The organism is Pseudodesulfovibrio hydrargyri (genome assembly GCF_001874525.1).
Lineage (GTDB): Bacteria > Desulfobacterota > Desulfovibrionia > Desulfovibrionales > Desulfovibrionaceae > Pseudodesulfovibrio > Pseudodesulfovibrio hydrargyri.
Genome location: NZ_LKAQ01000004.1, coordinates 1,316,909 through 1,372,599, shown reverse-complemented (window position 1 = coordinate 1,372,599; position 55,691 = coordinate 1,316,909). Strand labels below are relative to the sequence as shown.

General features: G+C 63.8%; 57 protein-coding genes and 1 tRNA gene (2 of these 58 running past the window's edge). 34 read left to right on the top strand and 24 right to left on the bottom strand.

The features are described from left to right. From mreC to BerOc1_RS10760, 13 genes are all read left to right on the top strand, one after another. Positions 1-121: the 3' portion of a rod shape-determining protein MreC gene (gene mreC, locus BerOc1_RS10820; RefSeq protein WP_071545712.1), read on the top strand. It extends 785 nt beyond the left edge of the window; only the last 121 of its 906 coding nucleotides appear in the window; its start codon lies off the left edge, out of view; its stop codon occupies positions 119-121. Then, a complete protein-coding gene (locus BerOc1_RS10815) occupies positions 105-590 on the top strand; it encodes a hypothetical protein (RefSeq protein ID WP_084641385.1) in 486 nt (161 codons plus the stop codon). The genes mreC and BerOc1_RS10815 overlap by 17 nt, the downstream gene beginning before the upstream one ends. Further along, a complete protein-coding gene (gene mrdA, locus BerOc1_RS10810; RefSeq protein ID WP_071545711.1) occupies positions 574-2,448 on the top strand; it encodes a penicillin-binding protein 2 in 1,875 nt (624 codons plus the stop codon). The genes BerOc1_RS10815 and mrdA overlap by 17 nt, the downstream gene beginning before the upstream one ends. Continuing rightward, positions 2,438-3,550, top strand: a complete 1,113-nt coding sequence (gene rodA, locus BerOc1_RS10805; RefSeq protein ID WP_071545710.1) for a rod shape-determining protein RodA — start codon at positions 2,438-2,440, stop codon at positions 3,548-3,550. Before mrdA ends, rodA begins: the two co-directional genes overlap by 11 nt. A gap of 55 nt (positions 3,551-3,605) precedes the next feature. Next, on the top strand, positions 3,606-3,980 hold the full coding sequence (locus BerOc1_RS10800; RefSeq protein WP_071545709.1) for a bactofilin family protein: 375 nt from the start codon (positions 3,606-3,608) through the stop codon (positions 3,978-3,980). A gap of 124 nt (positions 3,981-4,104) precedes the next feature. Then, on the top strand, positions 4,105-4,527 hold the full coding sequence (locus BerOc1_RS10795) for a F0F1 ATP synthase subunit B (protein WP_071545708.1): 423 nt from the start codon (positions 4,105-4,107) through the stop codon (positions 4,525-4,527). 19 nt (positions 4,528-4,546) lie between these two features. After that, positions 4,547-5,134: a F0F1 ATP synthase subunit B gene (locus tag BerOc1_RS10790; protein ID WP_071545707.1), complete on the top strand. Its 588-nt coding sequence runs from the start codon at positions 4,547-4,549 to the stop codon at positions 5,132-5,134. Continuing rightward, complete coding sequence (gene atpH, locus BerOc1_RS10785; protein ID WP_071545706.1) at positions 5,131-5,682, top strand: ATP synthase F1 subunit delta; 552 nt, start codon at positions 5,131-5,133, stop codon at positions 5,680-5,682. The genes BerOc1_RS10790 and atpH overlap by 4 nt, the downstream gene beginning before the upstream one ends. Positions 5,683-5,686: 4 nt before the next feature. Next, positions 5,687-7,195, top strand: a complete 1,509-nt coding sequence (atpA, locus tag BerOc1_RS10780) for a F0F1 ATP synthase subunit alpha (protein ID WP_071545705.1) — start codon at positions 5,687-5,689, stop codon at positions 7,193-7,195. A gap of 16 nt (positions 7,196-7,211) precedes the next feature. Then, complete coding sequence (locus BerOc1_RS10775) at positions 7,212-8,093, top strand: F0F1 ATP synthase subunit gamma (RefSeq protein WP_071545704.1); 882 nt, start codon at positions 7,212-7,214, stop codon at positions 8,091-8,093. Between the two features lie 16 nt (positions 8,094-8,109). Then, entirely contained in the window at positions 8,110-9,507 is a 1,398-nt protein-coding gene (gene atpD / locus BerOc1_RS10770) for a F0F1 ATP synthase subunit beta (protein WP_071545703.1), read from the top strand. A 12-nt stretch (positions 9,508-9,519) separates the two neighbouring features. After that, positions 9,520-9,939 carry a F0F1 ATP synthase subunit epsilon gene (locus BerOc1_RS10765; RefSeq protein ID WP_071545702.1) on the top strand — a complete coding sequence of 140 codons (420 nt, stop codon included), beginning with the start codon at positions 9,520-9,522 and terminating at the stop codon, positions 9,937-9,939. Positions 9,940-10,120: 181 nt separating this feature from the next. After that, a complete protein-coding gene (locus BerOc1_RS10760) occupies positions 10,121-10,519 on the top strand; it encodes a hypothetical protein (RefSeq protein WP_071545701.1) in 399 nt (132 codons plus the stop codon). Between the two features lie 6 nt (positions 10,520-10,525). Here the strand turns inward: BerOc1_RS10760 and waaF are convergent, their stop codons facing one another. Next, positions 10,526-11,566, bottom strand: coding sequence for a lipopolysaccharide heptosyltransferase II (gene waaF / locus BerOc1_RS10755; RefSeq protein ID WP_071545700.1), 1,041 nt, complete (start codon positions 11,564-11,566; stop codon positions 10,526-10,528). A 90-nt stretch (positions 11,567-11,656) separates the two neighbouring features. On the opposite strand from waaF, the gene BerOc1_RS10750 reads away from it, so the two are divergent. Beyond that, positions 11,657-11,896, top strand: coding sequence for a hypothetical protein (locus tag BerOc1_RS10750; RefSeq protein WP_071545699.1), 240 nt, complete (start codon positions 11,657-11,659; stop codon positions 11,894-11,896). Between the two features lie 258 nt (positions 11,897-12,154). Here the strand turns inward: BerOc1_RS10750 and BerOc1_RS10745 are convergent, their stop codons facing one another. The 4 genes from BerOc1_RS10745 to BerOc1_RS10730 form a co-directional block, all read right to left on the bottom strand. Further along, positions 12,155-12,805, bottom strand: a complete 651-nt coding sequence (locus BerOc1_RS10745) for a flavodoxin family protein (protein ID WP_071545698.1) — start codon at positions 12,803-12,805, stop codon at positions 12,155-12,157. Positions 12,806-13,024: 219 nt separating this feature from the next. Continuing rightward, entirely contained in the window at positions 13,025-13,369 is a 345-nt protein-coding gene (locus tag BerOc1_RS10740) for an ArsR/SmtB family transcription factor (RefSeq protein WP_071545697.1), read from the bottom strand. Positions 13,370-13,454: 85 nt separating this feature from the next. Then, positions 13,455-14,174, bottom strand: coding sequence for a M48 family metallopeptidase (locus tag BerOc1_RS10735; protein WP_071545696.1), 720 nt, complete (start codon positions 14,172-14,174; stop codon positions 13,455-13,457). Beyond that, complete coding sequence (locus BerOc1_RS10730; RefSeq protein ID WP_071545695.1) at positions 14,171-14,602, bottom strand: 2-thiouracil desulfurase family protein; 432 nt, start codon at positions 14,600-14,602, stop codon at positions 14,171-14,173. The genes BerOc1_RS10735 and BerOc1_RS10730 overlap by 4 nt, the downstream gene beginning before the upstream one ends. A 75-nt stretch (positions 14,603-14,677) precedes the next feature. Between BerOc1_RS10730 and BerOc1_RS10725 the strand changes: the two genes are divergently transcribed. The 4 genes from BerOc1_RS10725 to BerOc1_RS10710 all read left to right on the top strand — a co-directional run bounded on the left by BerOc1_RS10725 (position 14,678) and on the right by BerOc1_RS10710 (position 19,382). Then, complete coding sequence (locus BerOc1_RS10725; RefSeq protein ID WP_071545694.1) at positions 14,678-15,832, top strand: MFS transporter; 1,155 nt, start codon at positions 14,678-14,680, stop codon at positions 15,830-15,832. Positions 15,833-15,964: 132 nt separating this feature from the next. Then, positions 15,965-17,218 carry a response regulator gene (locus BerOc1_RS10720; RefSeq protein ID WP_071545693.1) on the top strand — a complete coding sequence of 418 codons (1,254 nt, stop codon included), beginning with the start codon at positions 15,965-15,967 and terminating at the stop codon, positions 17,216-17,218. Between the two features lie 2 nt (positions 17,219-17,220). Next, positions 17,221-18,369, top strand: coding sequence for an HD domain-containing phosphohydrolase (locus BerOc1_RS10715; protein WP_071545692.1), 1,149 nt, complete (start codon positions 17,221-17,223; stop codon positions 18,367-18,369). After that, positions 18,369-19,382 carry an HD domain-containing phosphohydrolase gene (locus tag BerOc1_RS10710; RefSeq protein ID WP_071545691.1) on the top strand — a complete coding sequence of 338 codons (1,014 nt, stop codon included), beginning with the start codon at positions 18,369-18,371 and terminating at the stop codon, positions 19,380-19,382. The genes BerOc1_RS10715 and BerOc1_RS10710 overlap by 1 nt, the downstream gene beginning before the upstream one ends. On the opposite strand, the gene BerOc1_RS10705 is transcribed toward BerOc1_RS10710, so the two are convergent. Beyond that, positions 19,379-21,982, bottom strand: coding sequence for a PAS domain S-box protein (locus BerOc1_RS10705; protein WP_071545690.1), 2,604 nt, complete (start codon positions 21,980-21,982; stop codon positions 19,379-19,381). The genes BerOc1_RS10710 and BerOc1_RS10705 overlap by 4 nt on opposite strands. A 198-nt stretch (positions 21,983-22,180) precedes the next feature. Here BerOc1_RS10705 and BerOc1_RS10700 point away from each other — a divergent pair, with 198 nt between their 5' ends. The 5 genes from BerOc1_RS10700 (at position 22,181) to phoU (ending at position 26,580) form a co-directional block, all read left to right on the top strand. Continuing rightward, positions 22,181-22,729 carry a chemotaxis protein CheD gene (locus BerOc1_RS10700; RefSeq protein ID WP_071545689.1) on the top strand — a complete coding sequence of 183 codons (549 nt, stop codon included), beginning with the start codon at positions 22,181-22,183 and terminating at the stop codon, positions 22,727-22,729. A 223-nt stretch (positions 22,730-22,952) separates the two neighbouring features. After that, on the top strand, positions 22,953-24,224 hold the full coding sequence (locus tag BerOc1_RS10685; protein WP_341349794.1) for an Hpt domain-containing protein: 1,272 nt from the start codon (positions 22,953-22,955) through the stop codon (positions 24,222-24,224). A gap of 74 nt (positions 24,225-24,298) precedes the next feature. Continuing rightward, on the top strand, positions 24,299-25,006 hold the full coding sequence (locus BerOc1_RS10680; protein WP_071545687.1) for an AMIN domain-containing protein: 708 nt from the start codon (positions 24,299-24,301) through the stop codon (positions 25,004-25,006). A 119-nt stretch (positions 25,007-25,125) separates the two neighbouring features. After that, a complete protein-coding gene (gene pstB, locus BerOc1_RS10675; RefSeq protein ID WP_071545686.1) occupies positions 25,126-25,887 on the top strand; it encodes a phosphate ABC transporter ATP-binding protein PstB in 762 nt (253 codons plus the stop codon). A gap of 27 nt (positions 25,888-25,914) precedes the next feature. Beyond that, the gene (phoU, locus tag BerOc1_RS10670; RefSeq protein ID WP_071545685.1) at positions 25,915-26,580 is read left to right on the top strand and encodes a phosphate signaling complex protein PhoU; all 666 of its coding nucleotides are present in this window, start codon (positions 25,915-25,917) and stop codon (positions 26,578-26,580) included. Between the two features lie 265 nt (positions 26,581-26,845). On the opposite strand, the gene BerOc1_RS10665 is transcribed toward phoU, so the two are convergent. Both BerOc1_RS10665 and BerOc1_RS10660 read right to left on the bottom strand, forming a co-directional pair. Beyond that, complete coding sequence (locus BerOc1_RS10665; RefSeq protein WP_071545684.1) at positions 26,846-27,217, bottom strand: Hpt domain-containing protein; 372 nt, start codon at positions 27,215-27,217, stop codon at positions 26,846-26,848. A gap of 82 nt (positions 27,218-27,299) precedes the next feature. Further along, the gene (locus tag BerOc1_RS10660) at positions 27,300-27,680 is read right to left on the bottom strand and encodes a winged helix-turn-helix transcriptional regulator (RefSeq protein WP_071545683.1); all 381 of its coding nucleotides are present in this window, start codon (positions 27,678-27,680) and stop codon (positions 27,300-27,302) included. Between the two features lie 163 nt (positions 27,681-27,843). Here BerOc1_RS10660 and BerOc1_RS10655 point away from each other — a divergent pair, with 163 nt between their 5' ends. Further along, positions 27,844-28,359, top strand: a complete 516-nt coding sequence (locus BerOc1_RS10655; RefSeq protein WP_071545682.1) for a nitroreductase family protein — start codon at positions 27,844-27,846, stop codon at positions 28,357-28,359. A gap of 3 nt (positions 28,360-28,362) precedes the next feature. Beyond that, the gene (locus BerOc1_RS10650) at positions 28,363-28,938 is read left to right on the top strand and encodes a flavodoxin family protein (RefSeq protein WP_071545681.1); all 576 of its coding nucleotides are present in this window, start codon (positions 28,363-28,365) and stop codon (positions 28,936-28,938) included. Between the two features lie 666 nt (positions 28,939-29,604). On the opposite strand, the gene BerOc1_RS10645 is transcribed toward BerOc1_RS10650, so the two are convergent. Both BerOc1_RS10645 and BerOc1_RS10640 read right to left on the bottom strand, forming a co-directional pair. Continuing rightward, positions 29,605-30,939 carry a histone deacetylase family protein gene (locus BerOc1_RS10645; protein ID WP_071545680.1) on the bottom strand — a complete coding sequence of 445 codons (1,335 nt, stop codon included), beginning with the start codon at positions 30,937-30,939 and terminating at the stop codon, positions 29,605-29,607. A gap of 3 nt (positions 30,940-30,942) precedes the next feature. Continuing rightward, positions 30,943-32,646 (bottom strand): hydantoinase/oxoprolinase family protein, encoded by a 1,704-nt coding sequence (locus BerOc1_RS10640; RefSeq protein WP_071545679.1) that lies wholly within the window; start codon positions 32,644-32,646, stop codon positions 30,943-30,945. A gap of 227 nt (positions 32,647-32,873) precedes the next feature. Here BerOc1_RS10640 and BerOc1_RS10635 point away from each other — a divergent pair, with 227 nt between their 5' ends. The 4 genes from BerOc1_RS10635 to BerOc1_RS10620 all read left to right on the top strand — a co-directional run bounded on the left by BerOc1_RS10635 (position 32,874) and on the right by BerOc1_RS10620 (position 37,978). Then, a complete protein-coding gene (locus BerOc1_RS10635) occupies positions 32,874-33,734 on the top strand; it encodes an NmrA family NAD(P)-binding protein (RefSeq protein WP_071545678.1) in 861 nt (286 codons plus the stop codon). Between the two features lies 1 nt (position 33,735). Then, positions 33,736-34,509: an HD-GYP domain-containing protein gene (locus BerOc1_RS10630; RefSeq protein ID WP_071545677.1), complete on the top strand. Its 774-nt coding sequence runs from the start codon at positions 33,736-33,738 to the stop codon at positions 34,507-34,509. Between the two features lie 192 nt (positions 34,510-34,701). Next, a complete protein-coding gene (locus BerOc1_RS10625; RefSeq protein ID WP_071545676.1) occupies positions 34,702-35,580 on the top strand; it encodes a zinc dependent phospholipase C family protein in 879 nt (292 codons plus the stop codon). 91 nt (positions 35,581-35,671) lie between these two features. Further along, complete coding sequence (locus BerOc1_RS10620) at positions 35,672-37,978, top strand: PAS domain S-box protein (RefSeq protein WP_242652955.1); 2,307 nt, start codon at positions 35,672-35,674, stop codon at positions 37,976-37,978. 122 nt (positions 37,979-38,100) lie between these two features. Here BerOc1_RS10620 and sppA read toward each other — a convergent pair whose 3' ends face one another. Together sppA and BerOc1_RS10610 are read right to left on the bottom strand one after the other, a co-directional pair. Beyond that, complete coding sequence (sppA, locus tag BerOc1_RS10615) at positions 38,101-38,997, bottom strand: signal peptide peptidase SppA (RefSeq protein ID WP_341349793.1); 897 nt, start codon at positions 38,995-38,997, stop codon at positions 38,101-38,103. A gap of 18 nt (positions 38,998-39,015) precedes the next feature. Beyond that, positions 39,016-40,881: a 30S ribosomal protein S1 gene (locus BerOc1_RS10610; RefSeq protein WP_071545673.1), complete on the bottom strand. Its 1,866-nt coding sequence runs from the start codon at positions 40,879-40,881 to the stop codon at positions 39,016-39,018. A 359-nt stretch (positions 40,882-41,240) separates the two neighbouring features. Between BerOc1_RS10610 and BerOc1_RS10605 the strand changes: the two genes are divergently transcribed. Beyond that, a complete protein-coding gene (locus BerOc1_RS10605; protein WP_071545672.1) occupies positions 41,241-41,789 on the top strand; it encodes a hypothetical protein in 549 nt (182 codons plus the stop codon). Between the two features lie 6 nt (positions 41,790-41,795). Next, positions 41,796-42,221 (top strand): pyrimidine dimer DNA glycosylase/endonuclease V, encoded by a 426-nt coding sequence (locus tag BerOc1_RS10600; RefSeq protein ID WP_071545671.1) that lies wholly within the window; start codon positions 41,796-41,798, stop codon positions 42,219-42,221. A 253-nt stretch (positions 42,222-42,474) separates the two neighbouring features. Here BerOc1_RS10600 and BerOc1_RS10595 read toward each other — a convergent pair whose 3' ends face one another. Next, the gene (locus BerOc1_RS10595) at positions 42,475-43,416 is read right to left on the bottom strand and encodes a spermine/spermidine synthase domain-containing protein (RefSeq protein WP_071545670.1); all 942 of its coding nucleotides are present in this window, start codon (positions 43,414-43,416) and stop codon (positions 42,475-42,477) included. Beyond that, positions 43,398-43,805, bottom strand: coding sequence for an adenosylmethionine decarboxylase (gene speD, locus BerOc1_RS10590; RefSeq protein ID WP_071545669.1), 408 nt, complete (start codon positions 43,803-43,805; stop codon positions 43,398-43,400). Before speD ends, BerOc1_RS10595 begins: the two co-directional genes overlap by 19 nt. A gap of 397 nt (positions 43,806-44,202) precedes the next feature. Between speD and BerOc1_RS10585 the strand changes: the two genes are divergently transcribed. Then, positions 44,203-44,619, top strand: a complete 417-nt coding sequence (locus BerOc1_RS10585) for a secondary thiamine-phosphate synthase enzyme YjbQ (RefSeq protein WP_071545668.1) — start codon at positions 44,203-44,205, stop codon at positions 44,617-44,619. Between the two features lie 57 nt (positions 44,620-44,676). Beyond that, a tRNA-Arg gene (locus BerOc1_RS10580) sits at positions 44,677-44,753 on the top strand. Between the two features lie 143 nt (positions 44,754-44,896). On the opposite strand, the gene BerOc1_RS10575 is transcribed toward BerOc1_RS10580, so the two are convergent. From BerOc1_RS10575 to BerOc1_RS10565, 3 genes are all read right to left on the bottom strand, one after another. Continuing rightward, on the bottom strand, positions 44,897-45,226 hold the full coding sequence (locus BerOc1_RS10575) for a ComEA family DNA-binding protein (RefSeq protein ID WP_071545667.1): 330 nt from the start codon (positions 45,224-45,226) through the stop codon (positions 44,897-44,899). Positions 45,227-45,297: 71 nt separating this feature from the next. Further along, positions 45,298-46,737, bottom strand: a complete 1,440-nt coding sequence (locus BerOc1_RS10570) for an aryl-sulfate sulfotransferase (protein ID WP_071545666.1) — start codon at positions 46,735-46,737, stop codon at positions 45,298-45,300. Between the two features lie 125 nt (positions 46,738-46,862). Then, positions 46,863-48,356 (bottom strand): aryl-sulfate sulfotransferase, encoded by a 1,494-nt coding sequence (locus BerOc1_RS10565; RefSeq protein ID WP_165610809.1) that lies wholly within the window; start codon positions 48,354-48,356, stop codon positions 46,863-46,865. A gap of 800 nt (positions 48,357-49,156) precedes the next feature. Here BerOc1_RS10565 and BerOc1_RS10560 point away from each other — a divergent pair. Beyond that, complete coding sequence (locus tag BerOc1_RS10560) at positions 49,157-50,071, top strand: transporter (protein WP_129586523.1); 915 nt, start codon at positions 49,157-49,159, stop codon at positions 50,069-50,071. A gap of 69 nt (positions 50,072-50,140) precedes the next feature. On the opposite strand, the gene BerOc1_RS10555 is transcribed toward BerOc1_RS10560, so the two are convergent. The 7 genes from BerOc1_RS10555 to BerOc1_RS19115 form a co-directional block, all read right to left on the bottom strand. Beyond that, the gene (locus BerOc1_RS10555) at positions 50,141-51,496 is read right to left on the bottom strand and encodes a sigma-54-dependent transcriptional regulator (RefSeq protein WP_071545663.1); all 1,356 of its coding nucleotides are present in this window, start codon (positions 51,494-51,496) and stop codon (positions 50,141-50,143) included. A gap of 3 nt (positions 51,497-51,499) precedes the next feature. Next, on the bottom strand, positions 51,500-53,440 hold the full coding sequence (locus tag BerOc1_RS10550) for an ATP-binding protein (protein WP_084641377.1): 1,941 nt from the start codon (positions 53,438-53,440) through the stop codon (positions 51,500-51,502). A gap of 300 nt (positions 53,441-53,740) precedes the next feature. Then, complete coding sequence (locus tag BerOc1_RS10540; RefSeq protein WP_071545660.1) at positions 53,741-54,436, bottom strand: DUF1573 domain-containing protein; 696 nt, start codon at positions 54,434-54,436, stop codon at positions 53,741-53,743. Positions 54,437-54,626: 190 nt separating this feature from the next. After that, positions 54,627-55,088 (bottom strand): cytochrome c family protein, encoded by a 462-nt coding sequence (locus BerOc1_RS10535; protein ID WP_071545659.1) that lies wholly within the window; start codon positions 55,086-55,088, stop codon positions 54,627-54,629. Between the two features lie 10 nt (positions 55,089-55,098). After that, complete coding sequence (locus BerOc1_RS10530; RefSeq protein ID WP_071545658.1) at positions 55,099-55,395, bottom strand: ComEA family DNA-binding protein; 297 nt, start codon at positions 55,393-55,395, stop codon at positions 55,099-55,101. 18 nt (positions 55,396-55,413) lie between these two features. After that, positions 55,414-55,617, bottom strand: a complete 204-nt coding sequence (locus tag BerOc1_RS10525) for a hypothetical protein (RefSeq protein WP_071545657.1) — start codon at positions 55,615-55,617, stop codon at positions 55,414-55,416. A 9-nt stretch (positions 55,618-55,626) separates the two neighbouring features. Continuing rightward, a protein-coding gene (locus BerOc1_RS19115) for a hypothetical protein (RefSeq protein ID WP_165610808.1) crosses the window boundary here: on the bottom strand, positions 55,627-55,691 show its end. Its footprint extends 88 nt past the window's final position; the window shows 65 of its 153 coding nt (coding positions 89-153); its start codon lies off the right edge, out of view; it ends in the stop codon at positions 55,627-55,629.

The following is a 55,691-nucleotide window of genomic DNA, read 5'->3' as shown; positions in this document are numbered from 1 at the left end:
CGAAGAGGTCCTGCTCCTCAGCCGCGAGCCCGAGGCCGCCGTGCAGCCCGGGACCGGCGACGCGGCCGCGCCCGAGGCCGAAGCCGGGAAGGAGGACGCGAACGGTGCCGCCGACCACTAGCGCCCTGGCCATACTCTGGTGGGGGGCCTACACCGTCCTCGGCGTCTGGGCCCAGCGGACCGTGCCGGGCATCGACGTCTTCGCCCCGGCCCTGATCGTCTCCCTCCAGGAGGAAAGCGGGCAGCGCACCGCGGTGCTGGCCGTGATCTGGATCCTGCTCATCGAGGGCACGGGCAACCTGCCCTTCGGATACGGCCTGGCCTGGTACGGGCTGCTGGCCGCCGCCTTTTTCGCCGGACGCTGGCTCTTCGAGGCCCGCTCCTACCTGTTCATGGTCCTGCTCGGCCTGTGGCTGGGCCTGCTCCACCCGGCCCTGGTCTTCGGCCTGTCCTCCCTGGCCAACCTGGCCGTGCCCATGCGGCCCATCCTGATCCAGGGCGCCATCCAGGCCGCCGCCTTCCCGGTCATCTGGTTCCTGGCGGACCGCTTCTTCCCCGCGAGGCTGCGACACGATGTCAGACCTCTATAACGAATCCGAACAGCAGGCCCCGCGCTCGGGCCTGATTCTGCTCCAGGCGCTCATCCTGGGGCTTTTCTGCCTGTTCGCCGTCCGCCTGTGGTACCTGCAGATCCACCGCGGCGAGGCGTACCAGGCCCAGGCCCTGGAGAACCAGCTGCGCCAGGAGTCCATCCCCTCGCCGCGCGGGCTCATCCGCGACCGCAACGGCGACCTCCTGGCCGTGAACGAGCCCGCCTACGCGCTCGGCATCATCCGCGAGGACTGCCCGGACGTGGACCGGCTGGTCCACCAGATCGCGGTCTGGACCGGCAAGGACTACTTCGAGCTCAAGACCCTGTACAACAAGAACCGCAAGCGGGTGAAACCGTTCGAGCCGCTCATCGTGGTCCCGGACCTTACCTTTGCCCAGCTGGCCCTGGTCGAGACCAACAAGCTGCGCTGGCCCGGCCTGGAGATCCAGTTCCGGCCGCGCAGGCTGTACCGCTACGGCGACCTGTTCGCCCACGTGCTCGGCTACGTGGCCGAGGCGGACGAGGAGGACATGTCCAAGCGGCCAAACCTGGCGCTGGGCGACTACGTGGGCAAGCAGGGCATAGAACTCATGCTTGAAGACCGCATGCGCGGCATCAAGGGGCTGACCCAGTACCAGGTGGACGTCAACGGCCGCAGGCTCAAGGAGCGGATCCTCAAGCACCCCCAGGCCGGGCACGAGATATCCCTGTCCATCGACCTCGGGCTGCAGAAGCTGTGCATGGACTGGCTCTCCGAGGAGGCGGGCGGCGTGGCCGTCATGGACGCCGACACCGGCCAGCTTTGGGCCCTGGCCACGGCCCCGTCCTACGACTCCAACGACTTTTCCTCAGGCCTGACCTCCAAGCAGTGGGCCAAGCTGCGCGACGACCCCCTGCACCCCATGCAGAACCGGGTCATCCAGTCGGTCTACCCGCCGGGCTCGCTCTTCAAGCACGTGGTCGCCGGGGCCGGACTGCGCTACGGCATGATCGACCCCCGGGAGACCGTGTTCTGTCCCGGATTCGTCAAGCTCGGCCGCCGCGTGTTCCGCTGCTGGCGGGCCGGCGGCCACGGCAAGGTGGACATGAACCGCGCCCTGGTGGAGTCCTGCGACGTCTATTTTTACAAACTCGGCAAAAAACTCACCGTGGACCGCATGAGCGAGTTCGCCAAGGCCGTGGGCTTCGGCGAGAAGACCGACATCCGGCTGCCCCACGAAAAGGCGGGCAACATCCCCACCCGCGAGTGGAAGATCAAGCGGTTCGGCGAGTCCTGGCAGGGCGGCGACAACCTGAACATGGCCATCGGCCAGGGATTCACCCTGGTCACGCCGTTGCAGGTGGTCCGCTTCTTCGCGGGCATCGCCAACGGCGGCAAGCTGCTCAAGCCCCTGCTGCTCAAGGACGAGAAGACCGTGGTCCAGGCGGACATCCCCCTGCGCCCCGACCAGATCGGACTGCTCCGCCAGGCCCTGGTGGACACCGTGGAGGACCCGCACGGCACCTGCCGCCGCATCCGCACCAAGGGCGTGACCGTGGGCGGCAAGACCGGCACGGCCCAGGTGGTCCGGCTGACCGACGAACTCAAGGCGCTCAAGGACGACCAGATTCCCTACAGGTTCCGCGACCACGCCTGGATGGCGGCCATAGCCGAAAAGGACGGCCGCCGCTTCGCCATCGCCTGCCTGGTGGAACACGGCCTGCACGGCGGCTCCGGGGCCGGGCCCATCATCAAGGCGGTCATCGACTACCTCTTCCTGGACAAGGTCACGCCCAACCCCGAGGAGCGGAAGGCCAAGGCCCGGGCCGTGCGCGCCCTGTCCCTCAAGCACAAGGAGAAGCGCCATGCCGATTGATCGCAGGCTGCTCTTGTACATCAACTGGCCGCTCTTCGGCCTGGCCGTGATCCTCTTCCTCATCGGCGTGCTCAACCTCTACTCGGCCAGCGGCACCCGCCTGGAGGAGGGCATGAACATGGCCCCCTTCTACCACCGCCAGCTGCTCTGGGGGGCCATGGGGCTGTTCGGCATGCTCGTCTTCATGTTCTTCGACTACCGCCACCTCAAGACCATGGCCTGGCCCCTGTTCTGGACCACGGTGGTCCTGCTGGTGGCCGTGTTCTTCGCGGGCAAGACCATCTACGGGGCGCGCCGCTGGCTCGACCTCGGGTTCATGAACTTCCAGCCCTCGGAACTGGCCAAGATCGCCGTCCTCATCGTCGGCGCCCGAATTCTGTCCAGGGAACGCGAACCCCTCAACTTCATCCGCCTGGCCTACGTGCTCGGCGTGGGCCTGATCCTGGCCGGGCTGATCATCAAGCAGCCGGACCTGGGCTCGGGGCTGTCCATACTGATGATCCTGGGCGGCATGATCCTCTTTCGGGGCGTGACCGCAAAGGTCTTCAAGACCTGCCTGGTGGCCATCCCCTGCCTGCTGCCCCTGTCCTGGTTCTTCCTCCACGACTATCAGAAACAGCGGATCATGACCTTCCTGGACCCGACCACCGACCCGCTGGGCGCGGGCTACCACATTATCCAGTCGGAAATCGCCATCGGTTCGGGCGGGTTCTGGGGCAAGGGGTTCCTGGAGGGGACCCAGTCCCAGCTGCGCTTTCTGCCCGAGCGCCACACCGACTTCGCGGTGGCCGTTTTCGGCGAGGAATGGGGCTTTGTCGGAACCATGGTCCTCTTGATCCTATTCTGCGTATTTCTTTATCAAATGGTGGTCATAGCCCGGGACGCGCGCGGCCTGTTCGGGTCCTACCTGGCGGCCGGCGTGTTCTTCTATTTTTTCTGGCAAATCCTGATTAATACAGGTATGGTCCTCGGGCTAATGCCAGTGGTCGGCATCCCCCTTCCGTTCATCAGTTACGGGGGCAGCGCCACCCTGGTGAATTTTTGCCTCGTCGGGCTTGTGCTCAACGTATCCATGCGCCGGTTCCTGTTCAAGCAGGCGTAAACGGAACGGAGCTAGCCCCTTTTTTCACAACCAGGTTTCGCAGGAGCGGGTTTTCATGGCCAGAGATGAGATCAATGCGTTTTTGGGAGCGGGGACCAACTATCACGGCAAGTTGCATTTCCAGGGCGCGGTGCGCATCGACGGCAACTTCCAGGGCGAGGTGGTCTCCGAAGGAACGCTGGTCATAGGTCAGGATGCCGTGGTGGAAGGCCAGGTCCAGGTCGGCCAGTTGGTGCTCTCCGGCAGGATCAAGGGTGAAGTGGAGGCAAAGAACAAGGTTGTCCTGCATAAGACTGCGAATTTGCAGGGCAATATCAGGACTCCGGTCCTGGTCGTCGAGGAAGGCGCTGTGCTTGAGGGCCAACTCGTCATGGGCAGCCTGGACACCGCCGCAAGCGCAAAGCCGGAAAAGATTTCCGATCCTTCATAGATCGATTGCGAAACCGCTAATTCGTGCTGGTTCAAAGGCAAAAAGCCTTTGACACAACCCGCGAAATTGGGTAATTCGCAGTGACTTTGCGCCAAAATTCACAACCTCATCGGGGGCATATGGTATGGTAGTACCTGACAAAACCATTTTCATCCAAGGTCTGAACTTCATTGTCATGATCTTCTTGCTGAATGTCGTGCTGATCCGTCCGATCCGCGAAATCATCAAGAAGCGCAAGGGGTTGATGACCGACCAGCTGGAGAAGATCGAGGGCTTCAACTCCAGCGCCGAGAAAAAAGTGGCCGACTACGAGGCTCAGCTGACCCAGGCGCGCAAGGAGGCCGGAGAGATCCGGAACGCCGCCAAGGACGAAGGCGTGGCCCAGGAACAGGCCATGCTGGCCGAGGCCGGCAAGGAGGCTTCTAGCCTGATCAAGGCCAATCGCGCCGAGATCCAGTCCGAGGTCAAGGCCGCCATGGAGCAGCTGACCAAGGACGTGTACGACTACGCTGAGAAGGCGACAGGCAAGATCCTGGGCCAGGCTTAGAAAGAGGAGGGTTTCCACTTTGAAACGGACGTACCTGTTTTTTACGGTTCTGCTGACCGCCCTGGCAATCTCCGCGGTCGCCTTCGCCAGCGAGCACGGCCCCCATCTCGAGGGCTGGTTCCTGGCGGACTATCAGTTGGAGCGGTACATCTTCCGGCTGATCAACCTGGCTCTGTTCCTCGGCATCATCTGGTGGGCCGCGGGCTCCAAGATCAAGGACTTCTTCGTCGGACGCCGCGACGGCATCAAGCAGGACCTGGACGACCTGCAGAGCCGCCAGATCGACGCCGAGAAGAAGCTCAAGGAAGTCGAGGCGAGCATCGCCAACATGGCTCAGGAGAAGAAGCAGATCCTGGACGACGCCAGGGCCCAGGGCGAAGCCATCAAGACCGCCATCATCGAGAAGGCGAAGCATGATGCCGAGGCCCTGACCGAACAGGCCAAGCGCACCGCTTCCAACGAGGCGCAGGCCGCCGTCGAGACCATCCGCGCCGAAATGGCCGACATGGTCGTGGCCGCCGCCGAGAAGATCGTTGCCGAGAAGCTGAGCGCCGCGGATCACGACAAGCTCGTGGATGACTATTTAACAAAGGTGGTGCTCAATTGATCGGTAACGTAGTTTCCCGCCGTTACGCCAAGGCGCTCTTTGCCGTCGGCGCCGCCAAGGGCGAGGCTGAACAGGCGAAATACGGCGAACAGCTGGCCGCCATCCGGGCTTCCATCGAAGGATCCCCCGAAGCCGTGGCCTTCTTCAAGAACCCGGCCTTCAGCGCCGAGGAGAAGAAAGCGGTCGTGACCCAGCTGGTCGAGAAGATGTCGTTGGAACCGATGGTCAAGAACTTCTGCGATCTGCTGGCCGACCGGGGCCGGGTCGAGATGCTCCCCGCCATCGCCGCCGACTACAAGGCAATGATGGATGCCGTATCCGGCGTCGTCACCGGCGAACTCGTCACGGTGAGCGAACTCAACGAGGAGAGGAAATCTGCAATCCAGGCCCAACTGGAGAAACAGGCCGGCAAGAAGCTGGAACTGTCCTTCTCCACCGACGAGTCCATTCTCGGCGGTATCGTCCTCAAGGTCGGGGACAGGGTCATGGATGCCAGCCTCAAGGCTCAGCTGCAGATTTTAAAAGAAAATATTAAAAGGGGTGAGTAGGGCAATGCAGATCAAAGCAGAAGAAATCAGCAAAATCATTCAGGACCAGATTCAGAATTACGAATCTCGTGTTGAAATGAGCGAGACCGGCACCGTCCTCTACGTGGGTGACGGCATCGCTCGCGTGCACGGCGTCGAAAACGTCATGGCCATGGAGCTGCTGGAATTCCCCGGCGGCCTGATGGGCATGGTCCTCAACCTGGAAGAGGACAACGTGGGTGTCGCCCTGCTGGGCTCGGACACCGGCGTCAAGGAAGGCGACCCGGTCAAGCGCACCGGCCAGATCTATTCGGTCCCGGTCGGCGACGGCGTCATGGGCCGCGTGGTCAACCCCCTGGGCCAGCCCATCGACGGCCTGGGACCCATCGAGTCCACCGAGACCCGTCCGGTGGAAATGAAGGCCCCCGGCATCATCGCCCGTAAGTCCGTTCACGAGCCCTGCTACACCGGTCTCAAGGCCATCGACGCCATGACCCCGGTCGGCCGCGGCCAGCGCGAACTGGTCATCGGCGACCGCCAGACCGGCAAGACCGCCGTCTGTGTCGACGCCATCCTGGCCCAGAAGACCACCGACGTGCACTGCTTCTACGTGGCCATCGGCCAGAAGAAGGCCTCCGTCGCCCTGGTCGCCGACGTGCTCCGCCAGCACGGCGCCATGGAATACACCACCATCGTTTCGGCCACCGCTTCCGAGCCTGCCCCGCTGCAGTACATCGCCGCCTACACCGGCGCGACCATGGCCGAGTTCTACCGCGACAACGGCAAGCACGCCCTGATCTGCTACGACGACCTTTCCAAGCAGGCCACCGCCTACCGCGAAATGTCGCTGCTGCTCCGCCGCCCCCCGGGACGCGAGGCCTTTCCCGGCGACGTCTTCTATCTGCACTCCCGCCTGCTGGAGCGCGCCTGCAAGGTCAACGACAGCCTCGGCGCCGGTTCCATGACCGCCCTGCCGGTCATCGAAACCCAGGCCGGTGACGTTTCGGCGTTCATCCCGACCAACGTCATCTCCATCACCGACGGCCAGATCTACCTGGAGCCCAACCTGTTCCTGTCCGGCGTCCGCCCGGCCATCAACGTCGGCCTCTCGGTCTCCCGAGTCGGCGGTTCCGCCCAGATCAAGGCCATGAAGCAGGTCGCCGGCACCCTGCGCCTCGACCTCGCCCAGTACCGCGAGCTGGCGGCGTTCGCCTCCTTCGGCTCCGACCTGGACAAGGCCACCCAGGCCAAGCTCAACCGCGGCGCCCGCATGGTCGAGCTGCTCAAGCAGCCCCAGTACCAGCCCCTGACCGTCCAGGAGCAGGTCGCCGTGCTGTACGCCGGCACCCGCGGTTTCGTCGACGACGTGCCGGTCGAGGCCGTCATCAAGTTCGAGGCCGAATTCCTCGAGTTCATGCGCAACGCCAAGTCCGCCGTTCTCGACGCCATCGCCGAGAAGGAGAAGATCGACGACGCCGTCGAAGCCGACCTCAAGGCCGCTATCGAAGAGTTCAAGAAAGGCTTCAGCGCTTAACCTAAGGGGTAGTTGAATGGCTTCGTTAAGAGACGTCCAGAACCAGATCACTGGCGTCAAGAAAACCAAGCAGATCACCAAGGCCATGAACATGGTGGCCTCGGCAAAACTGCGCAACGCCCAGGAGCGTATCGAACGCTTCCGTCCGTATGCGAACAAGTTTTACGAGATGCTCGGCGACTTGGCGGCCGGTGCCGACGAATCGGTACATCCGCTGCTGGAGGTCCGTGAGGAAGTGAAGACCGTGGGTATCATGGTCGTCACCTCCGACCGCGGCCTGTGCGGCGCGTTCAATATCAATATCATCAACACGGCCAAGCGACTGGCCCGGGCCAAGGCGGCCGAGGGCAAGGCGGTCAAGGTGTGGTGCATCGGCAAGAAGGCGCGCGACGCCTTCCGCAAGCTCGACTTCGAGATCGTGCGCGCCGAGGCCGACGCCATGACCAACTTCGACTTCACCCTGGCGGCCAGCGTCGGCAACGAGCTCATCGCCGGGTATGTCGCGGGCGACCTCGACGAGGTCCATGTCTGCTTCGGCGAATTCCAGAGCATGGCCAAGCAGCCGCCCGTCGACCTGACGGTCCTGCCCATGGCGGCCCAGGAAGATGCCGCGGGCGAAGGCGAGTCCGGATCCGCCGGAGACTACTTGTACGAACCGTCCGTAGAGGGCCTGCTGGCCGAGCTGCTGCCTCGGTTCATCAAGGTCCAGGTCTACCGCGGCCTGCTGGATACCTCGGCATCCGAGCACGCGGCCCGCATGGCGGCCATGGATAACGCCACCAAGGCGTGCGACGAACTGACGAACACCCTGACCTTGCTCTACAACAAGACGAGGCAGGCCGCCATCACTGGCGATCTCATGGACATTGTCGGCGGCGTGGAAGCGCTGAAAGGATAAAAGGGGGCTATGAAAAATGGCTAATACTGGTAAAATCGTTCAGGTAATCGGCGCCGTTGTCGACGTCGAATTTACCGAAGGGAATCTTCCCAACATTCTGTCTGCGTTGGAGATCAAAAACCCCAACAACACGGACGCGCCGGAGCTGGTCTGCGAAGTGGCCCAGCACCTGGGCAACAACGTGGTCCGGACCATCGCCATGGACGCCACCGAAGGTCTCGTCCGCGGCATGGTGGCGACCGACACCGAGTCGCCCATCACCGTGCCCGTCGGTTCCGGTTCTCTGGGCCGCATCATGAACGTCGTCGGCAACCCCGTCGACGAATTGGGCGAGGTTCCCTGCGAAAAGCGCCTGCCCATTCACCGTGAGGCTCCCGCCTTCACCGAGCAGTCCACCAAGGTCGAACTGCTCGAGACCGGCATCAAGGTCGTCGACCTGCTCATCCCGTTCCCCAAGGGCGGCAAGATGGGCCTGTTCGGCGGCGCCGGCGTCGGCAAGACCGTTATCCTCATGGAGATGATCAACAACATCGCCAAACAGCACGGCGGCATCTCCGTGTTCGCCGGTGTCGGCGAGCGCACCCGTGAGGGCAACGACCTCTACCACGAAATGAAGGAAGCCGGCGTTCTGGAGAAAGCCGCCCTGGTCTACGGCCAGATGAACGAGCCTCCGGGAGCCCGTGCCCGCGTCGCGCTGACCGCCCTGACCTGCGCGGAATACTTCCGTGACGAGGAAGGCCAGGACGTGCTGCTCTTCGTCGACAACATCTTCCGCTTCACCCAGGCTGGTTCCGAGGTCTCCGCACTGCTCGGCCGCATGCCTTCCGCAGTTGGCTACCAGCCGACCCTGGGCACCGACCTCGGTGGCCTGCAGGAGCGCATCACCTCGACCAACAAGGGTTCGATCACCTCGGTCCAGGCCGTTTACGTGCCCGCCGATGACTTGACCGACCCCGCGCCGGCCACCACCTTCGCGCACCTTGACGGCACCCTGGTTCTGTCCCGTCAGATCGCCGAGCTCGGCATCTACCCCGCGGTTGACCCGCTGGACTCCACCTCGCGTATCCTCTCCCCGGACGTTCTGGGCGCAGAGCACTACAACACCGCTCGTGAAGTCCAGTCCGTGCTCCAGAAGTACAAGGACCTGCAGGACATCATCGCCATTCTCGGTATGGACGAACTGTCCGACGAGGACAAGCTGACCGTCGCCCGCGCCCGTCGCGTGCAGCGCTTCCTGTCCCAGCCGTTCCACGTTGCCGAGGTCTTCACCGGCGTCGCCGGCGTGTACGTCAAGACCGAGGACACCGTTAAGGCGTTCCGGGACATCCTGGACGGCAAGTACGACGACCTGCCCGAGCAGGCCTTCTACATGTGCGGCCCGATCGAGGAAGCCATCGAAAAAGCCAAGCAGTAAGCGAGGTAACTCATGGCCACTATGAAGCTTGAAATTGTCACTCCCGACCGGAAGGTTCTTTCCGAGGACGTGGATTACGTGGGCGCGCCCGGCATCATGGGCGAATTCGGCGTGCTGCCGAACCACGTGCCCTTCCTGTCCGCTCTCGGGATCGGCAATCTTCACTACAAACAAGACGGCAAGGCGTACTACGTCTTCGTCTCCGGCGGCTTCGCCGAAGTGAGCAACAACCAGGTCACCATCCTGGCCGAGGTTGCCGAAAAGGCCACGGAGATCGATGTGGAACGCGCCATGAAGGCCAAGGAACGCGCCGAACAGCGCGCCAGGGCCGAAAAGGAAAAGATCGAGGCCACCCGCAACCAGGCAGCCCTGAAGCGCGCCATCACGCGCATCAGCTGCAAGTCCAACGGACAGGGCGCAGGCACCTGCTAACACCGGTCGATTCCCCCACCCGATAACAAAAGGGCGGCTCCGCAAGGAACCGCCCTTTTTCATACCGTTTGGCAATCTCTCTCCATTCTTAAGGTTTGTTGATGGATATCCCGGGCAGGCCGGGATATGAAACGGCTTTTCCCGTCAACCGCCGTCCTCGGCGCAAAACCTTGGAGAACAGATGAAACGATTTACCTTGTCCCTCTCTCTCGCCTCCCTGATCCTGACCGGCCTGCTCGCCACGGCCGCCCTGGCCCTCGAAGTGACCGATACCGACATGGCCGGGGATTCCCCCTTCAAGGTCACGGTCGTGACCCCGGTGGCATCAGCCCTGTTGGGGCGGTTCCAAAGCGGCGACGATATCCGGGTCCCCTTCGCCTATGCCCTTGAGCAGCGGGAAAAAGGGTACGTCATGTACGTCAAGTTCGGCGACAAGTTCAGCAACTGGGTGCCGGCGGCTCTGGACGGCGAATCCATCGTGTTCGGGGAAAAAGGCAACGGCAGGATTTTTCTTGAGGGCGGCAAGGTCTATCGGACCCTCAAGGGCCGGTTCAAGACCGAACTGCGCAAACAGGATTAGGCCAGGCTACACCCCGAGCTTGCCCCGGACCGCGTCCCAGACCCGGTCCGGGGTGAGGTCGCGCATGCACTTGAAGTGATCTTTCGGGCATTTCCTCGGACCGTGCAGGCCGCAGGGGCGGCAGTCCAAGTCCTCGTTTTGCAACACCGTGGAGTTCTCACCGCGCGGAAAGAAGCCGAGCCCTTCCACGGTCGGGCCGAACAGGGCGACCAGGGGGACATCCTGTGTCCAGGCCAGGTGCATGGGGCCCGAGTCGTTGGTCAGATACGCGTCGAGCCGTCCCAGGTAGGCCGCCAGTTCCGGGAGCGAGAGCTGCCCGGCCAGGTTGGTCACCCTCTGCGGGTCGGCCTGGGCCCGGTCGATGACCCGCGCGGCCACCGCCTCCTCGCCCGGCCCGGCAAAGACGAGCACGTGCGCGCCCCCGTCGACGGCCCGGCCGACGATCTCGCTGAAATATTCCTCGGGCCAGCACTTGGTCGGCCAGGTGGAGCCGGGATGGATGCCGAGCACGGGCCGGTCGAATCCGAAGGTCTCCCAGAAATGGTCGGCCGCGCCCACCGCTTTCCCAGGCAGGACCAGCCGTGCCTTGGGTGCCGGGCCGGTGATGCCCAGGGGCCGGACCAGCTCCATGAGCCGCTCGATCTCGGCCAGCTCGTCGAAACGCCGGTCCACGGTCTCGGTGTAGGCCAGCCGGTTGTACCACGGCCGGTTGTAGCCGATGCGCCTCTTTATGCCCGTGGCACCGGCCACCAGGGCGGAACGCAGGCTGGTGTGGGTGGATATCCACAGGTCGAACCCTTCGCGGCCGATCTCCCAGCCCAGCCGGACCGCCGCGTTCAACGACTTCTGCGTGCCGCGCTTGGCAAAGGGGCGCACTTGCGCGATCTCGGGCTGGCCCTCGAACACGGACTGCACTCCGGCGCGCACGAAAAAATGGATTTCCGCGTCCGGATAGCGGCCCTTCAACGCCCTGAGCAGCGGCAGGGTCAGAACCGCGTCACCCAGGAACGCGGTTTGCCAGACGCCGATTTTTTTGTATTCGCGCATGGGGTGTAGGTGTATCCTGTCGGACAGGATCAGGCAACATCTTGATCTGCGGACGGCCAACGGCTACTGTCTACCGCAAGGAGCCCTGCCATGAAATACATCATGTTCGAAGACTTTTCCGGCGCCGCCGTGCCCATCATCTTCCCCAGCCGCATCAACTTCGACGAGATGCGCGAGCAGATGCCGTACACCACCGCCCTGTCCGCCGGATATATCACCCTGACCTCGGAAGGCGTGCGTTGCCACGGACAGTCCCAGTCCCTGCAACTCGAGGCCGGGCCCGAGGACGCCGCCATCATCCAAACCAAATTCGAAGACGCCGAGAGCTAGAGCGAAAGGCTGCCTCCGGCGGCCGGGGGAAGGGAGAGGGAAACCCTTTGAAAGGGTTTCCCTCTCCCCTTCCCCCGGACCCCCATCCCCTCTTCCTTCCTAAACTTTTTATGCCGCTTCGCGGGGTGAGCGTTTTTTTGTATGCGCTCTGGAGAAAGTAGGACCGGGTAAGAACGGATGGTTGGAGGGAAAAAATCGGGGCCGAATGCTTGTGCACGCGGCCCCGATTTTTTGGGACAGGAACGGGGTGGGACGAAATCAGGCTTGGTAGCCTTGGGCAAGGCGGGCGCCGAGTTCCTTGGCCGCCTGGCAGTCCTTGGGGAACTGCTCGGCATGCTGACGGGCCTTGTCGTCCTTGTTGAAGCCGGTTTCGTATTTGTCGTAATCCTTGTACTGGCTCGTGTTCGTGGACAGCAGCAGCTCACAACTTCCGAAATGGAGGCCCATGAAGTTCCGGGCCCGTTCGAAGACGACCGGGTAGTTCAGATCCTTCAACATGCTTTCCGTCACGTTCATGGTGTAGATCAAAGCGGTCGGGATTTTTCTCGGGAAATGCGACCGGCTATAGTCCGCGTAGTTGAGATACGGGAACTGGACCCGCTCCAGAAAGGCCCGCGTGCAAGCCGATTCCGTACCGAAATAGACCGGGGTGCCGACGAGCAGCGCGTCCGCCTCGCGAACCCGCTCCAGGATGGGCTTGAGATCATCCTTCACCGTGCACACGCCGACCTCCTTGCGGCCCAGCCGCTTGCAGGCGAAACAGCTGGAACACCCCTTGAAATCGAGATCGTACAGATGGATCAGCTCCACCTCGGCCCCGGCCTCGCGCGCACCCTCCAGGGCGTGCTCGATCATGGTCGCGGTATTCCACTTCTTCCTCGGACTGCCGTTGAAGGCCATCAGTTTCATGTTAACTCCTTGTTTCGCGCGTTCCGACCGCGCAGGTTTGAGCGTTCTAGACTTCACGAATCATCGAAGGCATCAGCCAAAAAAAAGAGCTCCCCTCAACCCAATATAACCCGACACCGCGCCGAAGGCGCATAACCGGGATGCAAGGGTGCGAACCCTTGCCCGCCGGAGGCGAAATCACCTGTTCATCGCCGCGAAGCGGCATCCACACATTCCCCGCTACCCGTTGAGCACATGGCGCAGCTTGCTTGCGGCTTCCTGGTCCACCCAGAAGAGCACGGTCTTGGCTTCGCGTTTCATGTGGATGAGTCCGGCCTCGCGCAGTTCCTTGAAGTGGTGCGACACCGTGGACGGGGCCAGGCCGAACCGCTCGGCGAACCCGCACTGGCAGTTGCCGAACTCCTCGGGCGTCCGGGCCACGGACTTGCAGACGCAGGACGCCAGCTCGCGGTAGATGCGCAACCGATGCGGGTTGGACAGCGCCTTGAACATGCGCGCCATCTGCTCCAGCTCGTCCTCGGGCGTGGCGGTGACAGGCTCGGTCTCGGCCTTTGACTTCGACATGTTTCGAAGCCTACATGGGCCGGGCCGCCCCGTCAACCCGGACAGGCGCCAGAGGGAGCGGCGGTGGCGGAAAAGGATCCCGGACTCAGCGGAACCAGGCAGGCACGTAGCGGTTGCCCCGGCTGACCGCGTTCTCGAGCCGTCGGTAGTCGGGCTCGAAACCGGCCACGCAGGCCCAGTACGCCGGGGAGTGGTTCATGTGGCGGGTGTGGCAGAGCTCGTGCAGGAGCAGGTGATCCACCAGGTCGGGCGGCAGGAACAGGAGCTTGGCGTTCAGCGAGATGGTCCCGCGCGACGAGCAGCTGCCCCAGCGGGTCTTCTGCCGCCGCACGCGCAAGGCGGAGTACACCAGCCCGGTCCGGCGGCTGGTCCGGTCGAGCCATGGCAGGAGCACCTCGCGCGCCTTTTTCACGGTCAGGGCGCGCAGCTTCTCGAAGATCGCCTCGCGGCCCGCCAGGGGGCCGGCCACCTGCCATCGGGCCGCGTTCTCCGTCAGCCGGATGGCGCCCGGCCGGTCCAGGTAGTCCACCCGCACGGTCCGTTCCCAGGCGCGATATTCGATGACCTCGGGCAGTTCGGGCAACGTGCCGGACAGGTCGATCCCGGCGGCGAGCATGCGGTCGCGGGTGCGCTCGATCCAGGCCCGCTTCTCCTCGAGGATGGACGGCACCAGCGAGGCATCGAACCGCCTGGGCACGACCACCTCCAGCCCCAGGCCCGGCATCAACTTGACCAGCACCCGTTTGGCGCGCGGATTGGCCTTGACGGCCAGGGGCAGCCCGGCGAATTGCAGCGGCCCGCTCACCCGGCCAGGTCCTCCTCGGTGCGCACGGTGATGCCGTGCTCCTTGAGCAGCCGGGCGAACAACCCGTCGCCCGCCACCCGCGTGGAGGTGAAGGTCCCGTCGTAGACCTCGCCCGAGCCGCAGGACGGGGAGCGCGATTTGAGCACTGCCTGGCGGCAGCCCAGAAGCCTCGCCAGCCTGAGCCCTTCCTCGGCCCCGCGCCTGAACTCGGCGGTGCGGTCCGCGCCATCGGCGTCCACCACGCGGTCGCCAAGGATCTCGCACGGCCTGCGCGGGGTGGGCAGGCCGCCGTGAACCTCGGGGCAGAACGGCACGGCAAGCCCCTTGCGGACCAGGTCCACCACGGGCTCAATGGGTTCGACCGCGCCGCTGTAACGGCAGTATATGCCCGCCAGGCAGGCGGACACGAGAATGGGGGTATCGGGCATGGCCCGATTCTACACTTGATCTTTGCCGGGTCCAAGCCCTATTGTCTGGCTCCCCCAACCAAGGATTTCGATCAAATGACCGACGCGAACAAGAAACGGCGCATGTACATCTTCCTGCTGGTGCTGGTCGTCTGCACCGGCGCGGCCTTCCAGGGGTGGCGCACCCTGCTGAACAACTTTGCCGTGGAGGTGGCCGGGCTGGACGGCATGGGCATGGGCGTGGTCCAGTCCGTGCGCGAGGTGCCCGGCTTCCTGGCCCTGCTGGCCATCTACATGATCCTGATCATCTCCGAGCACCGGCTGGCCGCCCTGTCCGTGGTCGTGCTCGGCATGGGCGTGGGCCTGACCGGGTTCATGCCCTCCCTGGGCGGGCTGGTCTTCACCACCCTGCTCATGAGTTTCGGCTTCCACTACTACGAGACCATGAACCAGTCCCTGACCCTGCAGTATTTCGACCGCACCGAAGCCCCGGTAATCATGGCCCGGCTGCGGTCCATCACCGCCCTGACCAACATCAGCGTGGGCGCGGTCATCTACTTCCTGGCCAAGGGCCTGGGCTACACCGAGATGTTCGCCCTGCTCGGCGGGGTGGCCGTGGCCGCCGGTCTGTGGGGGCTGACCCGCGACCCGTCGCGGGCCGACCTGCCGCCCCAGGTCAAGAAGATGACCTTCCGCTCCCGCTACTGGCTCTACTACGCCCTGACTTTCCTCAGCGGCGCGCGGCGGCAGATATTCACGGTCTTCGCCGTGTTCCTGCTGGTCACCAAGTTCGGCTACACCATCGAGCAGGTGACCATCCTGTTCGTCTGCAACAACGTCATCAACTACTTCGCCAACCCGATCATCGGGCGGTCCATCAACAGGTTCGGCGAACGCTCGGTCCTGACCGTGGAATACACCGCCCTGGCCGTCATCTTCCTGGGCTACGCCCTGACCGAGAGTCCGCTGCTGGCGGCCTCCCTCTACATCCTGGACAACATCGTCTTCAACTTCGCCATCGCCATCAAGACCTTCTATCAGAAGATCGCGGACCCGCAGGACATCGCCTCGGGCATGGCCGTGGGTTTCACCATCAACCACATCGCGGCCGTGGTCGTGCCGATCACCGGCGGCCTCATCTGGATGGCCGACTACAAGCTGGTCTTCCTGGTGGCCGTGGGCCTGTCCCTGGCCTCCCTGGCCCTGGCCCAGCTGGTCACGCGGCAGATCCGCGCCCGCGAACGGGGCTGATCCCGCCCGGCCCGGCGCCACGGCCGGAATTCTTCGGAAGAAAAGGGAATCTTATAATTCTCACGGCCCGCGACTTCGTGTACGGTGTATTGGAAACATGCTTTTCCGCACCGGAACAAGGACCGCCCGCCGATGAACAAGATACGCCTGCTTTTCGTGGACGACGAGACCAACGTTCTCGCCGCGCTGCGCCGAATGCTGCGGAACAAGAGCGACCACTGGGACATGGTCCTGGTCAACTCCAGCCAGGCCGCCCTGGAAGCCCTGGAGAAGGCCCGGTTCGACGTCATCGTGTCGGACATCAAGATGCCGGGCATGGACGGGGCCGAGTTGCTCACCCGCGTCAAGGACGCCTACCCCGGGACCATCCGCATCGCCCTGTCCGGGCAGGTGGACCTGAACGAGGTCATCCGCTCCATCCGCTCCGTGCACCAGTACATCTCCAAGCCGTGCACCGCCGAGGCCCTGGTCGCCCGCATCGAGGGCGCCCTGCTGTCCAAGGAGGTCCTGACCGATCCCGAGATGCTCAAGCTGGTCACCGAAATCGACGCCCTGCCGGTCATTCCCAAGGTCTTCCAGGAGATCCGCGACGAACTGGCCAAGCCCGAGCCGTCCATCGAGCGCATCGCGGACTCCATCACCCAGGACGTGGGGCTCATGGCCAAGATCCTCAAGCTGGTCAACTCGCCCTTCTTCGGCCTGCCCACGCACATCGACTCCATGCACAAGGCCATCACCATGCTCGGGCTGGAGACCATCAAGGCGCTGATCCTGTCCACCCACCTGTTCACCTCCTACGACGGGCACGCCCTGACCGGGCTCAAGTTGAACATGCTCTGGGAGCACTGCTTCCGGGTGGCCAACATCGCCCGGCTCATCGCCGAGTGCGACAAGGCGGACAAGAACGTCATCGTCAGCTGCCGCATGGCCGGGCTGCTGCACGACGTGGGCAAGCTCATCCTGATCAACTATTTCCCCGAGCGATACGGCCAGGTCCTCAAGTCGGTCCGCGAAAACGGCGGCCCGGTCTATCGCGTCGAGCGCGAGGTCTTCGGCACCTCCCACGCCGAGATGGGGGCCTATCTCATGGGCCTGTGGGGCATGTCCCACGAGGTGGTCCACGCCATCGGCTACCACCACGACCACCGGCCCTCGGACGAGTACATCCCCAACGTGGTCACCGCGGCCAACTCCATCGATCACCACTGCGTGATCTTCCACAAGGACTACTCCCGAATCCGCATCCGGGAGGACATCGCCCCGCGGCTGTTCGAGGAAACGCGGCTGCACACCTGGCTGGACTATATCTCCGACCACTGGCGGGATATCGACGACTTCAACTGCGCCGACGAGAATCTCCTCGACGACATTCTGGACAGGGGGTAGCCATGAAGCCGCGCATCCTGCTCGTCGACGACGAGCCCAACGTCCTCTCCGCCCTGCGCCGCCAGCTGCGCGAACTGTACGAGGTCGACGTGCAATCCGTCCCGGCCGAAGCCCTGAAGCGCCTGGACCGGACCAAGCCCTATGCCGCGGCCGTCTCGGACTTCAAGATGCCGGGCATGAACGGCATCGAGTTCCTCAACGAGCTCAAGACCCTGAGCCCGGACACCACCCGGCTGATGCTGACCGGATACGCGGACCTGGACAACGCCATCCGCGCGGTCAACGACGGCAACATCTTCCGCTTCCTGACCAAACCGTGCGAGCGCGACAACCTGCTCCAGAACGTGGCCGACGCGGTCCGCCAGTACGAACTGGTCACGGCCAAGCGGGTCCTGCTGGAAAAGACCCTCAAGGGCAGCGTGGACCTGCTCAGCGAGATCACCGCCATGGTCAACCCCCACGCGGGCGAGCGCATCAACCGCGTGCGCCGCTACGTGCGCTATTTCGCCGAGAAGAAGGAATTCAAGGACCTGTGGCGCTATGACATCGCGGCCATGCTCTGCCAGCTCGGCACGCTCATCCTGCCTCCCGGCACCCTGGAGACCCTGGAGACCGGCGGGGAACTGACCCCCGAGCAGGTGCAGCTGTGGGAGATGCATCCGGTCATCGCCCAGAGCCTGGTGAGCAAGCTGCCCCGGCTTAATTCCATAGCGGACATGATCGCCTACCAGCTCAAGGGGTTCGACGGCACGGGCACCCCGCGCGACAACCTCAAGGAGGAGGACATCCCCATTGGCGGGCGCATCCTCAAGGTCGCCCTGGACTACGACATGGCACGGCAGCGCGAGGAAAACCCGCAAAAGGCCTTCCTGAGCATGGAAAAGACCATTGAGGAGTACGACCCCGAACTGATGTACTATCTCGAGGGCATGCTCGGGGTGGAGGCCCGCTACGCCATCCGCACCGTGACCCTCCAAGAACTCATCCCGGGCATGGTCCTGCACGAGGACGTGGTCTCCAGGCAGGGGGCCCTGCTGGTGCGCAAGAGCCTGGAGCTGACCAAGGACAAGATAGACCGCATGCACATGTTCGCGGAAAAGGTCGGCATCCCCGAGACCTTCACCGTGCTCGTGCCGGAGACCGTGGACTGATGGCCTGGCGCGAGGCATTCAGGAACGTCCCGGTGCTCATGGTGGACGACGAGCCCAAGGTGCTCGACGCCCACCGCAGGACCCTGCGCGCGCATTTCGACCTGCATACCGCCCAGGGCGGGACCTCGGCCCTGGAGGTCATGGAGGCCCAAGGCCCGTTCACCGTGGTGGTTTCGGACTTCAAGATGCCGGACCTGGACGGCATAACCCTGCTGGCCGAGGTCGCCGACCGCCACCCGGACACCGTGCGCATGATCCTGACCGGCTATGCGGACATGGACACCGCCATCCGGGCCGTGAACACCGGGGCCATCTTCCGCTTCCTGACCAAACCGTCCGACCCGGACGACCTGGTCATGGCCATATCCGCAGGCATTGAGCATGCCGAGATGGCCCGGGCCGCCAAAGAGCTGGAGATCGTGCGCCGGCTCAAGGACGGCTTCGAGCAAACCCTGCGCGCCTTCACCCGGCTGGTGGAGTTCCGCGACCCGTACACCTCGGGTCACATGGACCGGACGGCGGACATCGCGGTCATGATCGCCGAGCGCATGGGCATGGCCGAGGACGACATCGCCGGGCTGCGCCTGGGGGCCATGGTCCACGACATCGGCAAGGTGGCCGTGCCGTCCCACATCCTGAACAAGCAGGGCGAGCTGACCGACGCCGAATTTTCGATCATCAAGGCCCACGCCGAGGTGGGGGCCGAGATATTCAAGGGGCTGGGCGTGGAATGGCCCATCGCCCGGATGATCCGCGAGCACCACGAACGGCTGGACGGATCCGGCTATCCGGAAGGGCTTTCCGGAGACGAACTGCTGCTCCAGTCCAAGATTCTGTGCGTGTCCGACATCATCGACGCCATCATCACCCACCGGCCCTACCGTCACGGCCTGGGCAAGAGCGAGGCCGTCGGCTACCTGCTCGAAGGGCGGGGACGGCTGTTCGACGCGCAGGTGGTGGACATCGCCCTGGCGCTCATGGACGAAGGGCGCATCCGCGAACCCGGCGACTAGTCCGCCGGAAGCTCCTCAAAGGGCAGCCGAACCGTGAAGGTCGTGCCCTCGCCCTCCACGCTATCGATCTCGATGCGGCCGCCGTGCATGCCGACCACCACGTTGTGGGAGATGGCCAGCCCCTGTCCCGTGCCCTTGCCCACCTCCTTGGTGGTGAAGAAGGGATCGAACGCCTTGGAGGCAATCTCCTGGGACATGCCCGTGCCGGTGTCGGTGACCTCGAGCACCGCGAACTTTCCTTCGCTCCGGGTACGGATGGTGATGGCCCCCTGCCCGTCGCTTCCCTTGAGCTTGGACTCGATGGCGTGGGCCGCGTTGACGATCAGGTTCAGGACCACCTGTCCCACCTCGCCCTTGAGGCAGAAGATCGGGGCCAGGGACTCGTCCGGGGTGAAGTCCATGGCCGCCACGTACTTCCACTCGTTGGTGGACACGGTGACGGCGTTCTGGACGATCTCGTTGAGGTCGTGGAACGCCTTGGCCAGTTCACCGGGGTGGGCCAGCTGCTTGATGGAGCGGACGATCTCGGCGATGCGCTTGAGCCCGGCCGAAGACTCTTCCAGGGCGGCCGGCACGTCCTCGGCCAGATAGGTCATCTCCTCCTCGTCCAGGGCCGTTTCGGCCCGCTCGCGGAAGCCCGCGTCCGGGAAGAGGTCGGGGTGTTCCTTCACGAAACCGATCAGTTCCCGGCAGCGCCCCACGGCCTCGGCATAGGTCCCGCAGGAGTCGTGCAGGAACTGCAGGTTCGAGGTCACGTACTGGGTCGGGGTGTTGATCTCGTGGGCGATGCCCGCGGCCAGCTCGCCGATGGATTCGAGCTTCTGGGACTGCCGCAGCTGCGATTCCACCACCAGTTGCTGGGAGATGTCGCGGCCCAGGCCGACAAAGCCGATCAGCTCGCCCGCGTGGTTGCGGATGGGCCCGATGCTCGCTTCCACGGTGTACCGCTCGCCGTTCTTGCGCCGGTTGACGATCCGCCCCTTCCAGACCTTGCCGCCGGCCACGGTCCCCCACAGATCGTCATAGAATTCCTGCGGCTGCTCCCCGCTGGACAGGATGTCGGTCGTCTTGCCCACGGCCTCGGCCCGGGAGTAGCCCGAGACCGCCTCGAAGGCCGGATTCACGTAGGTCATGACCTTGTCCAGGTCGCTCATGACGATCATCTCCGCCGCCTGGTCGATGGCCGCGTTCAGGCGGCTCATGGCCAGCTGGGCCTCCTTGATCTCGGTGATGTCGGTGAAGGTGTGGATATTCCCGGCGGTCTCGCCCCGGGTGTTGCCCATCTCGACCACCTGCCAAAGGGCCCAGACGAACTCCCCGTTGCCGGACATGAGCCGCAGTTCGACCTTGTCCGTGGCCGGGCCCACCCGCTCCAGCCAGTGCTTCCAAACCAGCTTGCGGTCCTCGCGGTGCACGCTGTTCAGCCATCCCTGGCCCGCCAGCTGGACCGCCGTGGCCCGGGTCAGTTCGTGCATCTTTTCGTTGGCGTAAAGGAGGTTCCCGGCGATGTCGGTGATGATGATGGCCACGGGCGAGGCCTTGGCCAGCCCCCGGAAGCGCTCCTCGGACTCCTTTTGGGCCGTGTTCGCCTTGTGGATGCGCGTGGCGTCGTTGCCGATGCACAGCAGCTCGGCGGGCCGCCCCTGGTCCATGACCAGCTTGACCGTCCAGGACACGTAACCCACCCGGCCGTCTACCATGCGCACCGGAATCTCGTTCTGGCGGCCCTCGCCGCCGATGATCTCGACCACCTGCTCCAACCCCACGCCCTCGGCCTGCACTTCGAAGAAGGACATGAGCGTGCGTCCCAGCAGGCCTCCGTCCGCCCCGACCAGGAAGGTCCGGGCAAAGGAGTTGGCAAAGGTGATCTCGCCCGCCTCGTTGATGCGCAGGATCAGATTGTTGGCCCCCTCCACCAGGTCGCGGTAGCTCTTCTCGCTCAGTTGCAGGTCGTGAATCAGCGGCTCGCTGACCTTGAGGAACAGGAAGGCGCACAGGATGGTCAGGCCCATGCCCACCCCGAAGACCTGCACGTTGGCGCGGATGAACGGGGCGCGGATCTCATCCAGGTCGATCCTGGCCACCAGGCCGAGCGTGCCGTTGCCGAGGGCGATGGGGGCATAGGCGGCAACCACCTCGACACCCCGGTGATTGGGCCCGATCATGGTCCCGGTCTCCCCGAACAGAGCCCGCCGCATGGGCTCTTCGCCGACCTTGTCCAGGGGGGTCCGGGCGTCGGGCGCGGACATGGACACGGGCATGCCGTTTATCAGGAGATGGAGGATGTCCCCACCGTCGAGCCGGGCCACGATGAATTCGCCGGTCAGGCTCTGGAGCTCGAAGTCCCGTTGGGCCCTGCCGATGTGGTAGAGTATCGCATCGCGGGTGGCCGTGGGCACCTTCGGAGACTGCTCGGCCCGGGGTATCCGCCCCATCTCCTCGGCCAGGCTCGCCTGGCTCTGGACCAGCTCCTGCAGCCGGACCCGCTCCTCCTTGATGGCCGTCTGGAACTGCAGCCGCGTGCCGTACATGGAGACCGCGGCCACGAGCGCCACCATGATGAGCAACAACGTGAGAATTCGTCGATTCCGTCCCTGCATGGGCACCTCCGGACCATCCTGGTTACATGAAATATGGCGTATTTTCCATACGCGCTCTTTTATAATTTGGATTTCCGGTATTTTTTGTGTACAAGGCGGGCCGGAAAGACACCGGGCGGTTGACTTTAGACACAAAAATGAAGCATTTTATAGTATGATAAAATCCTCTGGGGCGCCGCCCCTGAACCGGAGAAGCGAATGAAAACGATTGGGCCGCACATGGCCAAGGTTTTTTTGCAGACGGGCGACTGCTTTATCGGCGTGCAGCCCACCCTGGTCACGACCGTCCTGGGCTCGTGCCTGGCCGTGACCATCCACTCGCCCAAGATGGGCATAGGGGCCATCTGCCACGCCTTTCTCCCGGACAGCTCCACCTCCCGGCACCAGGGCCCGGAGCCGCAGATATGCCGCTTCGTTGACACGGCCCTGCAGAACATGCTCGAGACCATGGACAAGATCGGCGTGCCGCGACGCGAGCTGTGCATCAAAATGTTCGGCGGCGGCCAGGGCGTGGCGGTCAACAACATGGAGCCCTCGGGCTCGTACAACATCGGCAGACGCAACATCGAGATGGCCAAGAAGCTGCTCAAGTTCGCCCGGCTGGACATCCAGGCCCAGGACGTGGGCGGTTCCCAGGGCCGCAAACTCCTGTTCAACACCCAGACCGGGGAAGTCTGGGTCAAGAAGCTGAACAAGGCCCAGCTCGCGGCCGTGGGCGACGGCAGATCGCGGGGGTCCAAATTCTAGGAACCGGCATGCGTCCGAACCGACTCGCCCCCCGCCCCGCCACGGCCCCGTTCCCGGCTCGCGACAGGGGCGGCCAACTTCCGAACCAGGCCTTGGCCTCGGCAAAGGCCCGCCTGGACGATATATGTTCATTCACGATCGACTTGCCGCCCCACCCGCTTGCGGACAGGCGCTGGACGGCGGGGACCGTGGATAAGGGGACCCCGAAATCGGAGTGACCGCCATGCCGGAGTATCCGGTGACCGTCGATCCCGAGCTTGCACCCATCATGGACCGTTATCTCGCGCTGCGGCGCGCGGGGCTCGCGACACTGCGGGCGGCGGTCGAGAAGGGCGACTTCGAGGCCGTGACGCGCCAGGGGCATGTGCTCCGGGGCAGCGGCGGCTCCTTCGGCCTGCCCAGACTGACCGAGCTGGGCGCGGCCATCGAGGACGCGGGACGGCGCAGGGATGGGGCGAAGGCCGGACGGCTGGCCGACGCCGTGGAGGAATTCATCGAAAATGTGGACATCAGTTATCAAGGAAGGAAGCCCGCAATGCGCATCCTCATGCTCGCCATAAACGATCCCGCCGGGACCGCCATCCAGTTCTGCAAGGCGCTCAACCGGTACACGGCCCACTCGGCTCGGCTGGTCACCCTGGAGACCCGCTACACCCACGACTGGGAAAAGGACCTGCACGTCCCGGACCTCGGCCCGGACGGCATGGAGGAGGTCGCCATCCTCATGCGTGAGGCCGACGTCTTCCATTTCCACATGACCTGCGACGAGAACCAGCCCTTCGGCCCGCTCAAACCGGCGGACTACATCCGGGGCAAGGCCGTGGTCCACCATCACCACGGGCACCACGACTTCCGCTCGAATCCCGGTTCCTTCCTCGAGAAGTACCGCGAGCTCAAGCGGACCAACCTGCTCGTGTCCACCCCGGACCTGCTCCGGCTTTTGCCCGAGGCCCGCTGGCAGCCCAACCTGGTGCCCATCGACGACCCGCTGCTCAAGCCCATGTGGGGCCGCTTCGACGACCCGGGCCAGCTCAAGGTCTGCCACTCGCCCACGCGCAAGGACCTCAAGAACACCGAGGAGTTCCTGGCTGCGGTCAAGTACGTCAACCGGCGCAACGTGTACGTCTCCGTGGATATGATCGACGACGTGCCCAACCACGAGTGTCTGGCCCGCAAACGGCGCTGCCACGCCCTGTTCGACCACATGCAGGGGTATTACGGCGTGTCCAGCCTGGAGGGGCTCTCCCAGGGGCTGGCCGTCATCGCCGCCCTGGACGACTGGAACCGGGCGCGCATCACGGAATTCGCCGGTACCGGGGAACTGCCGTGGCTCACGGCCACGAACCAGGACCAACTGGCCGACCTGCTGCTGCGCCTGGCCAAGGACCGCGGCTACTGCGAACAGGCCGGAGAAGCGGGCCGCCGCTTCATGGAGGCGTGCTGGTCCGACCGGCGCATCGCCTCGGATCTGGCCGACTACTACGACTCCCTCTGACCCGTTCCGGCTTTGCCTTTGGGCGACAATTCCAGTATAGACCACTGGAGTTTTTCAATCCGCAAGGGGTATGCATGTCGAATACGTTCAGGCACTGGTTCCTTTTCCCGGCGGCCTGCGCCATGGCCGGGCTTCTCGCCCTGGCCCTGACCGCCCGTCCGGGCCTGGCTCAGGGGCAGGCGACCGGCGGGGAGCGCAGCGAGGTCCGCATGGACGTGGACTTCACGGTCCTGCCCAAGGTCCTGCCCGACGGCAGCGAGGCCCCGGCCTCGTCCGCCACCTCCGCCGAGGAGCCGCTCACCCCGGAGCCGGATCTTGCGGAAGCGGATGGTTCCGCAACGCCCGCGCCCACCGAACAGGCCGCCTCCGATACCCGGGCCCCGGCCGACAACGCCGAACCGGCCCCTGAACCCACGCCCGCCGAACAGGCGGAAATCCCGGCCATCTCCCCGGTCGAGGGGACCGGCGCGATCCGTTCGGTGACGCTGGACGAGACCGGGCAGGGCTTTGTCCTCAACGTGGTCGCCGACCGGCCGGTGGGCCGGACCGCGTTCCTGAACCTGGACAACCCCAGACGGCTGGTGGTCGACATCCTGGGCAAATGGACCCACCGGGGCGGCAACGTGCTGCGCTCCGAAGGAGTGGTCAAACACGTGGTCATGGGCGAGCACCCGGACCATTTCCGCATGGTCGTCCACTTCCGCACCCCGCCGAAAAAGGGCCTGACCCCCGAAATCCGCAAGGCCGGCGATCAGCTCCACGTCCTGGTCGACCTGCCCTAGCCGGAGGCTGTCGCGCAATTGTAACAAACGAGTCATTGGCTCGTAACCCCATCGGGTTACTCGTGGTGCGTTGCGCCGACGGCGGAACACATCTTATTTTTTGCCACGGAGCACGAACAATGACGACGACCATAAAGGTGTCCTCCACCAACCTTGATTTCCACTACGGAGACTTCAAGGCCCTGGAGGACATCAGCATAGACTTCGAGTCCAACAGGGTCACCGCGCTCATCGGACCGTCCGGGTGCGGCAAGTCGACCTACCTTCGCTGCATCAACCGCATGAACGACCTCATCCCCGGCACCAAGGTGGACGGCAGGATGACCCTGGACGGCCAGGACATCTACGCCCCGGGCCTGGACGTGGTCTCCCTGCGCCGCCGCATCGGCATGGTCTTCCAGAAGCCCAACCCCTTTCCCAAGACCATCTTCGAGAACGTGGCCTACGGGCTGCGCGTCAACGGCGTGAAGGACAAGCAGTACATGGAGCAGAAGGTCGAGGAGAGCCTGTTGGGCGCGGCCCTGTGGGACGAGGTCAAGGACCGGCTGCACACCTCGGCCCTGGGACTGTCCGGCGGGCAGCAGCAGCGGCTGTGCATCGCCCGCGCCCTGGCCGTGGAGCCCGAGGTCCTGCTCATGGACGAGCCCGCCTCGGCGCTGGACCCCATCGCCACCCAGAAGATCGAGGACCTGATCCACGAGCTGAAAAAGGAATTCACGATCATCATCGTGACCCATTCCATGCAGCAGGCGGCCCGCGTGTCCGACCGAACCGCCTTTTTCTACATGGGCAAGCTGATCGAGGTGGACGACACCAAGACCATGTTCACCAATCCCGCCAACAAGCAGACGGAAGATTACATTACGGGCCGTTTCGGTTAAGCTGAACAGCAAAGGACGCAACGCATCATGGAACAACGCGCACATTTTTCCAAAAAACTCGAGGACCTCAAGGTCATGGTCCTGCGCATGGCGGCCCTGTCTGAATCCGCCGTGCACAAGGCGATCCGGGCCTACCTCGAGAACGACGCCGACCTGGCCGAAGCGGTCATCGTCGGCGATGAAGCCATCAACGAGATGGAAGACGAGATCGACAACTTCAGCCTGGAGCTCCTCGCCCTGGACCAGCCCATGGCCGTGGACCTGCGCACCATTGTCGGCGCGCAGCGCATCACGGTGAACCTGGAGCGACTGGGCGACGAGGCGGTCAACCTGGCCCACCGGGCCATCTTCCTGTCCACCAGGCCGCCCATGCCCCACAACCCGAAGATGGAAGACCTGGCCAACACGGTCAAGAAGATGCTCTCCGAGGCGCTCAAGGCCTACGTGGACGACGACGTCTCCCTGGCCGGGCAGATCTGCCGCATGGACGACAAGGCCGACGACCTGACCATCGCCATCCTGCGCCAGATGGTCGCCGACATGGTCGCCGAATCGCGCATCGTGGAGCGGGGCGTGCACGCCATCATCGGCGCGCGCCACCTGGAACGCGTCGGGGACCTGTCCACCAACGTGGCCGAAACCGTGGTCTTCATCGTGGAAGGCACGAGCATGAAACACAACTGCCGCGGCTGATCCCGCACCGCAAAAGAAACAAAAAGCCCGCCCCGTCCATATGGACGGGGCGGGCTTCCTCATTGATTTACCTTGCGCCGAAGGCGCCATATGGGATGCAAGAGTGCGAACCCTATCGCTGCCGTCGCTATCTCTAAGGCTTGAAGACTCGCCTAAGAGCTGGTGCTGCCCGCCGACAAATCCGCAGGACGGGGCGAATCAAGGCGAAGTCACCTGACAACGCCGCGAAGCGGCCGTCCTCTCCTGATTTCTCTCTTCAAAAGGACTAGGCCCGATCCAACTCCGTCAACAACTCGGCGGCCCGGAACTCCAGGTCGGCGAACAGCTCGGGGCTGCGCGCCGCGTCGCCGTTCTTGGCGCAGCATTCGAGTTCGAGCGCGGCCTGGCGGGCGGCTTCGGCCCCCAGGGTGGCGGCCACGCTCTTCATGGTGTGGCTGTTCAGGGCCACGGCCTCAAGGTCGTTGTCGGCCATGCCTTGGCGGACCGCGTCCAGGCGCAGCCGGATCTCCACCGCCGCCTTGGTCAGCAGCGGCGCGAACTCCTCGAGGGTCAGGCCGATGTCCGCGCTGGCCGCGACCGCGTCAAAGACCGCGCCGCCCGGGACGGCCGCCCCGTCCTGTCTGAAATTACCGTGCATGTTCTCCCCCCTCGTCTTCAACACTACCGCACGGACCACCGGGAGAAAAGCGGAAATCCCGGCGACCGCGCCCATAGGCCGCCTACACCGCCTCGGCGGCCTCGGGCAGCTGCCCTTCGAACCACTCCACGTACCGCTCGCCCCAATGGCACAGGCTTTCGATGAGCGGCAGGATGCTCTCCCCCATTTCGGTCAGGGAATACTCCACCTTGGGTGGCACCTGGGGATAGACCTCGCGCCGGACCACGCCATCCGACTCCAGTTCGCGCAACTGCTGGGTGAGCATCTTCTGGGTGATGTTCGGGATGGACCGCTTGACCTCGCTGAAGCGCATGGTTCCCTCCTTGCCCAGCTTGTGCAGGATGATCAGCTTCCATTTGCCGCCGATGACCTGAAGGGTCAACTCCATGCTGCAATAGTACTTCTTGTCGCCGCAAACCTTCTGCGAACACGCCGCGCTCATGATCCCTCCCGCCGACAGACACCCGCCCGGAACATCCGCCGGCCTCATCGGTATATTTTGGGTTACTATAGAACTTTGAAGTGCGTACTTGATCTTTTCTCTCCACTAGCAGAGAACATGAACTAGGTAAATAGCGCCCCACACCCCGAACACGGAGGAAGACATGGATACCATGGAAGCCCTGCTCACCCGCAGGAGCATACGGCAATACGAAGACAAACCCGTTCCCGAGGAGATGGTCCGCCAAATCCTCGAGGCGGCCATGATGGCCCCCAGCGCGCTCAACGCGCAGACGTGGCAGTTCATCGTGTTCAACGAACGCGAACGACTCGACGCCATAGCCGAAGTGCACCCCTACGTGAAGATGGCCCTGCAGGTGCCGGTGGGCGTCCTGGTCTGCGGCGACCTGACCAAGGAAAAATTTCCCGGCTACTGGGTCCAGGACTGCTCCGCCGCCATGGAGAACCTGCTTCTGGCCGCCCACGCCCTGGGCCTGGGCTCGGTCTGGACCGGCATCTACCCCATGGAGGAACGCATGACCGCATACCGGGCCATAGCCGGACTTCCGGAACACATCATCCCCTTCGGCTTCGCCCCCATCGGCTGGCCCGCCCAGCAGCCCAAATCCCCGAGCCGGTTCCAGGCGGAACGGGTCCACTACAACGCCTTCCAGGAGTAACCCATGAAAGTTGTCGCATTCAACGGATCCGCCCGAAAGGGCGGCAACACCGCGCACATGATTCAACGTGCCCTGGCCAAACTCGAGGCCCAGGGCATCGAGACCGAAATGATCGAACTGGCGGGCAAGAAAATGCACGGCTGCATCGCCTGCTACAAATGCGCCGAGAACAAGGACCGCCGCTGCTCCATCAAGAACGACTTCGCCAATGAGTGTATCGAGGCCATGGACGCGGCCGACGGCATCCTGCTCGCCTCGCCCACCTACTTCGCCACCATCACCACCGAAATGAGCGCGCTCATCGACCGCGCCGGCATCGTCGGCCTGGTCAACGGCAACATCTTCGCCCGAAAGGTCGGCGCGGCCATCGTCGCCGCCCGCCGAGGCGGGGCCATGCAGGCCTTCAACACCCTCAACTCCTTCTTCTTCATCCAACAGATGGTCGTGCCCGGCTCGCGCTACTGGAACATGGGCTTCGGCCTCGACAAAGGCGACGTCCTCAAAGACGAGGAAGGCATGCAGACCATGGACGTCCTCGGCGAAAACATGGCCTGGGTCATGCAGAAACTGAACGGCTAACAGACCGTCACCTCCATACCGACAGGGCCCGGCTCGGCAATACCGAGTCGGGCCCTGTTACGTTCGGGGGGAGGCCTCCGGCGGCTCCTTCGGAGAGACCAGGGCGCTGCCCTGGACCCGCTTAAGGCCGAGGGCCTTAAGAATCCCGTGTTCGCTTCGCTCAGGTACGTGCGATCGCGAAAGGATGGACAGAGACGCCTTCCGCCGTGCCGGTGTGCGATTTCGGGCAGAAAAAACGGATGAAACGACGGGCTTCTTCGCCGGAAGACGCACGCCGTTTTTTCTGCCCGAAATCGCAGGGTTGTTTTTGAAGAAAGGCTTTCCCTAAAAAGATACCAGCCAGCAGCAGCCACAGAACGCCGCAAGACCGCTTGGCCGTGTCCGCATCACCCCGCCTGCGGCGTTGGCAACCGTCCCGAAGGGTTCGCGCCGGACGGCCCTCCGAGGCCCGTGGACGCCCGGCGCGAACCTTTCGGGACACCAACCGGCCAAGCTACGCCCACGCCAACCGAACAAACACCCCACACACCCGCGCCCGCACCTTCGCCGCAGGCGACACAAAAAGTTTGGGAGGGTCCAGGGAACCCTTTTCAAAGGGTTCCCTGGCGGGGCCTGGGGCAGAGCCCCAGCGGGGTCCGGGGCGGCGCCCCGGCCGTCGGAGACATCCTAAAACCCGTAGCGGACGTACTCCTTGTCCAACCGGTTGATGAGCTGGATGTAGCGGTAGGTCCCCTTGATCTGGGCGTCCTCCACGACCTGGTAGCCTTTGGCGCGGCATTCGGGGCAGGCCTTTACCGGGATTTCCACGCCGAGACAGAGCGGCCCGGAGTCGGCGCGGGTCTCGACCTTGTAGAGTCCCCGGCACTGCTTGCACAGGGTCACGGATTCCTGCTGGACCTCGTTGATACCGTCGGTATCGTAGTAGATCTGCTTGTGGCGCACGAAGTGGTCGCCGGAGATGATGCCCTGGCGGCTGTCGTCCTTGGACACGAACTCGGGCGGGTCGAAGTACAGGGCGGGAAGCTGTTTGCAGAGCTCCTTGATGTACTCGGTGGTCCGGGCGTCCTGGCGGATGCGCTCCGCGTTGTAGTTGGGTTCGCGCACGTGGGAATAGTCCACGCCGGCCATGGCCAGACAAATACCGAGGTTGACGTAGGGCAGCGCTCCCTGGATGGAGTAGCCGCCCTCGAGCACGGCGATGTCCGGCTTGAGCATGTCGTTCATGGCCGCGTAGCCCCCGGCCGAGAAATTCATGTTGGTGATCGGGTCGGAGAAGTGGTTGTCCTGCCCGGCGGAGTTGATGACCAGGTCGGGCTTGAAGTCCTCGAGGATAGGCAGGACCACCTGCTCGACGGCCATGAGGAACCCTTCGTCCGAGGTGTTGGGCGGCAGGGGGATGTTCAGGGTCCGGCCCATGGCGCCCGGCCCGCCCAGGTCGCGGGGAAAGCCGGTGCCGGGGTACAGGGTCCGGCCGTCCTGGTGCAGGGAGATGAACAGGGTGTCCGGGTCGTGCCAGTAGATGTCCTGGGTGCCGTCGCCGTGGTGGCAGTCGGTGTCCACGATGGCGATGCGCTTGTGGCCGTACTTTTCCCGGATGTGCTCGATCATGATCGCTTCGATATTGATGGTGCAGAAGCCGCGCGAGCCGTGGACCACCTTCATGGCGTGGTGTCCGGGAGGCCGGACCATGGCGAAGGCGCGGTCGGTCTTGCCTTCCATGACCAGTTCGCCCGCCTTGACGGCCCCGCCCGCGGAGATGAGGTGCGAACGGGTGGCCACCGAGGGCACGTCCGGGAAGCAGAAGTGGACGCGTTCCACGTCCTCCACCGAGGCCACGTCGGGCTTGAATTCGGTGATGCCCTCGATGTCGAAGAGCCCTTCCTCGCGCAGCTGGTCCTGGGTGTAGAGGAGCCGTTCCTGCCGCTCGGGGTGGGTGGGCGAGATGGCCCAGTCAAAGGCCGGGAAAAAGATGATGCCGAGGGTGTTGTTGGATTTGAGCATGGTTTAGCGCCCCTCCCCGAAGGTCTTGATTACGCCGGGCCGCACCTGGCATTTGACGCGGATGTTCCGGCCGACCCGGTCGTATCCCTCGACCATGTTGAAGCTGGACGCGTGGGTGATCTGGGCGTCCTCGGCCTTGAGGAACACGCCCATGGAGTCGAGCTGCATGGTCAGCTGGTTGACGGCGTCGCGCCTGGCGTCGTCCAGATCGTAGCCGGAGGGGATGTTCTCGCGGTGGGACAGGGTCGGGATGAACAGAACGTGGCGCTGGGTGTCGGCGAACAGTTCCAGTTCCCAGGTGGTCCGGGTCAGGGCCGCGCCGATGGCGTTGGCCACGTCGAAATTGGCGGGCACCTCGGTGGACAGCTGGAAGCGCTGATAGAGCTCTTCGCGCAGGGCCTCGGCCGGTCCGCCCATGAGGTAGACCTTCTTGGGCACGATCTTCTTGCCTTCGAGCAGTTCGTGGATGGTGTAGACCGGCTTGGAGTTGATCTCGTCCACCAGGGCGCGGGTGGCGTCCTGGATGGCCTTGGCCGCGTAGGCCACCGCGCCCCGGGCCAGCTTTTCGCCGGTCAGGGTGCGGGCCGAGGCATAGGCGTCCATGGCCTTCCGCGAGGCTTCGACGTCGCCGACCGAGCAGGCCCCGGTGCAGTTCAGGGCGTCGGTCAGGGTGACGCGCTCCCCGCCCAGGCAGACGGATGGACCGAGCCGGTTGGGGCCCACGCGGACCTCGGGGCCGACCACGGAGATGGCCGAGTCGCCGCCGATGCCGATGGAATGGACCTTGAGCGCCGAGACCAGGGTGGGATGCGAGCCGATGTCGATGCCCTCGCGCTCGATGAGCGGCGCGCCGTCGGCGAAGACCGCGATATCGGTGGTGGTCCCGCCGATGTCGAGGATGACCGAGTCGTGGAAGATGTCGGTCAGGGCGATGATGCCCATGACCGAGGCGGCCGGGCCGGAAAAGATGGACTGCACGGGCAGGGTCCGCGACTGCGGCAGGGGCATGGTCCCGCCGTCGGCCTTGAGGATGTTGACCTTGACGTGGCCCAGGCCCATCTCTGCCAACGCCTCTTCCACGGCCGTGGCGAACTCGTTGTACAGCCGCCATACCGCGCAGTTGAAGTAGGCGGTGGCCACCCGGCGCGGGAAGTTCAGCGCCCCGCCGAGCTGGTGACCCAGGGTGACGAAATCGGCGTGTTCGCAGACGTCCACGGACTTGCAGTTGCAGACCGTGCGCCGGATGAGATTTTCGTGGCGCGGGTTGCGGGTGGAGAACTTGGAGACCGCGGCGAAGACGCGCACGCCGTTGTCGCGGCAGGCGTCCACGGCCTCGGCCAGTTGGCGGGTGGACAGGGCGCGGACCTCGTTGCCCCGGTGGTCGATGGACCCGTCTATGACGTGGAAGTCCTTGCAGGGCATGAAATTGTGCGGGTCGATGCCCGGCCCGGCCGAGACGATGACGCCCACGTCCTCGGTCTTGTTCTGGACGATGGCGTTGGTGGACAGGGTGGTGGACAGGTTGAGCTGGGTGACCGCGTTCCTGTCGACCTGGCCGAGGATGGTGGTCAGGGCCTCGGTGACCGAGGAGAGCAGATCGTGATGGCGGGTGGGCACCTTGCAGGAGGCGGCCACGGCGGGAGTGTCCCCGATGTCGATGGCCACCGCGTCCGTGTGGGTGCCGCCCACGTCGATTCCTAAAAGCATTTCCACTCCATGGTTATTCTGGCTTCTCTCCGGGTTACCCCCCTTGGCCGCGCTGTGCAAGTGTCCTTTCGGTCAATGGTCGAATAGGGACGGGGAATGGTCGCGCGGGGAGCCGGATACGGGCGGCGGACCGTTTGCCTTTCCCGGGCATCTTCGTGTAGCGTGCGAAAGTCACAAGGAAAATCCCTGAGCGCCCGATGCGGCCGACAGGGGGAAGGAGCGGTTCCATGAGCAGGATTTTCATAGCGGGCGCGGCCGGCAACATCGGCTCGAGCCTGATCGATACGCTTCCCGACAAGGGCGAGATCGTGGCCGGGGTGCGTTCCCCGGAAAAGGCCGAAGCGCTCAGGGCAAGGGGCGTGGAGGCGCGGGTCTTCGATTTCGAGGACAAGGACTCCATGGTCGCGGCCATGGCCGGGTGCGACCGCATGTTCCTGGTCGTGCCCATGCTGGAGAAGATGACCCGGTTCGGACGGCTGGCCGTGGACGCGGCCAAGGAGGCGGGCATCGGATACATCGTCCGGTCCAGCGCGTACGGCGCGTCCTCGGACGCCCACTGGCGGCTGGGGCGCGAGAACGGCATGATCGACCAGTTCGTGGAGGACTCCAAGATCCCGTTCACCGTACTGCGGCCCAACTCCTTCATGCAGAATTTCAGCACCACCCTGGCGGACATGATCAAATCCGGGACCATCGCCCTGGCCGAGGAGGACTACAAGGTCAGCTACATCGACGTGCGCGACATCGCGGCCTGCGCGGCCCGGCTGCTCCGGGACAACGACGGGTTCACGGACGGCTTCTACGCCCTGACCGGCCCGCAGGGGCTGACCCTGACGGACGTGGCCGACACCATCGGCTCGGAAGCCGGAGTAAAGGTCTTGTACACCCCCGTCGAGGAAGAGGCGTACATCGAGGGATTGGACAGCGCGGGCGTGCCCGAGTGGAACCGCAACATGCTGGTGTCCTTAAGCCGGGTCATCAAGCTCGGGATGATGGGCAACGTCACCCAGGCCGTGGAATACCTGACCGGCGCCCCGGCGCGGCCCTTTGCCGAGTTCGCGGCCGACCACGCGGGAGCCTGGAGGTAGCATGCTCAAGGGCCGGGAGGAACTGCTGCGCATCATCCGGACCATCTCGATCGGCGGTCCGGCCGACGGCATCGAGGCCCTGACCGGGCCGGAGTACGACCCGGACATCCAGGAACTGGCCGAGGCCGTGGCCCTGATGCTGGCCAAGATCGAGGCCAGGGAGGACCGGCTGGAGCAGCTCCTGGCCAAGATCCGCAGCGACATGGTCAACACCATCACGGCCGTGGCCCACGCCCTGGGCGCGCGCGACGCCTACACCGAGGGCCACGGCGAGCGCGTGGGGGTCTACGCCAGGCGGCTGGCCCAACGTCTGGGGCTGCCCGCGGCCGAGGTGGAGCGCATCCGCATCGCCGGGACCCTGCACGACATCGGCAAGATCGGCTTTTCCGACCGCATCTTCAACAGCGAGGACACGCCTCTGACCAAGGAGATGGTCGACGAGATCCACCGCCATCCGGAGTGGGGCCGCGACATCCTCAAGAACCTCGATTTCCTGGGCCCGGCCCTGGAATACGTCTACGCCCACCACGAGCTCATGGACGGCTCGGGCTACCCGCGCGGGCTCAAAGGCGAGGACATCCCCCTGGGCGCGCGCATCCTGTGCGTGGCCGACTACTTCGACGCCATGACCACGGACCGGCCCTACCAGCGGGGCCGCTCGGTGGACGAGGCCTTCGCCATCCTGCGCAGCCTGGCCGGGACGTCACTGGACGCGGACCTGGTCGAGACCTTCATCCTCGAGGTCGAGGAAGACGGCACGGTGCAAAAGCCATGACCGGGCCGCGCGCCTCCCGGATTTCCACCGCCTGAACGCGACCCGAAAAGGCCTGAAAAACCGCCCCGGCCCTTTGTTCAGCCAAGACGGGAGGTTGCCGAAACCGGCGGTCACCAGGGGTAAATCTTTACACGATTATCGTTGACTTTTCGGGCCAGACCCTTACGTTTCCCCTCGGAGAGACCCGATCCGATGAAGCTTGTCCTGATCCTTGCCTGCCTTTTCGTGGCGCTTATGCCCGATCAGGCCCTTGCCTGGGGGCCGGGGGTGCACTTGGCCCTGGGCAACGCCGTGCTGTCCAACCTCGGTTGCCTGCCGCCGCTGCTGGCCGCGATCCTGGCGCGCCACCGCGAGGCCTTCCTCTACGGCTCCCTGTCCGCCGACATCTTCATCGGCAAGGGCACCCGGATCAAGCCCGGCCACAGCCACAACTGGGTGACCGGCTTCAAACTGCTCAAGTCCGCCGGGGACACGCGCGTGGCGGCCTACGCCTACGGCTACCTGACCCACCTGACCGCCGACGTGGTGGCCCACAACTATTTCGTGCCCAACGCCCTGGCCGCCATGAAGTCCGGCTCCAAGCTCTCCCACGTCTACGTGGAAGCCCAGGCCGACCGCCGCTTCCGCAACGAGCAGGAGACCGCCCTAAGCCTGCTGCGCATGCCCAACCGCGTCCAGGACGACTCCCTGCTCACGGCCATGGACCGCCGCCGTCTGCCCTTCCTGGTCAAGAAACAGCTGCTCAAGGGCAGCCTGTCCGTGACCGGGCGCAAGTCCTGGAGCGACTCCCTGCGGCTGGCCGAACGGCTGCTGCATTCATCAAAGGTCAACCGCCAGCTCGACGACATGTTCTCCCTGTCCGAGAACCTGGTCTTCGATTTCCTGAACGGCCCGGACCTGTCCCCGGCCGTGGCCTTCGACCCCATCGGCAGCGGCCATCTCCGCCTGGTGCGCGAGATGCGCCTGAAACGGCAGGCCGTGGCCCCCTTCTCCCCGGACGAGTCCCTGCTCGTCGTTCCGCGCCCGGCCATCGACGGAGCCGACGCCGTCCTGGCCAAAGCCTGCGGCTGATCCGCGCCGGGACCTTCTCATCCGTTTCAATTCCCCCGTCCTTTTGTTATGAGGACGGTCAGGCGGCGCGATACCCGGCCGTAAACAACGGATGGCTGTTCCCATGCTCAAGCGCATCACCTACCTGATCCCCCCTGTCATCGGCCTCATCGTCGCCGTGATGGTCTACATCGGCTATCGCGCGGATCAGGACCACCACGCCCAGAAGGTCCGCGCCCGGGTGGTCCAGTCGCTGAACGAGGGCAAGGCGAGCCTGGATTCGGCCATCGGCTCGGGCGTCCACCTGATCAGCGCCATAGAGGCCTTCCTCAAGGTCAACCCGGGCCTGAACCAGTCCCAGTTCGCGGTCCTGGCCGACGCCCTGCTGGTGAACATGCCCGCCGTGCGCTCCCTGCAGCTGGCCAAGGACGACACCGTGTCCCACGCCTACCCTTCCTGGAGCGCTGACAAGATATTCGGCCGCGAGCTGAACCAGTTGGGCACCCCGACCCTGCGCACCCTGCTCAAGCGGGCCAAGGCCACCGGGCGCAGGCAGATCCTGCCCCCGGGCGAGGATGCCCTCGGCAACGAGGAGATCGTCATCCTGGCTCCGGTCTTTCTGCCCGGCAAGACGCTCCCGGGGGGCTACTGGGGCATGATCAGCGTCCACCTCGACGCCGCCGCCCTGTTCCGCACCGCCAACATCGGCCTGTCCGGCGACATCCTCCTGGCCCTGCGCGACAAGCAGCCCCGGGACGGCAGGGACGCCATGCTCGCCGGCGATCCCGTGGTCTTCGAGATGGCCCCCCTGCTGCGCACCGTCCACGTCCCGTCCGACGACTGGCTCCTGGCCGCCGCCCCGCGCGGGGGCTGGGCCGGCTCGCCCTACGCCAAATACATCCTCGTCTTCGGGCTGCTGGCCATGGTGCTCATCCCGGCCTCCCTGTGGGCCGTGGCGGTCATCGTCATGGGACGCCTCAAGGACCGCGAGCGCTACTACCAGCTGGTGCACAGCGCCAAGTCCATCATCATGCGCATCAACATGGACGGCGACATCGTCTTCTGCAACGAATACGCAGAGGATTTCTACGGGTACGAGCCCGGCGAACTGCTGGGCAAGCCACTGGTCGGCACCCTGGTCCCGCGCAAGACCCTGGAGGGCCGCTCCATGCGCCGCTACCTCGCCCGGCTGCTCATGAACCCCACGGCCCACCCGTTCAACGAGACCATGAACGTGCGCAAGAACGGCGAGATCGTCTGGGTGGCCTGGGCCAACGACTCGGTGCGCGCCAAGGACGGGAGCAGCGTCGGCCTGCTCTGCGTGGGCACGGACATCACCGACCGCAAGCTCATGGAGGAGGCTCTGCGCCAGCGCGAAAAGCAGTACCGCCTCCTGGCCGAGAACGTGACCGACATCATCTGGGGGTTGGACGCGGACTACCGCTTCACCTTCGTCAGCCCCTCGGACGAGGCCGTACGAGGCTTCAGGCGCTCGGACGTGCTGGGCCGGTACATCCAGGAGTTCCTGACCCCGGCGTCCAAGACCCGGTTCAAGGACATCCTGCGCGTACTCGACGACCTGGCCGACGCCCAGGGCTCCACCGCCTCGGTCACCGAGGACCTCGAATTCACCTGCGCGGACGGCGGCTCGGTCTGGCTCGAATCCCACCTGGGCATCCTCTTTTCCGAAGAGGACGAACGCATCGGCCTGCAGGGCGTCAGCCGCGACATCACCGACCGCAAGTTGGCCGAAGCCCTGCGCGAGGACGTGGAGCGCATGGCCAGGCACGACCTCAAGACCCCGCTCGGCGCGGTCATCGGCCTGCCCGAGGAGATCCGCCGCCACGGCAGCCTGAACGCGGCCCAGGAGGCCATGCTCGGGACCATCGAAAACGCGGGCGCGAGCATGCTCGAACTGATCAACCGGTCGCTGGACCTGTACAAGATGGAGTGCGGCACCTACGTCCTGGACCGAAGCACTGTGGACGTCCTCAGCGTGCTCGAGAAGATCAAGGCCGAGGCGCTGCCGCACATCAGTGAAAAGGGGATCAGCGTGGGCATCGAGGTCATGGGCGGCGCGGAAAACGGCACCCTGCCCGTGTCCGCCGACCCCGAGCTCTTCCATTCCATGCTCGCCAACCTGATCCTCAACGCCCTGGAGGCCTCTCCGGAGACCGGGTCCGTGTCCATCGTCCTGGACAGGCGCGACGGCCTGACCGTGATCATCCGCAATCAGGGAGAGGTGCCCCTGTCCGTGCGCGAGACCTTTTTCGACAAGTACTCCACCTCCAGCCCGGCGCGAGGCTCGGGCCTGGGCACCTACTCCGCCCGGCTCATAGCACGCACCCACGGCGGCGACATCGCGGTCGAGACCGGCACCCCGGGCGAGACCAGCGTGGTCGTGACCCTGCCGCAATAGCGCGGAGGACGCCCCTCGATACGGCCGATCGGCCGCGACAGGACACCTGACACAACAGGAAGCGGGCCGCAAGCCTGCGCCTGCGATCCTCGCGGCCCCCGCCTCCGGTGGGGTCGGTCCGCCTATTTATAGAAGAATGACCAGCCCTGGGGCAGGCTGGACGAGAGATCGATCCTGAGGGAGCCCATCAGTTCCTGGACGAAGGTGCGTTCCTCGACCGGCCCTTCGACCAGACGGGCGCGGCCGGTGATGCCGGTCTCCTTCTTGAGCTCGGCGATGGCGTCGGCCTGGGTGCCGATGCGGTCCACCAGTCCGAGGGACACGGCCTGACGACCGGTCACGGCGCGGCCGTCGGCGATGGCGGCCACCCGGGCGCGGTCCATGCCGCGCGCCTCGGCCACATGGTCCACGAACTGGTCGTGAAGGTCCTGCATGAGGTCGAGCATCTGCTCGCGCTGGGCGTCGGTCAGGTTGCGCAGGGGCGTGCCCGCGGCCTTGTACTTGCCGGTGGTCAGAACCTCGGGCCGGATGCCGAACTTCTCCATGGCGTCGGCCACGGTGACGAACTCGGCCATGACCCCGATGGAGGCGGTGATGGACCCCGGATTGGCGTAGATCATCCGGGCCGGACAGGACGAGTAGTAGCCGCCGGACGCGGCCACCGTGCCGTAGGAGGCGATGACCGGCTTGGCCCGGTTGAGCTCTTTGACCGCGGCGTAAATCTCCTGGGAGGGGGCGATGGCCCCGCCCGGGGAGTTGACCCGCAGGAGCACGCCCTTGACCGAGTCGTCCTCCTCCAGGGTGCGGATGAACGAGACCACCCTGGAGGCGTCCACGATCATGCCGTCCACGTGGACGACGCCGATCTTGTCGCCGGACAGGGCGAAGGTCCCGGGCGTCCAGCCCATGGAACGGAAAAAGGCCATGACCCCCGTGATGAGGGCCATGGCCAATATGATCATCATCACCCCGAACAGAAGGGGGTGGCGCTGGGAGAAACGGTCTTTGGTTCCTGCCATGCGCATGACGGTTTTACCTTACTTCTCTTCTTCCTCGGCAGCGGCCTCCTCGGCCGGAGCTTCGGATTCGACTGCCTCTTCGACCGGGGCTTCCTCGACGGCCTCGACAGCCTCGACGGAAGCGGCGGCCTCTTCCTCCTCGGCGGCGGCCAGGGCGTCACCGGCGGCTTCCTCCAGCTTCTCGCGGAGCAGGTCGCCCAGGGTGGAACCGGCGCTCACGCTGTCGCCACCAAAGGACTTGGACTTGCCGCCGCCGGAACGGGCGGGCTCTTCCTTGGTCTGCTTGATGGACAGGCCCAGACGGCGCTCGTCCGCGGACACGTGGATGACCTTGGCCTCGATGGTGTCGCCTTCCTTGAACATCTCGGAGGGGGACTTGATCTTCTTGCGGCTGATCTCGGAGACGTGCACCAGACCCTCGATGCCTTCCTCGACCTCGACGAAGAGACCGAAGTCGGTGATGTTGGTGACCACGCCGTTGACCTTCTGGCCCACGGGGTACTTGGCCGGGACCTGGGTCCACGGGTCTTCGGTCAGCTGCTTGACGCCCAAGGTGAACTTCTCGTTCTCCTTGTCCACGGTGAGGACCTTGGCCTGGACGGAATCACCGACCTTGTAGACCTCGGAGGGGTGGCGGATCTTCTTGGTCCAGGAGATGTCGGACACGTGGATCAGGCCGTCGATGCCCTCCTCGATGCCGATGAACACGCCGAACTCGGTGATGTTCTTGATGGCGCCCTCGAGGACGGTGCCCTCGGGGTACTTCTCGGCGACCACGTCCCACGGGTTCGGGGAAATCTGCTTCATGCCGAGGCTGATGCGCTTCTTCTCGGGATCGACGCCGAGCACGACGACTTCCACTTCCTCGCCGACCTTGACCATCTGGGAGGGGTGGCGGAGCTTGCGGGTCCAGGACATCTCGGAGATGTGCACCAGGCCTTCCACGCCGTTCTCCAACTCGACGAACGCGCCGTAGTCCGCCAGGTTGGTGATCACGCCGGTGAAGCGGGAACCCTCGGGGTACTTCTCGGCGATGTTCTCCCACGGGTCGGGCACGAGCTGCTTGAGGCCCAGGGAAACCTTCTGACCTTCACGGTCGAAGTTGAGAATCTTCAATTCCAGATCGTCGCCCAGGCCGACCATCTCCTTGGGATGCTTGATGCGCTTCCAGGACATGTCGGTGATGTGCAGCAGGCCGTCGAGGCCGCCCAGGTCGATGAACACGCCGTATTCGGTGATGTTCTTGACCTTGCCCTGGACCACCTGGCCCTCTTCGAGGGTCTCCAGCAGCTTCTCGCGCTGCTCGGAACGCATCTCCTCGAGGAGCACGCGGCGGGACACGATGACGTTGGAACGACGGCGGTTGATCTTCAGGATCTTGAAGTCGAACTCCTGGTTGACCAGGGCGTCCATGTCCGGGACCGGACGGAGGTCGACGTGGGAACCGGGCAGGAAGGCCTCGACCCCGCCGAGATCGACGGTGTAGCCGCCCTTGATGCGGCGGATGATGCGGCCGACGACTTCGCCGTCCTTCTCCTGGAGCTCTTCCAGTTTATCAAAAAGCTGCATCCGCTTGGCCTTGTCGCGGGACAAGTAGATGGTGCCTTCGGCTTCGTTCTTGCGGGCGACGAACACGTCGACCTTCTCACCGACGGACACGGACACGGTGCCGTCCGGCTCGGTGAATTCGGAGACGGGGATCTGGCCTTCGGACTTGAAGTTCACGTCGACCAGCACGTAGTCCTTGTCGACCTTGACGACTTCGCCCGCGACAATGGTCCCTTCGTCCAGATCTCCGAAATCGGAGTTCAGATACTCGTCGAGAGCATCGGCAAAGTTCATTTCCATTTCAGGCATTTCAACAGATTCGTTAGTTTTTTCCATGGGTTACCTCCACAACGGACCTCGGACAAAGTAGTTTTAACGTATATTTTCAAGATGCTGGTTCCGTGCTGGCGGGTCATCGTTTCCGAGGCAGGCGAGCCCCGTTCACACGGTCGGTCTTGGCGGCCGATCCCGACATCTTTACGCTCCTTTTGAGGAAGGCAAGCAATTCAAGCAAGTTATGAATCAGCTATTCTCCCATAATAAGAAGAGTCATGTACGTAGCGAAAATATAGGACCCTGTAAACCCTTTTCTGGCCAGGATTCGGCACCGGCCGACGCGGTCTCGCGGCACACACCCTTTGCCTATCCCGGACGAATTATGTAGTGTGCGAAGATACTGTGACATGGAGGACGGAATGCCCGAAAATCGTTTTGAAATCTTCCTGACCGAAGCGCGGGCCGGGTGGCTGGAGGCCCGGCTGGTGTCAAACGATTCCCACTTCGACCTGAGCGTCAATTCCAATTTTTCCGAGCCCATCAAGGACCTGTTCCGCTGCCTGTGCGACGTGCGCGGGCTCGACGCGCCCACGGACATGGAGACGGACTACCGGCATACCGAATTCGAATGGGGCGGCGAAGGCTGGCTCTACTACTGGGTGGTCACTCCCCGGCCCGGCGGCGTGCTCGACATCCTGGTGGACTTCAAGGGCAAGCGCGAGGTGGGCGGCGCGGAGTATCCCGTCTGGAAGATCGAGACCTCCACCACCTGGGACGAGCTCGCCCGCCAGGTCTTCACCCAGGCCTCGGAAATGCTCTGGATGTACGGGTTCACCGGCTACTACGCCCGCTGGCAGAAGGACTTCCCGGCCGGAGAGATGATGCGCCTGGGCCACCTGCTCCACGGCCTGCCCGCCGAGACCGACGACTTCGCCCGCGAACTGGGCTACCTGGCCGAGACGAGGTAGACAGCCATGCGGCTGTGGACCGTCCATCCCCGCTTCCTCGACGTCAAGGGACTGACCGCTGTATGGCGCGAAGGCCTCCTGGCCCGCAAGGTCCTGCGCGGCCAGACCAAGGGCTACACCAACCATCCCCAGCTCATCCGCTTCCGCAACCACCCGGACCCGCTCTCGGCCATCGACGCCTTCCTCGCGGCCGTGCTGAACGAGGCCCGCAACCGGGGCTACAACTTCGACGCCTCCAAGATCGATGAGCACGCCCAGGCCGCGCCCATCAAGGAAACAACCGGCCAGCTCGACTACGAGTGGCGCCACCTGCTCAAAAAACTCGAACAACGCGACCCCGAACGCTTCGAAGACTCCCGCAACCTACGCCCTGCGCCACACCCGCTGTTCGTCCTGGTCAAAGGCGGCGTGCGGGATTGGGAAAAACTTTAAGAGGTCTCCCCTTTTCCCCCTCCCCTTCTTTTTCCAATTTTTTTGTACCGCTTCGCGGAGACGCAAGCGCCCCCCTCGCCCTTTCGCGCCCGCACGCCCCTGCCGAAGGCACACAAAAAGCTTTGAAGAGGGAGCCCAGAGGGGGAAACTTTCCCGAAAGTTTCCCCCTCTGGCCGCCGGAGGCATTCATCAAAAAAAGGCCGGGCCGGTGCGCATGCACCGGCCCGGCCTTTTTATATACGTACGCGCGCGTCTAGGACTTGACGCCGGTGCCGGTATAGCGGGCCGGGTCGTCGAGGGTGGAAAGGGTTTCTCCCTTGGCCACCTTGTCGCGCAGGTATTTGGGCGGACTCATGAGGCCGCGCAGGGCGATGCCGTCGAAGAACCTGAGTTCGCCGTCCACGTTTTCGGCCAGGAAGGCGTCCACCTTGGCCGGTTCCGGATCGGTGTCCAGCGGCTTGAGCGAACCCAGGGCGAAGCCGAGCGGGACCACGTAGGTGGGCGTGCAGGAGAAGAAGTGGGTGACGTTCTCGAACACGGTGCCCAGGGTGCGCACGATGCGGGCGTGGCCGTCGTCGAACGGGGGCGTGACCGGCCCGGCCTGGATGACGAACACGCCGCCCGGGGCCAGGGCCTCGCGGCAGGTGGTGAAGAACTCCCTGGTGAAGAGGTTCATGGCCGGACTGTCCTCGAGGGGGTCGGACAGGTCGCAGACGATCACGTCCCAGGAGCCGCCCTCCTTTTCGAGCACTTCGAAGGCGTCGCCGAAACGGATCTCGGCGCGCGGGTTCTGGAAGCAGCCCTGGTGGATGTTGCCCAGATGCTCCTGGCAGGCGTCGTACACGACCTTGTCGATCTCCACCTGGACGGCCTTGGTCACGGACTTCCACTTGAGGACCTCGCGCACGGCCCCGCCGTCCGCGCCGCCCAGGACCAGAACGCGCGACGGCGCTCCGTGCTGGTACAGGGCGGTGTGGACGAGCGGCTCGTGGTAGAGGAACTCGTCGCGTTCGGAGACCTGCCACTTGCCGTCCAGGACCAGGCCCGCGCCGAAGGTCTTGGAGCGGACGATGGACATCTCCTGGTATTCGGTCCGCTTGAAGTCGAGAATCCGCTCCACCCCGTGGAGGTGGACGTCGTCCTCGGTCATGTATTCGGTGATCCAGTAGTCGCTACTCAGCCTCGAACCTGCCACAGCGTCGCCTCCTCTTTCGGGGTCAGGGGATGGTGGCACCCGCAGCCGTTGCCGCGCGGCAGCACGGTCAGGGTGTGGTCCGCGGCCTTAAACTCGCTGACGAAATATTCGCAGGCGAGCCTGGGCTTGGCGGTTTCGCCGCAGGTGAAGATATCCACGGCCGCATAGCCCGATTCGGGCCAGGTGTGGATGGAAATATGGGATTCCGCGAGCAGGGCCAGGGCGGTGACCCCTTGGGGCTCGAATTTATGGCTCGTGATGTCGAGCAGGGTGGACATGGCCCGCTGGGAAGCGGAGATCATGGTTTCGAGAATGAGCTGCTCGTCGTCGAGCAGATGGGAAGGACAACCTTTGAGTTCAAGAATGCAATGCACACCGACAGTGTTCATTCATCAACACCTCGTGATTAAATGGTTCAGTGACCGAAACACCTCCTGGCCTTGGCGGCCGGGCAACCCGCCCAGCCTTCAACTAAAAACATAAAACCCCCTTGGTACGGTTGGCCCGCGCCGACATGGCGCGAACCCGGCGGGAGCCGCATCCGGGGGAGTGCATACCCCGGGGGCGTCCCGCGCGCCCGCCGCCGTTCGGACCGGTCAATCCTCGCGACGGCGAACCAATGGAAGGAGCTTGTACGCAAGAATTTCGCTAATGCAAGCATTATTTTCCGCTTTCCCCGAATTGTGACGAACCCCGCGCCGGGCATGGGCTTTTACCGAACCCCGCCGGACCGGCCCCGCGCTTTTTTCATGGTCCGCCGGGCGCGGCCGTGCTAGTGGAAACGACATGAAATCCTACCGCAAAGAACTCTTTTTCGAGGTCCCGACGCGCCGGGCGTTTATGAACATCACCGAGGACGTGGAAGCGTGTCTGCGCGAATCGGGCATCCGGGAGGGGCTCTGCCTGGTCAACGCCATGCACATCACCGCCTCGGTCTTCATCAACGACGACGAGTCGGGCCTGCACCACGACTACGAAGTCTGGCTGGAGAAGCTGGCCCCGCACGAGCCGGTCTCCCAGTACCGGCACAACGGGTACGAGGACAACGCGGACGCGCACATGAAGCGCCAGATCATGGGCCGCGAGGTGGTCGTGGCCGTGACGGAAGGGAAACTGGACTTCGGTACATGGGAGCGCATCTTCTACGGCGAGTTCGACGGCCGCCGCAAAAAACGGGTCCTGGTCAAGATCATCGGTGAATAACCCCCGCCGAATATCCTTGACCTCTGCCGCCCGCCTTGATTAATGAGACATCCACGCGCGCCAGTAGCTCAGGTGGATAGAGCATCGGCCTTCTAAGCCGACGGCCGTGGGTTCGAATCCTACCTGGCGCACCAAAAACATAAGGATTCAAGCCTATTGCTTGGATCCTTTTTCTTCTACTCCTTACCTTCCATGGTTTCGCGATACGCGATACGCAGAGGACACGAAAAAGGCCGCCCCGATCGGGGCGGCCTTTCAATATCCTTGGCCTGGGCCTCTAGCACTTGGACGGGGCCAGTGCGGGCTCGGCGTCGGGGTCGTAGACGACGTCGCCGTCGTCGGCGACCTGGGGATTGAGCTCTTCCATGAAGTCCTGGGTCATGCCGGGGACCTTGAGCATGTCTTCGGCGGACTTGTAGTCGCCGTTGGCCTTGCGGTAGTCCACGATGGCCTGGGCCAGTTCCTCGGGGATGTCGATGTCGTCGATGGCCATGAGCTGTTCGACGGTGGCCTTGTTGAAGCTGACGACGCCGTCCTGGGCAAACGCGGAGGCGGCGAACAGCAGGCACAGGGCGGCCAGGCAAAGGGTGATGACGAGATGTTTCATGATACTTTCCTTTCAGAGTTTCAAAGGGGCGGGACGCGCCGGGGCGGTCCCGCCCGTGGTTCAATGGTTAGTTAGCCGGCCTTGATCCGGAACGTGGTGTTGTCCGGAGGCGTGACCTTGACTTCCGTGGGCTTGTCGAGCTGCGGGATGTAGTCGTACGGCACGCGCATGGCGCGGTACACCAGGTTGTACTTGCCGTTTTCGGTGTAGTACGGGCTGATGTATTCCCAGACGATCTCGTGATCCGGGGTGACTTCCTGGAACTGGCCGACCGCGCCGTTGGTGATCAGGGTGTTGCCGTTGGGCAGCCGCTGGGCCGAGGAGACATAGTCCGAGTAGAACTGGTACTTGTTGCGCATGCCCATCTGCTTGGCCGAGTGCTCCCAGACCACCTTCAGGGTGCGGGGGTCGAATTCGATCACGCGGGAGTAGTCGCGCCGAGCGTCGGACCAGCCCACCGGAGCGCCGGGGTTGCGCTTGCCGTAGCCCGCGTAGCCGCCGTTGTCGTAGACCAAGATGTTGCCCTCGCCCGGAAGCCCCCTGGGGATCATGTGGGTATGGTGCTGGCCGATGATCTGGCCCAGCTTGGACAGGGCGCGCTTGTACTGCTTGCCGCCGAATTCCCAGACCGAATCGCTGTAGAAATCGGGACCGAGCTGCCAGACGACCTTCTTCGTCTTCTTGTCGATGATGAAGTTGGTGTTGGTCTGGCGGCAGGAGATGATGATGTTCTCCGGGTTGAAGACCGCGTACTTCTCCTTGTCCTCGTCCCACCACTTGTTGGGGCCCAGGTAGGAGGCGGCGTTGACGTGGATCCAGTCGCCGCCCTTCCGGCCCGGAGTGCGGGTCATGGAGAAGGTCGGGTACTTGTACATGGTCTTCTTGAAGTCCAGAGGGAAGTCCATCTCGTCGAAGTGCTCGGAGGCGACCCAGTCCCAGATCACATTATTGTCCGCGTCCACTTCAACCAGGTAGTCGTCGTACAGTTCCTTGTCCGAGATGTACTGGTTGTGGGTGAACTTGTGGGACAGGATCAGGACCTTGCCCTTGTAGTTGTCCAGCGGCATGGCCGGGGTGTGGTAGCCCGCGGGGTTGCCCTCGAACTGGTAGTCGTGGTGCAGGCCGGCGCGGGGGACCCGGCGCAGGACCTTGCCGTCCCAGTCCACGACCACGAAGTCGGTGGAATCCGGGTCGGCCCAGACACGGCCCTTCTTTTCCGGAGCCGGGCGCATGGCGCCGGCCAAAAAGCCGCCCTTGAGCATCTTGGGCGGGTGCTCGGCCTGGCAGACATTCTTCCACTGCCGGGCCACGTTGCCGTTCATGTCGATGAGAACGGTGCCCTCGGATTCCACTTCGGTACCGAAGACGGTGTAGCCGCCGAAGCATTTCTCGGGCTTGTATATGGTCGTACCGTGCGGGAAGACCGTGGGGAAGGACAACGCCTTCAGGGGATTGACCAGCGTAGCCGCGGCAGCCACGGCTGCGCCGGTGAGGAATTCACGTCTTTTCATTATGTTCTATCTCCTTTGTCGCTCCTTCGAGGCGACGCGGATTGGAGTCTGTTGTCCGGGACCGGCCTTCCGGTCCCGGGATGGCCGGATTCCAGCCCTTGGCCGGAATCCGCAATCAATGCGCCCTAGTAGGCAACCATGGCCGGTCCGTCGCCGCCGTCGTCCTCGGCCTCGGCCTTGGCCGGAGCCTTGGCTGCGGCGGGAGCGGCGGCCGGGGCGGAGAAGCCTGCGCCCGCGTGGTAGTCACGGAAGAAACGCGGCGCGTCGTCGCCCGCGATGTAGCCCTGCGGGGTCAGAGTCTTGCCGTAGAACGCGGGGTAGTCTTCACCGTAGCGGTAGGCGCGGTGGACCATGTTGGTCATGGCGTCAAGATGGAACTTCTCCGGGAAGGCGTCGTTGTCGTTGACGACGGCCTTGGTCTTCCCGGCAAAGAGCGGGCTGATGAACTCCCAGGCCACGTCGCCGTCCATGGTGACCTCGAAGATGTGGCCGCCGTGGGTGGAGGTGATCAGGGTGTTGCCGTTGGGCAGGCGCTGCACCGAGCCCTGGCGGTGGGAGTTGAAGCTGTTGGTGTGCCTGGTCTCATACTGCCAGACGATCTTGCCGGTCTTGGGATCCATTTCGACGGCGCGGGAACGGCGGGCCTCGGGGCGCTCGGAGCCGTTGTCGAAGATCAGGATGTGGCCGTTCTTGAGCGGCGTGGCGCAGTGGTCGCCGAACAGTTGCTGGGAACCGTCATCCCAATAGCCGGGCTTCTTGGCGGTGGGGTCCCAGGCCGAGGGGTTGCCCCAGCGGTATTCCATCTCGCCGGTCTTGTGGTTGATGAAATAGAACTCGGAGAAGTTCCTGGAGTTCAGAACCACGGTGTCCGTCTCGGGGATGTAGTTGACCGTGTTGAAATGCGACCAGTCGTAGTTGGGGTACGTCCCTCCCATCGGGCGGGGCATGGTATAATTGATGTCGAACTGTTTGGGGCCGGTGCCGATATGGTCCTTGACGTGCCATTCCCAGACGGTCTTGCCCTCGGGGTTGACCTCGCGGACGAAATCGACCCAGAAACGGTCGTGGGGAATGCCCTTGGACACCACCGGCTCGGAGGGGATGGTCAGGGGATTGCGGCCCAGTTTGCGGAACTCGTCATTGGTCATGGCTTCCCAGGCCAGGATCATGGTGTTGCCGTTGGGCATGCGGCAGAAGGTGTGGTGCTGGATCTCCTTGTTCGGCGTGAACAACTTGTATTCCCATACTTTCTTGCCGTTCCAATCGAATTCCTCGAGAATACCGCCGGCGCCGCCGATACCGCAGTAACCCGCTTCCTTTTTCTTCGGGATGGTTCCGGCCCGCAGCAGATGGCCGTTGGGCAGCAGCATGGAATGCAGACCCGCTGTGTATTCGCTCTTCCAAGTGTGAACGATGTTGCCGCGCATGTCGATGAGATAGGTGGTCTTGCTGCCCACCGTGGGATCGAACAGGGTGTACCCCTGGTAGGCCTTGGCCTGGTCATAATACAACACACCGGTGGGACCGGTGATGGATTCATAGGCAAACGCCCCGGAGCTCAATCCCATCATCATGATACCGAGCATGAGGGCCATATGCCATGGATGCAGTTTACGCACTCTTTCCTCCTTACCTGTTTCAAACGTTCTTGTTGCCAACACGCGCATCCATTCGAGTCATGACCCGTCCCCCGGGCGCGCCGTCACCATCGGGTGGCCGTCCATCCTGACACGGATTTCACAAGCCCACCGAACGCTCCGGAAAAGCAGGCACGCGCCATGTTCTCCTCACGGATGCGATTGGGCTAAACCAAGTTTCATGCCAGCAGCTATTCATACGTTATATCATTTGAATCCAGCATGTTATCATTAATTAGCACCAACTGCGGCCCGGCTTTCGGGCGACCCCGCGCACACACTGTGCCGCCCCCCGCACAAAACGACTCCTGCGCCGGACCATTTTTTGGGGTTCTTGTGAATCAAGGCACATTGCGTTTCATTTAATTGCGTAGTGCCGCATATGACTCCGGGTTCTCGTCCATGGAGCCTTCCCGCAGGCATGCGGCACAGCATCCGAGAGGCCACTCAAACAACCAACATACCGTAATATTTTATTTTTACTAATCCCCCCCCTGGTAACTGAACACCCCTATTCCAAGCCCGAATCCGAAGATCCGAGGCGCACTTGTGAATTCCGGATCGTGTCTGGGATGCGGAGCTGTACGGGCGTCCGACCACCCGCGCCGCGAAGTGGGCGCAAGCTGGAATGATTCTTGATTCCCAGCCCCAGGCCATAGGCGAGTAACTGCACCCACGGCCTGCGCCGCCGCGTTCGATCTGGGAGGTCGACACACCGGACGGCATGTCTTGCAACCCGACGCCGGGGACGTTCTCCGCGCGCCGACAACAAGGAGAATTGGATGAAGAGAGTAACAGTCGGAGTACTGGCATGCCTGCTGGTCGTTCTGCTGTGCGGAACGGCCATGGCCGAGGGGCCGGTCCACCGGTGCTGGACGAACATCGGAGCGACCTTCGGTCCGGGCGGGCTCGGCATTCCCAAAGGGTTCCTCGCCGTGGGCGGCAACGTAACCTTCGCCAAGAGCAATGGCATTTGGAAAAGCAGCCAGCGGCGGAACGGCAAGGTCAAGACCACCAAGCTCAACGAAATCTTCAAGACGCGCTACGGCATCATGGAGTCCCTGGACATCAGGACGGCCACGCCGATCTATAACGTCCACGTCGACAAGGCGAACGGAGCCGACAGGGAGACCTACGGCATCGGCGACACAACTGTCCTGCTGCACAAGGGGGTGTTCAACCAGCAAAAGGGAGACCTGCTGTCCGTTGCCGTGGATTTCGGCGGCATCGTTCCCACGGCCTCGGTGGGTTCCCACTCCTCCAACTTTGTCGGCAACGACGCCTGGGGCGCCATGTTCGGCCTGGGCGCCACCTACTTCATCGGAGCCAACCGCTTCGACACCGAAGTGAACTTCGCCTCCTTCGCGGAAGGGGCCCAGGATTACCAGAAGGGCAACCGGACCCGCTGGAACCTCGGCTATGCCTACGCCCTGAGCGAATTCTGGGACATAGGCGCCGAATCCTCCTGGGAGATGAGCGACGAATCGCGCTACGATGGCCATGGGCAGCAGGACGCCTATGTGGAATGGTACGCGGGCCCCAAGGTGACGTTCAAGTACAAGCCCTGGAAACTCTTCGCCGGTCTCCTGACCAAGGCTCCGGTCCACCGCTGGTACGAGAGCAACAAAGTCGGCTCCGACGACTTCAGAGTGGAATTCAAGCTGATCAAGCTCTTTGATATCGGCTCGATATTCTAGTCCCCGGTTCTCGGGACAAGTCGAAGGCCGGTTCGAACGAACCGGCCTTTTTTTAGTGGGAAAGGGGAACTACAGGTTGTAGGCGTCGATCTTGTCGTACAGGGTCCGACGGCCGATGCCCAGGATCTTGGCCGTCTTGGAGCGATTGCCCCCGGCGGCGATCAGGGCCTGGCGGATGGCCTTGATCTCGGCGTTCTCCACGGCGTGTTTCAGGGACACCGTGCCCTCCTCGCCGTCTTCCGGAGCCTCGGGGAAGCACAGGGGATGCGCGCAGAGGTCCTCCGCGCTGATGGTCTTGCCCCCGGCCAGCAGCACGGCCCGTTCGATGACGTTCTCCAGTTCCCGGATGTTTCCCTTCCACGGAGAATCCAGCAAGGCCTGCATGGCCCCGGGGGTCAGGGACTGGACCTCCTTGTTGTAGCGGAGATTGAACTTGCGCACGAAATGGTCCACGAAGACCACCATGTCTTCCTGTCGATGGCGAAGGGCGGGCAGGTGCAGGGGAATGACCGCCAGCCGGTAGTACAGGTCCTTGCGGAACTCGCCGGTCTCCACCGCCTTCTCCAGGTTGCGGCTGGTGGCCGACAGGAACCGCACGTCCACATGGATCGGGATGTTGCCGCCCACGGGCTTGATCTCCTTCTCCTGAATGGCCCGCAGCAGCTTGACCTGGGTGGCCGGAGTCAATTCGCCGATCTCGTCCAGGAAGACCGTGCCGCCCTGGGCCTCCTCGAGCAGGCCGCGCTTGGCCCGGATGGCCCCGGTGAAGGCCCCCTTGACGTGGCCGAACAGCTCGCTCTCCAGCAGGTTCTCGGACAACGCCCCGCAGTCTATGGTGAAAAACGGCTTGTCCACGCGGGAGCTGGCGTTGTGGATGCGCTTGGCGAACAGGGACTTGCCCGTACCGGTCTCGCCCTGGATGAGGATGGAGACATCCGAATCCGAAACCTTTTCGACCATGATCATCATCTGCTGGATCAGGGCATTGCTGCCGATGACCATGGACTCGGGCCCGGACTCGGCCTCCTGGCTGTTGAAACTCTCCAGCTTGCGGTGCAGCTGGCCGTGCTCGATGGCCCGGCGGGCCAGCAGGGCGAGCTCCTGGGTCTTGAACGGCTTGGTGATGTAGTGGTAGGCGCCGAGCTTGATGGCTTCCACCGCGGTCTCGATGGAACCGGCCCCGGTCATGATGATGAACGGCAGAATGTGATCGATGCCGCGTATCTGCCGGAGCAGCTCCAGGCCGTCCATCGGCTTCATGGTCAGATCACTGACCACCAGGTCGTAGGCGGTTTCCGAAAGGGCCTTCCAGGCCTCTTGCCCGGTGGAAGCCGTGTCCACCACGTACCCCTGGCGGGCCAGGGACCGCTTCAGCACGGACAGCAGTTCTTGTTCGTCGTCGACCAGCAATATCTTTTCGGGCATGGCTCAGCTCTCCTTGAGGCGGGCGGCGGGGAACTCCATGAACATGGAGGTTCCCTTTCCCAGTTCGGATTCAGCGAAAATCAGGCCGTCAAGCCGTTGCACCATTCTGCGGGTAATGAACAGCCCGAGGCCGAATCCCCCCTTGCGCGAGGAAAAGAACGGTTCGAAAATCTGCGTCAGGTTCTCCCTGGGGATGCCCTTGCCCGTGTCCCGGACCTCGATGCGGACCGTCGCGTGCTCCCCTTCCCCTTCGCCCTGGGCCAGGATGGCGATGGTGCCGTCCTCGTCGGTCACGGCCAGGGAGTTGAACACCAGATTGACCAGCACCTGCTGCAGGGCCCGCTCGTCGCCCCGGATGAACAACGGGCGCTCCTCGATCTCCAGGGTGACCCGCTCCCGCTTCTTCCTGCTGCCCAGCAACAGGAGCGAATCGGCTATCAAGGTCCGGACGTCGAGAATCTCCATGATCATGGGCCTGGGCGTGGCCGCCTCCAGCAGCCCGGTGGTGATCTCGCCCGCGCGGATGGCGTTGCGCTGGATGACGGCGAGGCCGTCCTTGACGTCCCTGGACGAGCCTTCCTCGTACATCAAGTCCTCGGCATTGGCCTGGATGATGCCCAGGGGGTTGTTGATCTCGTGCGCCAGGCTGGCGGCCATCTTGCCGATGATGCCCAGCCGCTCAGACTGGATGAGTTCCTCCTCCATGCGGTTGCGCTCGGTGACGTTGCGGGCGAACAGGCAGGCCAGCACGCCCTCCTGGGACCCTCCCTGGATGATGCGCCCGGCCACCTCCACTTCCATGGGTTGCGCGGAAACGCCGAGCATCTGCAGGTCGAGCTTGTCGCAGCCGTCATGGTACACCTTGGTCAGAAAGGCGCCGATCTCGTCCCGGTACTCCCGGGTGACCAGCTGCTGGAGGGCGGGCACCTCGCCTTTGGGGAACAGGAGAAACGTCCTGGCCCGTTCGTTGGCGTGCAGGATATCCCCCTCTTCGTTGACCAGAAAAATCATGTCCGGCGAGGATTCGATCAAGTCCCTGTAGCGCTGCTCCGTGCGCTTCAGGTCCCCCGTGACCTCCTCGACCCGGCGCTTAAGCAGCACGTTCCAGACCACGATGACGATGAAGACCACCCCGGCCACGCTCGAACCGATGGCCACGTACTTGGCGTACACCCTGATGTCGTCGGCGATGGTCGGCTTGCCGAACCACTTGTCGCGCAACTGCGCCGTGAGCCCGACCTCCTGCAGGTGCGAAAAGGCCTTCCTGACCTTTTGGGCCAGTTCCGGCTTGGCTCCAGTGATGATGATGCCCAGCGGGGTTTCGCCAAGCACAACGCCCTTCTTGACGATGTTCGGTATCTGATAGCGGTCGATAATATCGTCGGCCACCCGCTCGGAGGGAGCCACAAACACGTCCATGGCCCCCTGGCTGACCATGGTCAGGGCCTCCAGCGGAGAGGTCAGCCACAGGACGTCGCCTTCCAGCTTGGTTTCGGGACTGTAAGGACCGGCGGAGATGGCCACCACCTTTTTCGTGCCGAGATCGCGAAGGCAGGTCACGGAATGGCAATTCTCGTTGACGTAAAGGTGGTGCCTCAGGCTGATGCCGATGGGAATGAACTCGGCCCCCAACTCCTCGGCCAGTTTTTGGGAATCGTGGCCCAGGATGTCCACGGTCCCGTCCCTAAGCATGCTCTTGCGAACGGCCAGGTCGTGCAGGGGTTTGAACTCCAGGTCGACGTTCATGATCTGCGCGAGCAGAACCATTTCGTCCACGGAATAACCGCGAACGACCTTCCTCCCGTCCTTGGCGACCAGGAAGGAGAACGGCGGGGACATGATCCTGGCGGCGACCCGGATCTTCTCACGGCACAGGCCAGTCCCTGTGAAGAGGAGGAAGAAGAACCCAAAGGAAACGATATGCATTGCGCTGCGTCGAAACATGGCGCGACCCTATATCAAAGCGGCCCGACACGCCATCATGGCCGTGTCAGGCATAATTTTCACCCGGTTTCCCCCGGCAGGAGGAGTGCCGGGGGAGGTTCGGTAGAGGCTGCCGGTTGAAATGTCGGATTCAACCAGCTCTCGTGTCGAGATATCGATTTCAGGATGTTGCACGCGTTTTTTCCCCGTCCGCTCCCGGACCTTCATGCCGTTACTGCCCCTCCGGCCGGAAACGGCCGGAGGGGCAAGTGGAGAGGGAGGTTGCTGAAACGGTTGCCTGGGCCGTCAGGCCCGAGCGGTTTATTTGACCGTGCCGAGCAGGACGGTCTTGTAGCCCTTGCCGATGTCGTTCCTGGCATCGGAAAAGATCATGACGATATCCAGGAACCGGCCCTGCCCGCCGGGCGCGACGGCCAGGTCCAGGGTGGCCGACTGGCCGGCGGGTATGGTCTTCTCGCCCTGCCAGTAGGTCTTCCCGAACTTCTGCGACTTCACGGCCGTGACCTTCATGGGGGCGTCGCCCGTGTTGGCCACCTTGAGCGGAACCGTGTTCGTCTTCCCGGCCGCCAGTTCGCCCACGTCGACCTTGCGCGGCTCCACTTCCATGACGCCCATGGGGATGGGATCCACGTAGCCCAGGATGTGGATGACATCCTCGGTCTTGCCATCCGCGCCGGTGAACACGTGGACTGTCTTGTCGAACTTACCGGGATACTTGAATGTATGGTAGGTGATGACCATGGAGGCGGTCTCGCCGGGGGCCAGTTCCGTCTTGTCCAGCTGGGTGGTGGTGCAGGCGCAGCTGGTGGAGACGTTGGCCACCACGGCGTTGCTGTCCGAGACGTTGGTCAGGGTGACGGTCTTCTCGGCATTGGGCCCTTCCTTCATGTTGCCGAAGTGGACCTGCGTGTCGCTGATCTTCAACTGGCCCGCCCAGGCGGACCCGGCCAGACAAAGGACAACGGTAAGAGTCAGAACAATGGTGCGCAATTTCATGGTCGAATCCTTGTCGGTTTTCACACCCTGCGCTGGAGCGCATGTCGTGTGCGGACGGTACGGGGAGGCGGATCGTCCCTGTCTATGGTTGTTCAGTCCGATTTACGCGGCAACCGCCTGGGCGGTGCCCGCCAGGCCGCAGGCCTGGACGGGCTCCACCGGGGCAATGGTCTCGTTTCACTGATGTTCTCTATTTGGTCCCGTGCACAAAACGGGACTTCACCTTGTAGTCGAAGTTCTTGTCCTGGCCCTCGGTGTGGCAGGTCCGGCAGACAGCCTCATCGGGATGGCCGACGATGTCCTTGGGATTCTGGGATTCCACGTGCGCCCGGCCGGGGCCGTGGCAGGACTCGCACTGCACGTCCTTGAGTTCCGGGGTCAGGTCCATGTCGATGAACCCGCCGTCGGCGTCCATGGCCACCACATGACATTTGACGCAGCCGGGCACGGACTGTTTCTCCTCGCCCTGCTGTTTGAGGTCGGCAAAGGCGTTGCCGTGGGGGGTGGTCTTCCACCCCTCCACCTTGTCGGCGTGGCAGTCCTGGCAGGCCATGTATCCGACGTAATCGCCGAACAGGTCGGCCCGGGCGGCCGCCGCCATGAACGAAACCACGAAGCAGGCGGCGGCGAGGAAGAGCAGAAGGCGGTTCATCGTCCCCTCCCTAGCAGTTACAATCCGACGCCGCTTCGATGTAGATGAAGTCGCCGAGCTTGCGCAGCAGCGCGTTGTCCACACCGTCGATATCCAGCAGTTCGGACATGTCCACGAACTCGCCGTTCTCCTCGCGCTGGTCCACGATCTTCTTGGCCAGTTCGGGGCTGATGCCGTCGATGGCCTGAAGCTGTTCCACGGTGGCCACGTTGAGGTTGATCTTGCCGCTGTTGTCGGCCGCGAAGGCAGGGGCCGCGCACAGGGCCAGGGTCAACAAGAGGGTCAGGGCGATGATGCATTTTTTCATTGAATTTCTCCTTGCGGTTTACCAGCCAAGATAGTGATGGCTGTACATGAAGAACCAGACCAGGCAGGACAGGACGCCGCTGGCGATTCCGGAAATGGCCTTTTTGCCCATGGAGGCGGACTCGCGATGGGCCTTGAACACGCCCATGTACAGGGCGGCGATGGTCAGCAGGACCAGCAGCGCCGCGAACACGGGCAGGATGACGTAGTAGATGCCGTGCATGATCTCCTCCTAGAGCATTCCGAGGTACTGGCTGACGGTGATCACGGCCATGACGGCCACGGCGAAAAGGATGC

Bases quoted from the DNA above. Each gene is read 5' to 3' on its own strand.
- mrdA (WP_071545711.1), top strand. From the start codon at position 574: ATGTCAGACCTCTATAACGAATCCGAACAGCAGGCCCCGCGCTCGGGC.
- rodA (WP_071545710.1), top strand. From the start codon at position 2,438: ATGCCGATTGATCGCAGGCTGCTCTTGTACATCAACTGGCCGCTCTTC.
- BerOc1_RS10800 (WP_071545709.1), top strand. From the start codon at position 3,606: ATGGCCAGAGATGAGATCAATGCGTTTTTGGGAGCGGGGACCAACTAT.
- BerOc1_RS10795 (WP_071545708.1), top strand. From the start codon at position 4,105: ATGGTAGTACCTGACAAAACCATTTTCATCCAAGGTCTGAACTTCATT.
- atpA (WP_071545705.1), top strand. From the start codon at position 5,687: ATGCAGATCAAAGCAGAAGAAATCAGCAAAATCATTCAGGACCAGATT.
- BerOc1_RS10775 (WP_071545704.1), top strand. From the start codon at position 7,212: ATGGCTTCGTTAAGAGACGTCCAGAACCAGATCACTGGCGTCAAGAAA.
- atpD (WP_071545703.1), top strand. From the start codon at position 8,110: ATGGCTAATACTGGTAAAATCGTTCAGGTAATCGGCGCCGTTGTCGAC.
- BerOc1_RS10765 (WP_071545702.1), top strand. From the start codon at position 9,520: ATGGCCACTATGAAGCTTGAAATTGTCACTCCCGACCGGAAGGTTCTT.
- BerOc1_RS10760 (WP_071545701.1), top strand. From the start codon at position 10,121: ATGAAACGATTTACCTTGTCCCTCTCTCTCGCCTCCCTGATCCTGACC.
- waaF (WP_071545700.1), bottom strand. From the start codon at position 11,566: ATGCGCGAATACAAAAAAATCGGCGTCTGGCAAACCGCGTTCCTGGGT.
- BerOc1_RS10750 (WP_071545699.1), top strand. From the start codon at position 11,657: ATGAAATACATCATGTTCGAAGACTTTTCCGGCGCCGCCGTGCCCATC.
- BerOc1_RS10745 (WP_071545698.1), bottom strand. From the start codon at position 12,805: ATGAAACTGATGGCCTTCAACGGCAGTCCGAGGAAGAAGTGGAATACC.
- BerOc1_RS10740 (WP_071545697.1), bottom strand. From the start codon at position 13,369: ATGTCGAAGTCAAAGGCCGAGACCGAGCCTGTCACCGCCACGCCCGAG.
- BerOc1_RS10730 (WP_071545695.1), bottom strand. From the start codon at position 14,602: ATGCCCGATACCCCCATTCTCGTGTCCGCCTGCCTGGCGGGCATATAC.
- BerOc1_RS10725 (WP_071545694.1), top strand. From the start codon at position 14,678: ATGACCGACGCGAACAAGAAACGGCGCATGTACATCTTCCTGCTGGTG.
- BerOc1_RS10720 (WP_071545693.1), top strand. From the start codon at position 15,965: ATGAACAAGATACGCCTGCTTTTCGTGGACGACGAGACCAACGTTCTC.
- BerOc1_RS10715 (WP_071545692.1), top strand. From the start codon at position 17,221: ATGAAGCCGCGCATCCTGCTCGTCGACGACGAGCCCAACGTCCTCTCC.
- BerOc1_RS10710 (WP_071545691.1), top strand. From the start codon at position 18,369: ATGGCCTGGCGCGAGGCATTCAGGAACGTCCCGGTGCTCATGGTGGAC.
- BerOc1_RS10705 (WP_071545690.1), bottom strand. From the start codon at position 21,982: ATGCAGGGACGGAATCGACGAATTCTCACGTTGTTGCTCATCATGGTG.
- BerOc1_RS10700 (WP_071545689.1), top strand. From the start codon at position 22,181: ATGAAAACGATTGGGCCGCACATGGCCAAGGTTTTTTTGCAGACGGGC.
- BerOc1_RS10685 (WP_341349794.1), top strand. From the start codon at position 22,953: ATGCCGGAGTATCCGGTGACCGTCGATCCCGAGCTTGCACCCATCATG.
- BerOc1_RS10680 (WP_071545687.1), top strand. From the start codon at position 24,299: ATGTCGAATACGTTCAGGCACTGGTTCCTTTTCCCGGCGGCCTGCGCC.
- pstB (WP_071545686.1), top strand. From the start codon at position 25,126: ATGACGACGACCATAAAGGTGTCCTCCACCAACCTTGATTTCCACTAC.
- phoU (WP_071545685.1), top strand. From the start codon at position 25,915: ATGGAACAACGCGCACATTTTTCCAAAAAACTCGAGGACCTCAAGGTC.
- BerOc1_RS10665 (WP_071545684.1), bottom strand. From the start codon at position 27,217: ATGCACGGTAATTTCAGACAGGACGGGGCGGCCGTCCCGGGCGGCGCG.
- BerOc1_RS10660 (WP_071545683.1), bottom strand. From the start codon at position 27,680: ATGAGCGCGGCGTGTTCGCAGAAGGTTTGCGGCGACAAGAAGTACTAT.
- BerOc1_RS10655 (WP_071545682.1), top strand. From the start codon at position 27,844: ATGGATACCATGGAAGCCCTGCTCACCCGCAGGAGCATACGGCAATAC.
- BerOc1_RS10650 (WP_071545681.1), top strand. From the start codon at position 28,363: ATGAAAGTTGTCGCATTCAACGGATCCGCCCGAAAGGGCGGCAACACC.
- BerOc1_RS10645 (WP_071545680.1), bottom strand. From the start codon at position 30,939: ATGCTCAAATCCAACAACACCCTCGGCATCATCTTTTTCCCGGCCTTT.
- BerOc1_RS10640 (WP_071545679.1), bottom strand. From the start codon at position 32,646: ATGCTTTTAGGAATCGACGTGGGCGGCACCCACACGGACGCGGTGGCC.
- BerOc1_RS10635 (WP_071545678.1), top strand. From the start codon at position 32,874: ATGAGCAGGATTTTCATAGCGGGCGCGGCCGGCAACATCGGCTCGAGC.
- BerOc1_RS10630 (WP_071545677.1), top strand. From the start codon at position 33,736: ATGCTCAAGGGCCGGGAGGAACTGCTGCGCATCATCCGGACCATCTCG.
- BerOc1_RS10625 (WP_071545676.1), top strand. From the start codon at position 34,702: ATGAAGCTTGTCCTGATCCTTGCCTGCCTTTTCGTGGCGCTTATGCCC.
- BerOc1_RS10620 (WP_242652955.1), top strand. From the start codon at position 35,672: ATGGCTGTTCCCATGCTCAAGCGCATCACCTACCTGATCCCCCCTGTC.
- sppA (WP_341349793.1), bottom strand. From the start codon at position 38,997: ATGGCAGGAACCAAAGACCGTTTCTCCCAGCGCCACCCCCTTCTGTTC.
- BerOc1_RS10610 (WP_071545673.1), bottom strand. From the start codon at position 40,881: ATGGAAAAAACTAACGAATCTGTTGAAATGCCTGAAATGGAAATGAAC.
- BerOc1_RS10605 (WP_071545672.1), top strand. From the start codon at position 41,241: ATGCCCGAAAATCGTTTTGAAATCTTCCTGACCGAAGCGCGGGCCGGG.
- BerOc1_RS10600 (WP_071545671.1), top strand. From the start codon at position 41,796: ATGCGGCTGTGGACCGTCCATCCCCGCTTCCTCGACGTCAAGGGACTG.
- speD (WP_071545669.1), bottom strand. From the start codon at position 43,805: ATGAACACTGTCGGTGTGCATTGCATTCTTGAACTCAAAGGTTGTCCT.
- BerOc1_RS10585 (WP_071545668.1), top strand. From the start codon at position 44,203: ATGAAATCCTACCGCAAAGAACTCTTTTTCGAGGTCCCGACGCGCCGG.
- BerOc1_RS10575 (WP_071545667.1), bottom strand. From the start codon at position 45,226: ATGAAACATCTCGTCATCACCCTTTGCCTGGCCGCCCTGTGCCTGCTG.
- BerOc1_RS10570 (WP_071545666.1), bottom strand. From the start codon at position 46,737: ATGAAAAGACGTGAATTCCTCACCGGCGCAGCCGTGGCTGCCGCGGCT.
- BerOc1_RS10560 (WP_129586523.1), top strand. From the start codon at position 49,157: ATGAAGAGAGTAACAGTCGGAGTACTGGCATGCCTGCTGGTCGTTCTG.
- BerOc1_RS10555 (WP_071545663.1), bottom strand. From the start codon at position 51,496: ATGCCCGAAAAGATATTGCTGGTCGACGACGAACAAGAACTGCTGTCC.
- BerOc1_RS10550 (WP_084641377.1), bottom strand. From the start codon at position 53,440: ATGTTTCGACGCAGCGCAATGCATATCGTTTCCTTTGGGTTCTTCTTC.
- BerOc1_RS10540 (WP_071545660.1), bottom strand. From the start codon at position 54,436: ATGAAATTGCGCACCATTGTTCTGACTCTTACCGTTGTCCTTTGTCTG.
- BerOc1_RS10535 (WP_071545659.1), bottom strand. From the start codon at position 55,088: ATGAACCGCCTTCTGCTCTTCCTCGCCGCCGCCTGCTTCGTGGTTTCG.
- BerOc1_RS10530 (WP_071545658.1), bottom strand. From the start codon at position 55,395: ATGAAAAAATGCATCATCGCCCTGACCCTCTTGTTGACCCTGGCCCTG.
- BerOc1_RS10525 (WP_071545657.1), bottom strand. From the start codon at position 55,617: ATGCACGGCATCTACTACGTCATCCTGCCCGTGTTCGCGGCGCTGCTG.